Source organism: Nitrosospira sp. NpAV (assembly GCF_000832065.1).
Taxonomy (GTDB): domain Bacteria; phylum Pseudomonadota; class Gammaproteobacteria; order Burkholderiales; family Nitrosomonadaceae; genus Nitrosospira.
Map to the genome: position 1 here is coordinate 1 of NZ_JXQM01000016.1, position 56,248 is coordinate 56,248.

Below are 56,248 nucleotides of genomic sequence, written 5' to 3' on the forward strand. Positions count from 1 at the left end.
CTCGTCTTGTGGCATCGGATAACCCTGGGCCACCGGATAACCCTGACCCGCTTCTACAGGTGCCTCATAGGGCAGGCTCACGTCCGGCCCTGCTGGCCGGTTAACCGGGGGAATCGCCACGCTTGAAACTTTCGTAACCTCGGTAGAGGCATTCGATGCGGCGCGCTGCGCTTCCAATGATCGCTCATAGTAGGTGTAAGAAACAGCCGATACGCCGGCTGCCATCAATGATAACCCGATCATTGCCGGAATGCGGTTAAGGCGGCGCACCCCCCTGCCCTTCGTCGGCGTCTCAAGGTAATCCGGCGAGCCGGGCATATCTTCAGCTACCTGGACAGGATTGCTCACTTTGCCGCCTCGCGTATCGTATAGCCGGTACGAAGGGACAGACGGCCATCGACTGTACGATCATAAAACCGGCTGGCTTCCTTGTCTTGATACCGCAAACGCACCAGAAGACCGCGATCCAGACGCGTTACCAGGTAACGAAGCTGTTCCCCCTGCTGCCCGGTTTGCGGCATGCTTTCCACAATGCCGAAACCTTTACGAGCGAGCTGATCAAGCAACATTGCATGAAGCGGATTTTTCAGCGGCTCAAGCTCAAGCGTGGTTTTGGCGGCGGGCAACTGGTTCATCAGGAATTGCGACATATCCATTGTCAGCTCGTCTGCATCCGATTTGCTGATATCGGGCGCCACATATGACCCGTACCCTCTATTTCTTTCTGCTATGGCCTCCAGCTTTTCCTTCAGAGCCGCGCACCCGGAAATCGTGAACAGGCACATCATCAAGACGATTATTTTCATCGCGATTGACCTCCATCAAGATAATCAATTGTGACCTTTACCTGAGCATTCCCCACACCGGAAATCAAGGCTGCATTGCGCAGTACCTTGTCTACTACATACCTGTCACCGATAAGCCGATAATTCACAAGCTGGGGCGCAGGCCCGGACCAGAGGGATGCGCCCTTGCCAAGGGACACCAGCGCCGGCGCTTCATCCGCAAAGTTCGCTGATGGAAACTGAATGTATGTTTTCGTGCCGTCGGTATACACCCGTTGTGGTTTCCACTTCGGATTGTCGCCGCCAAGGCGGAAATTAAAATCGAGCGCGGCAGTATTTTCCCCGGTCGTCAACGTCGAAGCATTAACAACACGGCCCTGATTCGCCTTGTAATTCGCCCAGGTACGTTCCTGCTCATCCGGGTAGTCGAAGGCTATGGACGGCATCCACTCGATACGCGCACTTTTAAGCAGGATCGTGTAGCTGCGCCTGTCCGTTGTGATAATAAGATTCGTGGTCAGACCTGAATCGGTAGGCTTCACAATAACATTCGTGATCGCTGACGAACCGCTCCCGATCATTGAAGGCGTGATGCGCCAGCGCGCGGCATCGCCCGCATGCACATCGTTGACCACTTCCCCAGGCTGTAACTTGATTGCGCAAGTGTGCAAGGGAGTGCAGATCAGGGTCGGAAGCGTGGCCCCGTACAGGTACATCACAGTGCCATCGGCAGACCGGCGTGGCTTGTCAGGGTTGTTCCTCCATTCCCTCACGATGGCAAGCGCCCTTTGTTCCTTGTCGTTAAGCTGGATCTGCGCCGGCGCCGCCTCGATTGCCGGCACCGCTAAAGCCGTTCTCTCAATCGGCGGCACCATATGCGGCACCATCTGCGCATCCACGGCAGGTACAACAAATGCCAGCGGAATTATCCAATATGTCCTCATGATCGTTGTCCTCATTTTCATAGCTGCCGGATTGCCCACGAGAAGCTCTTCACGTAAACACCAAGGGGATTGACAAGAATCTGCCCATCATCGGCGGGTGGAACAATTACCACTGTGAAAGACCCCTGCCATACTTTTGATTCCAGGACACGGCCCGACAGCATTTTTGTGGTTTCAGTCCATTCCACCTTCCAGGTATTGCCATCAATCAATAGCACCGAATTGACAGCGACTTCCACCGTTTCTTTTTGTGATCGCAAGTACGGATTGTTTTCGCGATGGAACGTGGTCAGCGCCTGAAAGGCTGCGCTATCCGGGAGAATCATCGCGTACGCCACCTTGATCTGGTTCTCCTGTGCGCGACGGTCCCCATACACCGTTCTCGCTCCAATAATCAGGTTGCGTAATGAAGCGCGAATTTGATTCGTGGTCGGCGTAGCCATCTCATCAGCGCGAGTCACCCGCACAATCTCCGAATGTTCGTTGAGTTCAACCGCGTATGGCACGACCTTGTGCTGAAGCGACACGGCCCCAAGCAGGGACACGGCAATAATAAGCCCCACCCCGCTTATAAGCGCTGCCATGCGCCACTGGTGCGCCAACTTGATATAAGAGCCGTACCGTTCGTTCCATTCGAGCCGGCCATTCAAATAAGGGTTATCTGCTGCTGGTTTTTTCATGACAGTTATCCTCTGTTATTCAGCGCTTCCTGAAGGCTTGATAGGGTATCGATCACTGCCGGCGCCTCTGCAACCGGAGCAGGCACTGGCCGGATAATGTTGTTCGGGGTTTCGCCCAACGATTCAAACAGACTGCTATCACGCGGGGGCGGCGGTGGGCCAACGGATAATGACTCGGAACCTTCCATTCCGGGCACGGCCATTGAAGCTAATGTACCGACAGTGCGAACCGCGCCGGAAGTCGCCATATGCGCCACTGTTGCCGCACTCGCGCCTTTTGGGGTACTGCCTGATGCCGCTCCCGGAGTCGAACCGGGTGCGGCTGCTGGACCTGGAGCCGGGCCGGGACGAGTTCCGCCGCCTACTCTCGGCGATGGTCCGGCAGATGCACTCCCGCCGCTGCCCATCATGGAATTCATTGATGAACCGCTTGGACTCCCCGAACCGGAACCGCTCGATTTGAGTAGATCAGAAACACTCTTGCCGGCGCCGCCAAGTAGACCGGATGAGCCAGCCGTTGAGGACATGGTTGCCATTGCAGCCGCAGCTCCTGCCATGCCGGCCGCTGCCATCCCGCCAAGAATCGCGCCGCCACTTGAAGAGGTTCCGCTGATCAGCGCCTGAATCAGATCGGGTATGGTTTTGGAAAGGTAAGCGCATATCAATGCCAGGCCCACCATTGTCCACATGCTTGTTTCGTCATGGTTGTAAGCCCGCTGCCAATCCCGCGTGGACTCCATGATCAGGCCGACAATCAGCGTCAGTACAAACAGCTTCGCCCCGACCGCCAACGCATAGCGCATCATAGAAATGGCATACTCGCGCGTCCATTGCGAACCGCCGAACCCCATAAACAGCACGGAGGCATTGATCACGATGTACGACTCTATCAGCGTCAATCCCATGAATGCGGCGATGAACGCATAACACAACAGTACAATGATCGCGGCAATGGCTACCATCATGCCGGTCAAGGGATTCCACGTCTCGATGTCACCTACCGTTCTTGCCAACTCTACAGCCATGCCAAACATATCTCCGGGGTGAAGCTGTACTCCGACCCCTGCAGCTTGCGCCCCTGCTTGCCTGAAACTGTTCACGATGGCTTCGGCCCATTGAACCGAATAAATCAGAAGCGCGGCAAAGAAGCCGATTATCATGATGTAACGCACGAGCTCACCGAGTATTTCCCCAAGCTCGGCTTGCCGTAACACCAATGGGAAAAACGTCCACACCAACTGAATGGCAGCCAGTATCCAGAACAAGCTAACCGCATAATCGCGGAGGCGCCCGCTCCATTGGTAAGAATTGTTCCGTATCAGCTCAAGCAACCCTTTAAACGTACCGCTTGCATCTTGCAAATTGGCTTGCGCCATTGCAAGATCGCAACCTATCAACAAGGCTATTGCTAGCCCGGCCAAAGCGATTTGAACACCCCGCGTCATGCTAGAAACCGCCATCCGGGGTATTGCGGGGAGTGCTTCTTTGCAGGGTATGACCGCGAGCGGACTCACAATCACGCATTGATTGAGCCTCAGTTTGACTCACAGCCGACTCGTTCTCGCTTGTCAAAGGCGAAACAATCATGCCAGCACCAAAACCGCCACATACAAGACTGGCATATAACAACATCGATTTTACGTTCATTTAAAATCCCCCATCGGGTGAGTTGGTTGGTTTTGACGCACGAAATGACGCCCTATTCGCATTATCCGCAGCTCGTTCCTCAATCTGCTGTGCCATGAAATTCGCCTGGAGCCGGTTCTGTTCGGCTATCAGCAAGCGCAAGTTCATGATCTGTTCCGCCTGGTTGGCGGCTATCTGGTTCGCGGCTTGAAGGGCTTGCATCTGGCCACCCGCCGTATTCGATTGCAGGACAAGCCGTTGAAGCATGGCCTGTTCGCTTTCCATGCCATCGACTTGAGATCCGGTAGCCGTCAATGCGGTGCGAATGCTTTGCTGATTTCTATCCGACCATGCCCGGTATTTGTCGGAAAAGTAGGATGAGCCCCGCCCCATCGTGCCCAGGTATGACTGATAGTTCGGATACATGATGCCGAATTGCGAATCAACATTTTGGGCTCGCCACATCAGGCTTTGGCCTTGCACATACACGTTTTGCAACGTGCGCAAAGTATCGCCCAATGGCTTAAACACCGGATCTCCCAAAGCCAACGTGTTTTGTAGCATCGTCTGATACTGATTAATCTGGTTCTGTATCATCGTCACGGCTTGCCCTGCCCGCGACACTTCGGCTGCGATGACTTGCCCCGTAAGTCCGGGATCAGTTACCACGTCCCCGACACCCAAAAACGCCTTGGCCGGGTGCATCCAGGCAGCCAGCAAAAAGAAGAATGCTGCAATCCATGACTTATTTGACATATTTCGCATACTCGACCCCCTTTTTGACAAGCCAGTGAATAGGCCAATCCACTCCATTCTCTTCCTCATGCGCCTTCACTTCCCGCAGCGTATCCTTGTCGGACACCGCCACAAAGCTGAGTGCCAGCGGCCCCAATCCCAACTGAAACATGCGGCGGCCAAGCGGGGACTTGTAGTAATAATCCCGCTTGTACTGCCCATTGCTGAGCAACCGTATTTCATTGTCATTCAGTCCGAACATGCGATAGAGTTCCGCCGGTCCCGGATTCTCCTCGGTCCCTTGCAGATCGGCTTCCTTGTTCGGCAAGAGGATCTTGGTCGGGCATTGTTCCAGCAGCGTGTCGATCAACCCAGATCGGACGGCATCGGATAGGCTTTGTGTTGCGACGATCACGGCGCAATTCTTTTTGCGCAGCTCCTTCAGCCATTCCCGCATCTTCTCCCGGAAGACCTTGTGCCCCAGCATTACCCATGCTTCATCGAGCGACAAAATGGCCGGCTGGCCCGTAAGCGATTTCTCGAAACGCCGGAACAGGTAAAGCAGTACCGGTATCGCATTCTGCTCGCCGAGCATCATCAACTCATCGACCTCGAACACAACAAAACTGGACAGATTCAGGGAATCCTCGCTCCCGTCGAGCAAATGGCCCATCCCACCTTCAAGCGTGTAATGCTTCAAGGCATCCCGAATCGCCGTGTCCTGCACCGTGGTAATAAAATGCGTCAGGGAGCGGAAGCCCCTGGGCGCATCCCTCAAGAGCGTAATGGCGCGATGTACCTCATTTTTTTGGTGAGGCGTAAGCGGTTCTCCCGCTTGCAGTTCGTAACAAGTGCCAATCCACTCTTCAGCCCACAACGCGTCGGACACCGCATCTATTTCCGCTAGCGGACACAATGCCAAGTCCTTGCCGTCATCGGACCCGATATCGTAGTGCTGTCCGCCTATGGCCTTGCAAAGCGCATACAGGGAGCGGCCCTTGTCGAACGCCGTCACCGTGGCGGGCAACGTAGTGCCGTCTGGCCGCGCACGGCTGCGATAGCGGCGGAATTGCGCAAGGATCACGGCTATCAGCGTGGATTTCCCCGCGCCCGTAGGTCCGAAAATCAACGTATGCCCCACATCACCAACATGCAAATTGAACCGGAACGGGGTTGCTCCGGTTGTTACCGTGTGCATCAAAGGCGGGGAACCCGCAGGGTAAAACTCGCAAGGGTTTTCCCGCAGTCCCGGCCAAATCCCCGCCAACGGCAGAAGGTCGGCCAGGTTCAGCGTATGGATCAACGGGCGGCGAACGTTCGGGTAGGCGTGGCCTGGGAGTGTGCCTAGCCATGCCTCAAGCGTATTCACCGTTTCGATCCGCGCATTGAAGCCGCGGCCAATAATTACCTTGCGCACATACCGCGCCTGCTCTTCAAGCAGTTGCCGATCCTCACTCATGAGTACGACAACAGGTGTGTAGTACCCATACGACACCACACCAGATCGCGCGTCCGCCATCGCATGCTCGACTTCCTGCGTCATTGCCAGCGCATCGGTATCTATTACGCCCCTGTTGGACTTGACCAATTGGGACCAGAGCCCGCGCACCTTTTGCTGCCAAACCCGATGGAATCCCTTCAATGCCGCAATGGCCTCGTGCTGTTCCAGGAATATAAAGCGCGACGACCAACGGTAAGCGACCGGCAAGCCTTCAAACAATGACAGAATTCCGGGAGACGACGACGAAGGGAAGCCATCGATTGCAACGCATGAAATGTATTGCTCGCCCAGTTTGGGCGTATCGCCGGGCCAAAGCCGCGGATAGCCCAGCCATGAGTCAAGATACATGGGACAGGAGGGAATCCGAAGCGCCATTGTCTCACCGGTAAGGGCGAAGTGCAGGTAGTTGACAAGCTCATCGCTCTCGTAAGAATCATCATCGGTTCCCGCCGTGATTGACCTCATACGGCGCATATGCAGCAGATCCCCTACCCCATCCTGAAAATCCGCCAACTTTTTCTTGAAGTCGGCAAGGATCTGGTCACCCGGAGCGATGTTCTTTCGGCCATCATCATCGTAGAGTATGTCCAGCAGCTTTGATTCCCGTTGAAGCGGCGGCAGGAATTGCAGCACAAACGCATACTCGGTTTCATAGTGCGTATCATCGCGCTTGAACAGTTCCCGCCTTTCCGCGTCGATCATCGCCGAAATGGGATCAGGAAAATGGGACTCGGACGGCGCCGGATAACCGGGAGAAGGCAACCGTGCCGCATCTATCCACGCGGCCCAGCCAGAATCCAGTTGCGTAAGGTATCTGTTTACCTGTGCCGTCACATAGTTACGCTCGGCATCGGTAGCGCTGCCGGCGTCATCGCCTCTGAAGAAAAACCCTGCCAGCAGCGCCCCATCCTTGCCCAGCACAATGCCTTCATCAATCAGGGCGGCATAGTTGAGCAGATCGGGAAGGCCCGCGGCTTTCGACCGGAAAGGGGCAAGTGCTAACATTTAGTAGACTCTCGGAGTTTTGGCAATTCGCCATGGCCTGGAAAACGGCGCGTAGTAGCCCCGGTACTTGACCTGCCTCAAGTAGACTTGCCACATGAGGGGATCGGACTTTGCCATTTTCCGCAGTCCATACACGGAAATCAGGCCGATTGCCAAACCAATCAGAAACGACACCGTATTCATGGACACAATCATCAACGTGATGGATACGCACAAGGCGGTGAGCATCAGCCGCCGATCCCCGCCCCATATCAAATGGGGGCGGTGCAACGCACGGTGGAACGGGGTATGGCGAAGGTTGCTCATAGTTTCAGCCCCGGCAGGCCCGCGTCAGGAACAACGGCGCCAGCGAACAAGGCTCCGGTCAGCATCGTGTTTGCAAATACGACTATGCAAATCACCAGTACCAGGTAGATCATGGAACGAGCGAACTGGCTTATCTCGCCGCCCCATATCAAGGTTGCCCCGCTGGCTATGATGCCAAGCAGCGCGATGACAAACGCCACAGGCCCACTGACGGAACGCTGCAACTTGAGAAGCGGCCCTTCCCACGGCATGCCAGTACCGCCCATACCGCCAGCGGCATCGGATGCGAACGCCGCACCAGTTACCGCGAACAACGCAAAAATTGCAAGCACATATCCGGCTACTACCATTGTCGGCGGATTGTTTTTAAACATCGGTTTCTCCTGTTGATTGGGTTGCGTACCCTTTCCCATCGTGACCCTTCACTTGTAAAACCTCTTTAATGCGTCTGCTTCCTGCATGCTTCTCAATTGAAACGATCAAATCTACCGCTTCCGCAATAAGCGATTGCATAGGCGCATGAGTCGCCTCCGCCACCAGTTGCTCCATGCGGATCAAACCCGCTGCCGCCGAATTGGCATGCAATGTCGCCACGCCCCCGGGATGGCCCGTATTCCAGGCTTTCAGCAGCGCATGTGCCGCGCCATCGCGTACCTCACCGACTAAAATACGATCCGGCCGCAATCTCATCGTCGCCTTTAACAAGCGCGTCATATCGGCTTGATCTACCGAACGCATCAGCACCGCGTTCTTTGCGGTGCATTGCAATTCCCGCGTATCTTCCAGAATCACCAGCCTGTCATCCGGGCAAACATTAACAATGTAGTTAATGACTGCATTGGTCAGTGTTGTTTTGCCTGATCCTGTACCACCAACGATCAAGACGTTTTTGCGATTGCGCACCGCCGCTTCTATGGTTGCGCGCTGGGCGGCGGTCATGGTTCCTTCTGCAACATAGTTTTCCAGGGTAAAGACCATGATGGCTTTTTTCCGGATGGTGAAAGTTGGTCCCTCGACTATCGGAGGGATAAGCGCCTCGAACCGCGATCCATCAAGCGGCAGCTCACATTCAAGAATCGGGTTCCGTGCGGTCAACTCTTCCTTCAGCGTGGCGGCAATTGTATTCATCAGGGATTCAGCGGTTGACGTTGCCATATGCCCGGACAATTGCATCGGTTGGCCGAGCCGTTCTACCCACAATTCGCCGTTCGGATTCAGCATGATCTCGATTACGGCTGGATCTTCAAGTAACCCGCACAGCGCTGGGCCCAATTCCCGTGCTAGCTTTTCGTTTATCCTGCGCTGATACTCATTATGGGCTGTGTTACTCATACGATTTTGTGATTAAAGAATATATACTATAATGATATTATATACTATACCATATAATCTTTTTGAATAAAAACTGAATCTCATGTAGATCGGCGGCTATTTTTCTACGGGGAAAGTAGCTGCCAGAGCGGTTGCCCTACAGCTTTGGCTAGAACGTTTGCATTATCGAGATTAATGGTACTTTTGGCATTCTCAACATCACTAATGAATGCTTGGGTTAAACCGGTGATTCTCGAAAGAGCTTCTTGCGTGAGACCGGCCTCTTTCCTGGCTTGTTTGAAATTACGCGCAAATATGCGGCGCTCGTGCAGGATTAAAGCCTTGTTCTTTTGTTTTTTTATTGGCATGGCATGGCATGGCATGGTGATGTGATTAAAGCATGCGTCGGAGAATAACATATTCGTATTTCAGGCCGGACGTATCCCCGACTAATCGTGTATAGGAATTGATGCGGCGTGCTTGTGCCGGCTCAAGGTAAAGGCATCAAACTTTATTGGGCATATATACCTATATAGGTATATATATAAATAGGTATATACATATATGTTTATCTGTTTGAACAGCTCGCGATTTTGTGATCGATAGCCAATAAAGTTTTATTTAAGTTGTAGTAACACTTACCGACAATGTTACAGATTAGGAAAGGATGTTGTCACCCTTTTTGCTGCCGGACGTATCTCTAAGAATTGATGTGGCATTCTCGTATATCAGGGAAAAGGTATCAAACGCACTGGTCGTAATTGCTAGGTATATGTGTAGGTAAATATATATATAGGTATATACAGATATATATATCTGTTTCAACAGATCATTTACTTGTGGTCAATAGCGCATAGATTATGTGCTACCATTTATTTGAACCGTTGATATGTATATATATACTTACTGCGTACACCGCTCTAGTTGCTGAATCGTATATTTATAGGAGTACTCATGATTTTCGCATGCGTGAATACCAAAGGCGGTGTCGGCAAGACCACAACCGCCGTGCATCTGGCAGTGATGCTTGCTCGCAAGGGCAAAACACTTTTGATCGACGGCGACCCGCAAGCCTCGGCTGCAAGCTGGGCTGCGTGGCGTCGTGAAACGCAATATGAACCCTCGCCGACCACGACCTGTCTTGCAGGAAAGGCGATCCTGACGGAGGGCAAGCAGTTGGCCGGTGGCTTCGAACACGTTGTCGTCGATGCTGGTGGCCGTGATTCGGTCGGATTGCGCTCTGCGCTGTTATTGGCTCAGCGTGCCGTAATTCCAATTGGCGCATCCAATCTGGACGCTGCAGCCCTTACCGACTTGCTCGAAGTCGTCGAACTAGCTCGAGACTACAACCCGGAATTGGACGTGCGGGTGTTACTGGCCCGTGTGGATCCTCGCACTAAGGACGCTGCCGAAATGCTGGAATTTTTGGCTGAGCAAAAGTTAACTGTTTTGCCTACAAAAGTCTGCGAGAGAGTGGCTTTCCGGCGCGCGATAGGCGAAGGTGCAAGCGTTCAAGAGCTGGGCCGCGATCAAGCCGCCATCGCCGAGATGGAAGCCTTCTTTAAGGAAATGATGGCATGAGCATGAAAGGTAAGCCAAACACGGCACAATTCAAGCTATCCAAAGACCCAGCCGCATTTCTTGAGGGAGGGGAGGCCGACAAGACTGAAAAACCGCTAACTGCATCAGCGGCCCTGACTTCACCATCCACTAATATCTTACCAGTGATCGAGGAAGTATCGCGCCGTGGCCGCGGCCGGGTACAAAAAATCTTCAATTTCTCTGAAGATTTGGCGGATCGGTTGCGTGACGAGGCCATAAGCCGCAGCAGGGAAACTGGTACTCGCGTCACCGAGAAAGACATCGTAGTAGAGGCGCTGGAAGCTCATCTCAAACGATAGGTATATATATAAATATATACCTAACTATTTATCTATATATATAACGATATCCGATATCATCTCTTATATATCCTGATTTGATGACGACATAAGGTAGCGACACACGCTACTAATTCTGATATTGTTGCGATTGGGTACAGAATAAGGTATAAAAGCGATGCTAACAACGACTGCTAAAGTGGTCGAACCGAAAGTTTTGAAGGAACTCGTCGCCGCAGGGTCGGTTACATCCGCCCATGTGGAATCCGGTGATAAAGGGCTCGTGATCGTCGTGCGCGCCGGAATGAATGAGCGAGTGCTGGGTGCTGCCCGTGGTGGCCTTCGGTACTTCCAGAGCCTTGATGGCGCTGCAAGCGTCTTGCAGGGCTACGGAATCATGCGATTCCATGTAGATATAGCCCATTGGGTGCCCAAGACGATGGTGAGAGGCTACAAGAGCGCACCGGCAGCAACGGCGGATTCGGATGTATTAACGTAAAGAAGGAGAAAGCTGGCCAGAAAGCGAGAAATAACGGACGATCAGAAACGACAAAGCCCGCTTTGGCGGGCGGGCTTTGAAGAGAAACCGGGCAGGGTGCCCAGATAAGTACAAAATACAAGGTTCGCTTTGGCGGCTGAACTTTGTAACGAATACAATAAAGCAACTATCTGCTTTTATTGTACTTGTCTTAAACCCTGCACGCAAGTGTATTCGCACGTCCCTACGGGACGAGCGTTGAGGGGACTATGGCAGGTACAGGTTCGATACAGGCAAGAGACGACAAACAAGCAGACCGCTTTTTCCAGTTCGGCACCGCGCTCAATCGCGTGCTGACAGAAGCGCCATACCTGTCGCGCTGCTCTGACGACAAGACAGCCACACGCATCCGGCCGCGCGAATACGCCATTCGCTACCCCTACATGCAGGTCAATAGGCCCGGTTTCGTGAGCTGGCTGATCTTCGACCTTGACCACAACAAAGCGATGATTTGGGAAGAAGCAGGTCTTCCCGCTCCTAACCTGATCGTGCGCAATCGCACCTCGGGCCATAGCCACCTCTATTACGCCATTTCCCCGATCTGCACGACTGAGAACGCCCGCAGCAAGCCCATCATATACATGAAGGCCATCTATGAGGCTGTCGCTGCCCGGCTCGATGCGGACACCGACTTCCACAGCGGCCCGGTGGCCAAGACGCCCGGCCATCCTTGGTGGCTCACGCATGAGCTGCACAGTCACGTCTATGAGCTTGGCAAGCTGGCTGACTACGTGGATCTAGCAGTGACCTGCCCTTGGGGCAGGGGACCACAGCTCAACGAAGTGAGCCATTCCCGGCACTGCATCCTATTCGAGCGCCTGCGGTACTACGCCTATTCCATCGTACATCGGGAACGCAAGCTCGGCTCGTTCTCGAACTTCACGCGCCAGCTGGAAGCTTACGCCCACAACAGCAACAGCTTTCACAAGCTCGGCTTCCTGGAAAATCTCGCCCAGTCGTCGATCAAGGCCACCGTGAAGTCTGTTGCCCGATGGACATGGGATCGTTACACCGGCTGCGGCCGATGCCACCGTGGGGTGATGCAGCTCGACAAGGACTTGCCGCTAGTGGAACGGCAGCGCCTTGCGGCGGCCCGCACGCATGACGTGCGCCACAAAGTCACTGAGTCCAAGGTGCGCGACGCTTGCCACCTCCTGCAGCAGAAGAGCGAAGCCCTCACGCAAGCCGCTATCGGCCGCGTGGCGGGCCTTACAAGGCAGACAGTGGCCGCCTACAAGTATGTGCTCGACGAAGTATTCAAGCCAGTTGCCGTCGCAATTCTTGGGGAGTCTTCGACCAAGGTTGTCGATGTTAAATACGGTGTACATCAGGTAACTGCGTCGCTGCGGAAGGTGGGTGATGAGGGGGCGACTTCGCTGTGCTTGGACTTATTACCTGGCGGGTTGAGGATATTGCGTGTGCTTGATGGGTGAGCGCTCGGTTTTGGGTCTGAGTAGCCCAGCGTTTTTAAAACGCGAGTAGCCGGGAGCGGAGCGCCCAATGGGTGTTTATTGCGCTGAAAAGTGTCAGTTTGTTACGTTTGGAGGATGAACAATGATTCGAAAATCTTTTGACAATGAAATGCTCGCTAGGGTTCGAGCGATGCCGCTATTACAAGTACTTGATAAGCTGCGTGATGATGGAAAGCTGTTTTATCGTCGTGACCTAGATTTTGTGCCAGAAAAGGATCGGAAGACGGTGCGTCTGTTTTTGTCATCTTCCTTGGGTTTCGCTTGGGAAGTTCTGGTCACGGATCTCAAGTGGTATGACGTGCGGGCAGCGAAGGGTGGTGGGGGTGGAATTGACCTCGTAATGCATTTGCTAGGCATCGATTTTGTAGCGGCTGTTAAGCTGCTTTCGGCGAGTGAAAGTGTGGCTGGCCAGCGTCGGCACATTTGCCCCTAGTAAGGTTTTAGATTGTATTAATAACATTAATAACAGATAGTTAAAGATTTTGCTGATTTGGTCGTACACCTTTTTTAAAAGCTGTTTTTATAAACTTTGGATTCCGTTTTGCAATTCCGCTCACATACTGTCAGCGGGTCGGGCTCTATGTGCTGCGCACCCGGGGCCTGTAGTCCCGGCTATCCGGTAACGATCCCTTTTGTAAATTCCTAATTAGCGGCTTCGTCAATTCAGACCAGGCCGATCCGGAGGATGTTTTCGCATAAGAGAAAACTGATCAATGATCAGCTCCGCCCCCCAAGCAAGACGGATATTCACGAGCGTGAATATCCGTCTTGCTTGCTTATCGCTGTCACAAGCCACGCCAGCCGCTGGTGCGGTACGCTTTGCCTGTCATGCCTTGTGATCCGCAAGTTCTTGCGGCCGCAACGCGCTTGAACCCTAACCGCTAACGGCACAAGCCGACGTTAACCCCGCACGAATCCCCCACAAAGCGCCTCCCAATCCTCTGCGAGGGGGGGCTTGTGGGGGGATAAACGTTTCATGCGGGGCCGGATCATCGGCTTTGCATTTGCCTACTTTCCAACCCCACCCATTCCCAACCCTTGCCCGTGAGGGCAAGGGCTATCCCCACTCCCGTCGCCCCAGGGCGAGGCGAAGAGGTTCGAGCGAAAGGATGTTTTTCTTAACCCTAAATCGCGAGGAATCCAGATCATGAAAACCCCCACCAATTTGAAGAAAGATATGTACGTACAAATCACGGATGCAATTATTGCCATGCTGGAAAGTGGAAAGACAAGCCGCCTAACTTGGGCAAGAACCGGCAACAACTTGCCCTGCAACCACAAGACCGGTGCAGCCTATCAAGGCGTGAATGTGCTGTTATTGTGGGCAGCGGCTATGACTCACGGCTACTCATCCGATCGCTGGCTGACCTACAAACAAGCCGCGGACATGGGCGGCCGGATTCGTAAAGGCGAAAAGAGCGTGACATGCGTTTTTTTCAAGACGATTGAACGCGAATTGACGGGTGATGGCGACAGCGCCAAAGAGAGCGAATCGGTGCGGGTGATGAGTTCTTTCTGGCTGTTCAATCTTGATCAGATAGACGGTATTGATAAGCCGCAAACCGCCGCGCAGCGCAGCGAGTTCCAGCAGATCGATGCAGCCGAAGCCGTTTTAATTCATTCTCGCGCAGTGATCTGCGAAGAAGGCGAAAAGGCGTTTTACCGTCCGTCAACCGATGAAATTTATCTGCCGCAGCGCGCCCGATTCGCATCGATGATCGAATTCTACAGTGTGGCCCAGCATGAGCTGACGCACTGGACGGGAGCCAAGCATCGTTTAGCGCGTGACTTTGCCGATCGCTTCGGTACCGAAGCCTATGCTTTCGAGGAATTGATTGCTGAGCTGGGCAGCGCTTTCCTGAATGCGGAACTGGGTTTTTCCGCGACGACAATTCCGAACCATGCCGGCTATATCGACTCATGGCTGAAGGTGCTAAAGAACGACAAGCGCGCCATTTTCACGGCGGCCAGCCAGGCCAGTAAGGCACATCGCTACATCGTGGACTTGGTAGAAGGCAACCAAAACAAACAACACGCCGCCTGAGCCGGCGAAGCGATCTACAACAAGGAAAATATTAGCGGCCTGGTCTGAACTGACGAGGCCGCTTTCGCGGCGTGTTTTCGCATACGCGAAAACATATTAGAGGTGAAGACACGATTCGCGCTTTAAAGCACGCTCGGGCCCGTATTCGGAGGGATTAGCCGCAGTTAGCCTGATTTTACCTGTTCGAGGAGTTGGGTAAAAATAACCAATTTTACATTTTTGGCGGGGCAGGCAATATCAGCCAAGCAGTCATGTCACCAGCCGCCATTTTGATCACAGCAACGTCAGTTTTCGGAAGTAACGCGCGACCTTCATTGTCCCCTGACACGTTCTAGCCGGGCACCGCCGCCCTTAATACTTGACAAACGCAAATTATTTGATAAAATAGCATAACGTAAAAAGTAATTACGTTATTAAATATGAAGGAGCCACCATGGGACGTAAAGCACTCCACACGCAAGATCAGGTTTTTGAAGCCGCTGACCGGCTGGCGGTAAGCGGCCGGGAAGTCACGCCGACCACCTTGCGCGATGCGCTGGGCGGGGGCAGCCTGACCACTATTTACCGCCATCTTGAAGCTTGGGAAGCCACCCGCAAGGCGGTGCCGGTCCCAGTCAGCATTCCCATGCCGGATGCCGTAAGACTGGCCTTTGAGCAGGCCTGGCAAGCGGCGGCCACCGAGGCCGGCAAAGAAATCGCGGCCATCCGCGAAAAAGCGGATAGCGAAATCAAGGCCACGCACCGGCGCCTGGAAGAAGCGGTGGCGGCGATCGGTCAACTCGAAAGTGAGCAGCTGGCCGACGCCGACCGGCTGGAGGGACTGGAAACCACGCTGCTCAAGGAACGTGAAATCGCGCGTCAGACCGTGATTGATGCCGCCGCCCGGGAAGCCGGGCTTGCGGCCACGGTGGCCGAGCTCAAACATCACAGCGGCGAGGTGGTCAATAAGCTGACGCTCAGCAAACAAGCCATCGAGGCCGAGTTGTCCGAGATACGCAAGGACGTGCGGGGGTTGACTGAAAAGCTGGGCAAGGCCACCGGAGCCGCCGACGCGTTGCGTAGCCAGGTTGCCGAGCAGCAAGCGACGATCCGCGACTTATCCGGGCGGCGATAGCCTGGCGGCGGGTGAAAAGGCTAATGCCTGAAAGGGTCCTTTCATTGCCAGCCCGCCCGCCTCCTGTCAGCGGGCCGGGATCAGGCGCGCTAGCGCCCCGGGCCTGAAGTCCCGGCCATGCGGTTAGGATCCCTTTTGCAACGACTATTAACAGCCTCGCCCGTTCCGGGCCACTCTGTTAACTTACCCCAACTAGCGGCCTCGTCAATCAGACCAGGCCGATCCGGAGCATGTTTTCGCAAATGCGAAAACAGATCAATGAACAGATCCACCCCCAGGGCAAGATAGATATTCGCGGGTGCGAATATCTTGTTTCTCTCGTTTATCGCTGTCACAGGCCACGCCAGCCGCTGGCGCGGTCCGCTTTGCCTGTCATGCCCTGTGATCCGCAAGTTCTTGCGGCCGCAACGCACTTGAATCCGAGTCCCTGACGGCACAAGCCGAGGCTCACCCCGCAAGAATCCCCCCAGCAAGCGCCCCATCCCTTTGTGAGGGGGACTTGTGGGGGGATAAACATTCATGCGGGGCCGGAACATCGGCTTTGCATTTGCCTATTTTCCAACCCCACCCATTCCCAACCCCTGCCCGTGAGGGCAAGGGCTATCCCCCACTCCCGTCGCCCCAGGGCGAGGCGAAGAGGTTCGAGCGAAAGGATGTTTTTATTAACCCTGAATCGCGAGGACTCCGGACATGAATACCGCTACCCCCGACCTTTTTACGCTTGGCGACAATGTGGCGCCCTACGCATTGAACAACGATTACGACGTTATCGCGCATGCGCTCGCGATTATTGAGGGCAAGCTACGCAAGCCCGGCGAGGGATTGAATTCGCCAACGCTGGTAAAGAACCTGTTTACTTTGCGGCTTGCTCAAAAAGAGCATGAGGTTTTCGAGGTGGTGTTTCTCGACACGCAAAACCGCATGATAGCGGTTGAGTCGATGTTTACCGGTACCCTGTCGCAAACCAGCGTATACCCGCGCGAAGTATTGAAGCGGGCCCTCCACCACAACGCGGCCGCACTTATCTTCGCCCACAATCACCCTTCCGGCCTGGCAGAGCCGAGCCGGGCGGATGAGCTTTTGACCAAAAGCCTTACTGATGTGCTTGGACTGGTGGACATTAGGGTACTCGACCATATTGTGGTCGCCGGAATGCGGACGGTATCGTTTGCCGAGACGGGGCGGTTATGAGTTCCGGATTGGATCGCCACCAGCAAGAGTTTGCCAAGCTGGTCGATGAGAATAGCCGCAGCCGCCATCCCTACACGGTTTTCAAGGATTTCTGCGAACTGGCGGCGCTGTCGTTTAGCAATGCGGTTGACCGGGCACAGTATGAAGCGCGGGAAGCGCGGTACTTGCAGATCGTCAAAGGCTACAAGGTTGATGAAGTTGCCCGCTTCCCCAAAATGCTGGCCTGCCTCACGTTATCGCTGGAAGAGAACATGAATGATTGCCTGGGCCAGCTATTCATGGCGCTTGAGCTGGGCAACAGCAGGGCAGGGCAGTTTTTCACGCCGTATCACGTATCGCTGTTGATGGCGAAAATGTTGTCCGGTGATGCTGGCCAGCTATGCAAGGCGCGCGGATTTGTACGCGTGATGGAACCGGCAGCCGGGGCAGGGGGGATGGTGATCGCCACCGCGCAGGCGCTCCGTGATGAAGGCATCAATTATCAGCAGGCGATGCACGCAACCTGCATCGATATCGATGCCACCGCCGTGCATATGGCCTATGTGCAATTAACGTTGCTGCACATCCCGGCAATCGTTGTGCATGGCAACGCCTTGTCGCTGGAGCAATGGGGATACTGGTTGACCCCCGCGCATGTGCTGGGGTTCTGGGATGCGAAGCTCAAGCGGGCTGCGAGCGCCAGGCAGGAGCGGGAAGAAAACGCCGGTCATGCCGCGCCGGCCATGCCGGATGGGATTATGCAACAGATACGCGAGGTTGCGGCGGACCCGACAGGCACGGGGCAATTGATGTTGTTTTAAGGTGCCGGGTGCAGGGCGAGGGCAGGGACGTCGAGTCCCCGCCGATTAATCAACCAGAAAAGGAGGCGCATCATGCTAGACCCCAGGATAACCGAGTATAGCTACCTCACCCATACCCTGGGCACCCTCGGCGGAACGAAGGAGCAGTGGGAACGGTGGAACTGGCTGTACAAAGAGGTAGTCAGTCCCTTGCTGGAGAAGTCGACCCGGAATCAAGCACTAACTACAAGAAAACGCGGCAAAAAATAGTTATCTGGCCTATTGGCATAATGGAGGTGAAGATGCTGCCTGCGATGCTGACGGGTTGACTCCCGCGCATGGGCCGGGTTTCTGGAATGCGAAGCTCAAGCGGGGCAGGGTGGAGGAGGCGAACACGGTCGACGATCATCTTGTCCCGGCCATGCCGGATGAGGTGATGCAACCGATGCGCGAGGTTGCGGCGGTACAGAAGCGTACCGGGCAGTTGACGTTGTTTTGAGGATGCCTCTCAGGTCGAGAGCGTGATCAGGCCAGGTCTTGCGGGATTGTTACAACCCGGTCGCGGACTTACGCAGCTGCGTGCTGGCTGCGTGATTTTGATTGAGCCTGGCAGCCATTTGCCGGTGCAGGGTGGCTACTTGGGTGCTTGCTTCCGCGCTTTTCTCGTAATCACGGATCAGCGCCGAGGTGTGCGATTGGAGATCCTGAGCTTGCCGGCCATAGAGATAGCTCTTGTTTTCATATTGCTCCAGCAGCTCTTTTTGCTCCGTCACCTTTGCCTGCATCTGCGTGGCGGAATTCTCATAGTATTTTGCAATGGACTCATGGTCGCCGCGAGTGGCGGCATTCTGAGCGGCAGCGCGAATTTCCGGGGTGTCGATAGGCTGGGCTGCCACGACCGATGAGCTTGTCGAGACCAGGACACCCATCATGGACAACGCTGCAAGGGCATTTCCAAATTTTGTTTTCATGGCGGCAATCCAAATTGAGTGAAAGTGACTTCATCCTACTTGAGTGGATGCCCTGAGTATATTGGGGAAATCCTGATTCTTTACTAAGTGTTTCCCTTAGGATAAAACGCTTGATCAACCAAGGACTTGGGGCTGGCTGTAGGGATCACGCTGCGCATGAATATCACGCCGGACCCGGAAATCACGATCTACGCTAACGCGCGTGATTACGGGGTGCACAGGGACTTGGCGCCCCCGGCCAAGGCCGCGCCCGCGGTACGGCCAGGAATATGCGGATTTTCGCGCCCGCGAAAATTTCCAGTGGCTTGCTCCCTGTCACAGCCCCCGCCAGCCGCCTATGGCGGTACTCCTTGCCTGTCATGGGCGGTGAACCGGAATACTTTCAGCGATTCCGGCCGGAGGCAACTTAACACCTGCTACCCCTGCTTCGGCACGCGCCCATTCCTGTTGCGCCATCCCCCCATCAATTCCCCCATTCGTCTGCGAGGGGGGCTTGTGGGGGGATAACCAAAACGCAACAGGAACAGGCGCTAGCTGCTTTTCCGTTTCCACCCCACCCATTCCCAACCCTTGCCCGTGAGGGCAAGGGCACTCCCCCACTCCCGTCGCCCCAGGGCGAAGCGAAAAGGTTCGAGCGAGAGGATCTGGTTTTAAGACTCTCTTTTTCAACCTTACTTTGGAGGCCAGCTATGGAACAAATGAAGCAACCGTTATTTTCACTGGGGCAGGTGGTGGCAACCCCCGGCGTACTCGATAAGACCCATCCGGTGTGGATGGCAAATTGCCTTGCGCGGCATAGGCGAGGCGATTGGGGTTCGGTAGACGAGGAAGATATCGCAACCAACAATGAAGCGGTGCGCGTTGGGTTTCGTGTCTTATCAGCCTATCCGATTGACGCAACCAAGCCCTGTGAAGGCTATGGCGACAATACATTGTGGATCATCACGGAAGCCGACCGCAGCGTGACCACCTTCCTTTTGCCCGACGAATACTAACGGATTGGCCGGTCTTGCACCGGCCTTTCAATTATTTCCCCCCTTTTAATCATTCACTTTTAACCGTTCAATCAGGAGATTTTCATGGAAAACACAACCCCATCAACATTGATCCGCGTATCGATTAGCAAACTGGTGCATTCACCCCTGAACGTGCGCAAGAAGCAAAGCACCGGCATTAGCGAGCTGGCCGCGCTGATCGCATCCCAAGGGCTGATTCATAATCTCGTCGTCACGGAGCCGGTGAAAAAGAGCAAGAAAACCGGCAAATATGAAGTCGTGGCCGGAGGCCGTCGGCTCGCCGCCTTGAACCTTCTCGTAACCGATGGCCGCTTGCCCAAGGATCATCCGGTCGAATGCCGCGTTGTCGGGCAGGAGGAAGCACTGGAACTGAGCCTGACGGAAAACTCCGGACGCGAAGCCATGCACCCCGCCGATCTGGTCATGGCCTACCGCAATCTGACTGACGCGGGACTGTCGCCGGACGAGATTGCTCCGCGCTTTGGCGTCTCTCCCCTGACGGTCAAGCGTTACCTCAAACTCACCCATGTTTCCCCGGTCATCTTCAAGCTGTATGCCGAGGATGAAATGAATTTCGAGCAGATATCCGCGCTGGCGCTGACCGAAGACCACGAATTGCAGGAGCGCATCTGGAACAGTACGCCCGAATGGCAGCGCAATGGTTCAACCTTCCGGCGATTGATAACCGGAACCGAGATAGACATTCAGCGCAGTCCGCTTGCCAAGTTTGTCGGGTTGGAGAAATACGAGGCCGCAGGAGGGTTGTTGCGCCGCGACTTGTTTGGGAAAGAGGACGAAGGCTATATACAGGATGCAGAGCTGTTGGAATCGCTTGCGCTGGAAAAACTCAATCAGGCGGTTGAAGCCATCAAAGGCGAGGGTCATGCGTGGACGCAATGCCATACCACGTTCGACCATGCGGACAGGGCAGAATTCGTAAGGGCGCGCACCATCAGGCGTGAACCGACCGCCGAGGAACAGGCCGCAATGGATACGCTGGACGCCGAAATGGAAGCCATTGATGCCGAATTTGAGGGATACGACGAGGAAGCGGACGAGGACGGCGAAACCTATGCCGCGATTGAAAAGAAGCACGACGCCATCCAGGGAAAGATAACGGCATTGAATGAATCGCTAGAAGAGCTGAATGCCGCCGACCTTGCCATTGCGGGTGTCATCGTTACGGTTGACCATGCGGGGGAGTTGCGCATCGAGCGGGGTTTGATCCGGAAAGAGGACGTGAAGAAACTGCCCAAGGCGCAGGGAGCGGAAACAGGGTTGGGAGGAAGTAGCCAGAGCGAAGCGACGAAGCCCGTGCATTCGGAAAAGCTCACGCGCATGTTGACGGCTCACCGTAGCGCGGCGATTCAGGCGCAGATCATGAACCGGCCGGAAATTGCGCTGGCGGCACTCGTGCACCGGCTGGCGTTGCAGGTTTTCTCGAACGGCTACGTGTCGAATCGCATCGTTCAGGTCAATATCGAGCAAACCTCTCTCAAGCAGGACGCGGAGAACATCGGACAAAGCCGCGCAGCCAAGGTAATCGAGGAAAAGCGGATGTATTGGACAGCGCGCATCGAGGCGGCAGGGCAGGGTGGCAAGACGCTGTTCGGGTGGCTGTTGGAGCAAGACCTTGCAGACTTGCACGACCTGTTGGCGTTTTGCACGGCGGTCTCGATCAATACCGTATCGGGGCGGGAGCATGCGCCATCGGATGACGTGGCGGTGATCATGGCCGCCTTGAATCTGGACATGGCCGACTGGTGGGAGCCTACCGCCGATACCTATTTGTCGCATGTAGGCAAGGATAGGATCATCGGCATGGTATCGGATGCGGTTTCGCCGCAGATAGCTCAGACCCTGACAAAGTTGAAGAAGGGTGAGCTGGTCAAGGCGGCTGAGGAACACTTGTCGGGGCTGCGCTGGCTGCCGGACAATCTCAAGGCGAAGGTATCGCTGGATCAGCAATAAAAGGGGACGCTACAGGCTCCTGAGCGGGCCTGTAGCGTTACCGCGCATGCGCTACCGGCACGTCCTTCCAGTTTGTCGTGTAACCAGGTGACATATTTTCCCGGCGCATGGTCCAGGACTTTCGGCTCCCTGCTGAAAAAAGCGACACGGTATTGCGCCCGTAAATCCCATTCAGTTTATCCATGACCTGCATCAAGCGCTGCGACTTGTCTCCAGCCCCGTGTTGCGGCAACAAGGAGAGCTGTTGCACAGCAGCAGGGCCAATGCCTATCAGCATGACCCCCGTTTTCTTATAGGCGAAGCCGGGGCGGTAAATGCGTTTTAGGCCAAAGAGGGCGGCACGCACCAGCAAGCGGGTGTCGGAGCTGACATTGGGCAGCGGGATCGTGATGCCCTTGCTGTACTGCGGATCCTGCTCGCGGAAAGGATTGGTTTGCACGAAGACCTGGATGGCCTCGCAGACCGAATTTTCCCGACGCAGCGTTTCGGCGGCACTGCTCATGTAGGTGGCAACGGATTCGCTCAGCTCAGGCAAGGTATGCACTAGTTGCCCGAACGAGCGCGAGGAAATGATCTGCTTGCGCGGCGGCGCCACTTCTTCCAACGCCAGGCATGAGATGCCGCGCAGCTCATTGCCGGTGCGCTCCATCACCACGCCAAACTTCGCGCGCAGCCAGGAAGGTGCGGCATCGCGCAGTTGCTGTATGGTAGTGATTCCGGCCGCATGCAGCTGCAGGCCGATGCGCCGTCCTACCCCCCAGACCTCATTTACACCAATGTTTGCCAACAGAGAATCCACTTGGGCGCTCGGCATGGATGCCAGGTCGCAAACGCCATTAAATCGGGGCTGCTTTTTGGCAATGTGATTGGCCAGCTTTGCGAGCGTCTTGGAAGGGCCAATGCCCACGCATACCGGCAGGCCGGTCCACTGCCGCACGCGATAGCGGATCGACTGGCCCATAGCGGAAGCTGACGGCCACAGGCCGCCCAGGCCATTCAGGCTTAAGAAGCTTTCATCGATGGAATAGGTTTCCATATTGGGACTGTAGTCGCGCAAAATCGACATGACCCTATCCGACATGCTGCCGTACAAGGCGTAATTGGAAGAAAGCGCGACGATATTGTGCTTTTGTGCGAGTTCCTTTAACTGGAACCAGGGGGCTCCCATCTTGACCCCAATTTCTCTCGACTCACTTGAGCGCGCCACGCAGCAGCCATCGTTATTCGAAAGCACGACGACAGGGCGGTTTTCCAGATGCGGATTGAACACTCGTTCGCAGCTGACGTAAAAATTGTTCACATCCACCAGTGCAAAAATCTGCGGGGTTCCAATCGCGCTGGCTACCGTCATGACTCACACCACGAAGCGCGATACTGTTCCTACCACCACGCCCCACACCTGCAACTCTTCATGCTCCTGGAAGCGAATGGGCGCATAGGCAGGATTCTCGGCATGCAGCTCGATCACGCCTTCATGGTAATAAAGCCGCTTAACCGTGTATTCGTTATTGATGACCGCGAGCACGATATGGCGATGTTTCGCCTCAATGGAGCGATCCACCACCAGCATGTCGCCATCGTGGATGTTAGCGCCTGTCATGGAGTCGCCCATTACCCGGAAAAAGAAGGTCGCGGTTTTGTTGCGCACCAGGTAGCTATTGAGATCCAGCATCTCTTCAAGATAGCCGTCGGCCGGAGAAGGAAATCCAGCGGAAATGCGATACTGCAACAAGGGCAAGCGGCAGATTGTAGGAGCGAGCGCCGCGCGGGGCAGGGGAGGCAGGGCAGGGGTCTTGGAGGGAGAAATGAAAGGAATAATCGTAGTCATGGCGGGCATTTTTAGTATGATGTTGCGGACAGTATAAAGCCACTTTTGCCAGGATTACAATCTCGATCATGTGTGGACGATTCGGCCAGGCCTATCCTCGAATGAGCCTCAAAGACTGGTATCGCGCAGCCGCCATGCCGGAATTCGATCCGCGCTACAACATCGCGCCTACGACGAATATCGTGGTGATTCGCGACGGTGAAGAAGGGCGCGCAGGTTCCATGATGCGCTGGGGCCTGATCCCCTGGTGGTTCAAAGGTCCGGGCAAACTGCCGCTGCTGCATAACGCGCGTTCCGAGACCGTTCATGAAAAGAAGCTGTTCAAGGCAAGTTTCCGTCGGCAGCGGTGTATTGTTCCCGCGTCAGGTTTTTTTGAATGGCAGAAGCTCGCTGACGGCAGAAAACAGCCGTTCTATATTTCCTCCAGGGATGGGAATCCGCTCTCATTCGCCGGCATATGGGATAGCATCACGACAGGGGAGGGCGAGAGAGTCGATAGTTGTGCGATCCTCACCACGGATTGCAATGCTCTAATGCAGCCCATCCATGACCGCATGCCGGTGGTCCTGGCCGCTGAGGATTGGGATACCTGGCTTGATCCCATGCCATCGACGGATGAGGTGCTATTGCCCATCCTGAAGCCCTTTGCACCCGATCTGATGCAGCTATGGGCGGTATCTTCTGCCGTAGGAAATGTGGGGAATCAGGGAGAGGAACTCGTCAAGCCTTTAGCTTAGGGGGCTGACTTAAGAATTCATCCATAACCCACCGGCGCAATCACGCCTCCGGCTAAGATGACCCCTGCCAGCCACTTGGTTTCGCCATGACCCAAATGTACTGGATTGGCCTTTCTCAGCGACCGCCAGAGTGCCAGACCAACAACCCCGCTAGCAGCCAAGAGTCTACCGGACCGAGCAAGGGTTTGGCAATCGGGGTGCCGATCCCAAACAAGAGCGCGGCAGCCCATGCACTCAGCACGCCCGGGCTACGCGACAAGCTCATGTATCTTCTAGCGAGCAGGCATGGTTGGTTGTCCCTTGCTCGATCTGTACCGTGCTGTGATGGACAAAGAAGCGTGTATTGAGAATCTCCCTGATATTGTCCATAAAGGCATCGCCGGGGTAGCCACCCGGCATTACCAGATGGACGGTCAAGGCGCTTTCCGTGGTACTAAGTCCCCAGATGTGCAGATCATGGATGTCGATTACGCCAGGCTGCCCGCGTAGATAGGCATCAATTGCGGACATCTCTATATGCGCCGGTACTGCACTTAAAGCGAGTTGCATAGAATCGCGAAGCAGTCCCCAGGTACTCATGATCACCACGGCTACGATGATCAGACTGATAACAGGGTCGAGCCAATACCAGTGCGTAAAAATCATGGCTATGCCTGCAATCACCACACCTGCCGAGACAGCAGCGTCTGCTGCCATATGCAGGTAGGCGCCGCGAATATTTAGATCACCTTTACTTCCTTTCATAAATAGCCATGCGGAAAAGCCATTGATGATGACCCCGATAACCGCTACTAATGTAACCGTCAGGCCAGCTACGACAGGCGGGTGCGAAAAGCGTTGAACCGATTCCCAGGCAATTGCTCCGCAAGCAATCAATAGAAGCATGGCATTGGCCAGCGCAGCCAGGATTGAGCTGCTGCGTAAGCCGTAGGTATAGCGTTCATTCGCAGCCTTGCGCGCCAAAATGGAAGCTCCCGCTGCCAGCGCCAGGCCCAGCACGTCGGATAGATTATGTCCGGCATCGGCCATTAGCGCCATCGAGCTGGCGATGAAACCGTAGGTAAACTCGACCACTACAAAAGTCAGGTTCAGAGCGATGGCAATAACAAAGGCGCGCCCGTAATTATCCGGGCTGGGGTGTTGATGATCCCCGTGGGCATGCGGCGACCCTTCCGGAGAATTATTTGGATGGTTATGAGAATGTGTCATTTTAGTCCCCTACGGATGAGATTTCTCGGTTCGTAAAAAACAAGAGTTACGGCAGTATTACCCGCATGGACGCTTGCCGACGCAGTTCCGTATGCGATAAGCGAACGATCTTCCAGGCAGTTTGCAGACCTAAAGCCGCCATGCCACCTGCTACGACAACATCGGGCCAGCCGGTTTCCGTGCCGGATACCCCTAACGCCGCCAGCATGACGGCCACGTTGCCAATCATATCGTTGCGCGAGCAAAGCCAAACCGAGCGCATATTGGCATCCCCACTTCGGTAGGCCCACAGGATAAGGAAAGTCAGCAAATTCGCAATCAACGCGAGAGCACCAATTATTCCCATGGTTTCCGCTTCAGGCAATATTCCATGCAAGGCTTGCCAGATCGTAACGCCGCCTACCCACAGGCCGACCATGCCCATGGTAAGCCCTTTTGCCATGGCCGCCTTTGCACGATAACGCAAGGCCATACCGGCGACAAAAAGACTGATCCCGTAATTCCCAGCATCTCCAAGGAAATCGAGCGCATCCGCCTGCAATGATGCCGATTCAGCATGGGCACCCGTCACAATCTCAATGAGGAACATGGTGACATTAAGAATAAGCGCTACCCACAGAACGCGGCGATAGCGCATCTCTGTCTCCGGAGTTACCGGTGTATGAGTGCAGCAGGAAGTGCCCATAAATTTCTCGCCATTATTGTGATATGAAATAGAATGCACCCTATATCAACTATAGAGTCAAGAGATGGATCAGAATAAATTTTCGATTGGGACGTTAGGGCGGGCAACTGGCGTCAAGGTGGTCACCATCCGTTATTATGAGAAAATAGGGCTTCTAAGCGCGCCCCCCCGCTCGGAAAGCAATTACCGCCTCTATGGATCCTCAGAGTTGAAACGATTGGGATTTATCCGTCGATGTCGTGAGCTCGGCTTTACGCTCGACCAGATTTGCGAGCTATTAAGCTTGGGAGAACAAGCCAACCAAGACTGTTGCGCCGTTGATCAACTGGCTCATGGGCACAGGCTTATGATAGAACATAAAATATCTGACCTGGAACGTCTTGCCAGTGAACTTCGACGTATCAGCAGTCAGTGTCAGGGAGGTGTCATCGCTGATTGTCGTATCCTTGAAGCCTTATCCTCTTGAAGCATTTGCAAAGGAGTTCTTTGCCGTCTAATAGCACTGTACGTTTCGGAGCGGGCTATTCATAAAAATACCTTTGTACCGAACGCTTGGTGACGGTCGACTTTTGAAGGACACGACACATTGTTGGAATCACAACCGATAAGAGATATTACGCATGAAGTTTTTTGTAAAATACGAGATTGTCATATTATTATTATTTGTTCCGTTAATTGCATTTGCTCAACCCGACCCACAGTTAGATCGTCAATCCTTCATGTCGCAGTCTGCCTCATTTGCTTATGACTTGGGCAAGACCTACCAAATGGGAACGAACTGCAAAAAAGATCTTGGCAATCTTGCCGCTTCGAAAGCCGAGAGCCTGTTTATTCATTATATGTCTGAACAAGAGGTTCAACAGACGATGGACAATTACGAACGGGGGATGAAAGTCAAAAGCGGTATGGCTTGTGAGAGAACGGAGTTAAAGACCTTCTTACGCGGGTTTCGAGTAAAAATACCCGAATATACAAAAGCTGCCGTGCCGTTCATGCGTCCTCAGGTGAAACGGTAATCCTCTCATCTGAATCCCGCGCTTGATGCCTGAAATATTCGTTAAGCGTAGACTCGATTATCTTAAAACATAGATGGATTAGATAGTTCTATGAATTCATACATAGAGGCCCTATGTACAAATCGCCACAGAACCCATCTATAGGTATACAATCTAATTGCCATGAAGAAGCGTTTCATTCAGTCCGTCATATTTACCTTGCTCGTCTCTATGCTGACGACCGGATTCGGCTGGGCGTTTAATGGCGAAGTATTTGCGCATGAACTGGATCGCAAGCATCATGCGCTCTCCCTTGATCCGGTTGCGCTTCAACAAGCCCATGAGTTTGAGGCTTCTCATGATGGCAAGCATGTAGACGCCGCTATTGATTTATGCCTTCATGCGGCGGGACAATACCAGCCCTTCTTTTTTACAGTTCCCCCACTCGTTCCCGCTTCCCTCGGCATGGAGGCAATGACATTGTTTGTTCCTGTCATCGTTCCCGAATCCATTCCGGAATCCCCGCTTCACCCCCCCAAAACCAGCTTCGCAATTTAGACCGGCAAGTTCGCCCCGATTAACAATCTGAACGCTATTTAGGCAACAAAGTCGCCTAAACAACGTTAAGTGTTATCCGCCTACGCGAGCTTGCTGCACAGTCATCTGCTCTTCTTGTTCATTCAGTGGCTGATGACTCAATTGAGTTAGTGCATTACTTGCGGAGAAATCCATGAAATTTACCGTGTTGCCCACGGTGTGTTGGCAATTGGTGCCAGCCGGATCATTTATTCTGGCGCTCAGCTTTACATCTGCGGCCTTTGCCCAAAATACATTCTCAGGTGCGCTGCCTGCCGACGGATCAGATCGCTCCCCCCTCTCTGTCACCGAGGAAAAGAATGATCTCACATTGCGTGATGCCGCGCGTCTCACGTTGCAACGTAATCCTGAACTGGCGAGCTTCGGCAAGGAAATGCGTGCTCTTGAGGGGGCCACGCTTCAAGCTGGACTGCTGCCTAACCCTGAATTAATGGTGAACGTCGAGAATATCGGAAATATTCAACCACTTACAAACGATGTCAATTCTCCGGAGTCAGTCGCAAAAGAAGTGGTGCAGCAGCTTACTACGATTCGCATTAGTCAACTGATTGAGCTCGGCGGAAAACGTGCCGCGCGGGTAACAGCTGCATCGCTCAACCAGCAACTGGCGGCTCAAGACTTTGAAGCCAGGCGTGTGGAACTCATCGCCCGCGTGGCAAACGTATTTACCGAAGTGCTTGCGGGTCAAGAGCGTCTGCGACTGGCAGAGGAAAGCCGGGAGCTGGCGCAGAGGGTAGTAAGTGCGGTAGCAAAGCGCGTTCAGGCCGGCAAGGTTCCGCCCATAGAGGAGACCAGGGCGGGAGTGGCGTTTTCCACCACCCGAATTGAGCTGGAGCAGGCACAACGGGATCTGGTTGGAGCACGAAAACGGTTGGCTCTGCTATGGGGCAACGCTACACCGCAATTCAACAAAGCACTGGGAAATCTTGAATCGTCTGTCGCGTTGCCGGATTTCGAAACACTTGCGGAACGTGCGCTAGCTAGCCCCGTGGCGTTGCGCGCCATAAAAAACATAGAACAGCGTAAAGCGCTGTTGGAAGTGGAGCAGACGTTGCGCATACCGAACCTCACTGTTAACGCCGGTGTCGTGCACCACGCGCAACTCGGAGGCAATACACCTATAGCTGCCGTCGTCGTGCCGCTGCCATTTTTTAACCGCAATCAGGGCAATATCCAACAAGCCCACCAACGCGTAGACAAGGCCATTGACGAGCAGGCAGCCCTTGAGTTACGGCTTAAAACCGAGCTTACGCAGGCCTATGAGGCATTGTCGGCCGCGCAGCGAGAAACCGGCATTTTGCGCGAAGAGATACTACCCGCCGCCAGGAGCGCCTTCGAAGTCACTAACAAAGGCTATGAACTGGGCAAGTTCGGCTTTCTCGAAGTGCTGGACGCGCAAAGAACCTTATTTCAAAACCAGATCTTATATGTGCGCGCGCTGGCGAATTACCAACGCCTGGTCAATGAAATCGAACGACTGATCGCGGCGCCGATTGATAGCGTAGCAGAAGGCAAACTGAGCCCTTCGGCCAGTACTGGCAACAATGCGAATACAGCTTCAAGGAGCGGAATGTGAATAAAAGGCAAATAATTTTAATAGTCATAATTGTCGCTATAGGAGCTTTACTAGGCGCATTGATTCTGACGCGGGATAAGACAGTCTCCACTGACACCGCCCACAAGAAGCATGACTCAGCCGCTCCATCCGGTACCGCACAGCAGCAGCCAGACAATGCTGACCCATCCCATGCTCCGCACGACGATCATGACACTGACCCGGCCATCGACCCGCACGCACATTCTGAGACCCAAGCTACGCCGGCAGGGGGTAAAAACAGGGAAAACGAGCCAAGCAAAGGGCCAAAAGGTGGAAAGCTGTTTACCAAGGATGGCTTCGGTGTAGAAGTCACCATTTTCGAAAAAGGGGTGCCGCCGCAGTTGCGGCTCTACCTTTACGAAAAGGGCAAGCCGCTTCCTCCTTCTTCCGCGATAGTCACCGTCACGCTGTCACGTCTCGGCGCGCCGGCGCAGGTATTTAACTTCAAACCCGAAGCCGACTATCTGCTCGGCGACCATATAGTGGAAGAACCTCACTCGTTCGATATGGTGATCGCCGCCGAGCGCAAGGGTGAAACTTTTCGCTGGGGCCACAGCCAGGTCGAGGCACGCGTAGAAATATCGGATGAAGTGCTGAAGAGCATCGGGGTGGAAATACGCACTGCTGGGCAGGCTACGATCAGACCCACACTCAGGCTACCGGGCGAGATCGGATTCGACGAGCAAACTATTGTGCGCGTAGTGCCGCGTCTCCCTGGCCTGGTTACTGCGGTATATGGCCAGTATGGCCAACTGGTAAAAAAAGGTGAGGTGCTGGCAGTGGTCGAAAGCACGGTGCTGGCCGACCTGCGCAGTCAGCTCTTCGCAACCCAGAAGCGATTGGAGCTGGCGCGCATTACCTTCGAGCGTGAAAAGCAATTGTGGGAGGAAAAAATTTCCGCCAAACAGGATTATCTGGCTGCGCAGCAGGCTTTGAGCGAGGCGGAGATTAACGTTGACCTTGCCTCGGTCAAACTGCGCACCCTTGGCGTTCGGTCAGAAGCGATTGATCGGAAAGGTAACCTGGCACGCTATGAGATCCGTGCTCCCAATTTTGGTCTTATCACCGCTAGAGCCATCGCCCAGGGGCAGGTGCTCAAGGAAGATGAGCAGATTTTTACCATCGCCGATATATCGACCGTATGGGCGCAAATCACGGTGTACTCGAATGATCTGGATGTGCTTAAGCTGGGGCAGAAGGCAACGGTCAAAGCGACAGCTATCGAAGCCGAAGGCGAAGGCACTGTTTCCTACATCAGCGCGCTTATCGGCGCACAAACCCGCAGCGCCACCGCGCGGGTAATACTGGAAAATAAAGATGGAAGATGGCGGCCGGGCATGTTTGTCACCGCGGAGCTGGCGGTCGAGGAAATCCCGGTACCGGTTGCCATCTCGGCGGACGCTATTCAGACCCTGGACGACCACTCCGTGGTGTTTGGCCGCTACGGACGTTACTTTGAAGCGCGCCCCCTGAAACTGGGCCGCAGCGATGGCAGGATGGTTGAGGTTCTCAACGGACTTTCTGCGGGGGAGCAGTACGCGGCGCAGAACAGTTTTGCCATCAAGGCCGAACTCGGCAAGTCCGGCGCCTCGCATGAGCATTAAGAGCGCAACCAGCTACAGGCCGGAAGGACAATCAAAAGAAAGCAACCAGGGCGCAGATCATGATTGAACGTATTTTACAGATATCCATAAACCAGCGCGGGTTCGTGCTGGGAGGGGTTCTGGCAATGGCTGCTCTTGGAATCTACAGCTACCAGAGACTACCCATTGACGCAGTGCCGGACATTACCAACGTTCAGGTGCAAGTCAATACACAAGCGCCAGGATATTCCCCTGTGGAAGCCGAGCAGCGCATAACCTTTCCCATTGAGGTAGTGATGGCCGGGCTTCCTCACCTGCACCATACCCGCTCCATCTCACGCTATGGGCTGTCGCAGGTAACAGTGATCTTTGACGATGGTACCGATATTTATTTTGCACGCCAGCTGGTGAACCAGAGGATTCAGGAAGCACAGGGCAACTTGCCTGCGGGGATTGTGCCAACGATGGGACCGATCTCTACCGGCTTGGGCGAAATATTTATGTGGACGGTTGATGCCGAGGACGATGCGTTAAAACCGGATGGTTCGGCCTATAACACCACCGATTTGCGCGAAATTCAGGATTGGATCATCCGGCCCCAATTGCGCATGGTCAAAGGCGTTACCGAGGTCAATGCGATCGGCGGCTTCGTCAAGCAATATCATGTCGCGCCCTATCCTGAAAAGTTACTCTCCTTCGGTCTGACGCTCCAGGATGTTGTGCTCGCTCTGGAGCGTAACAACCTGAATGTCGGCGCCGGCTATATCGAGAAAAGCGGCGAGCAGTATCTGGTTCGAGTGCCCGGACAAGTGGTGAATCTGGATGAGATTGCGGACATCATTCTGGGTAGCCGTCAAGGTGTGCCGATACGCATCAAGGATGTCGCCGATGTAATTATCGGCAAGGAGCTGCGCAGTGGCGCCGCCACGCAGGACGGCGAAGAAGTGGTGCTGGGTACGGCACATATGCTGATCGGCGAGAACAGCCGCACCGTCTCTCAGGCTATTGCTAATAAGCTGACAGAGATTAATCGCAATTTGCCTAAAGGGGTAGTCGTCATCCCCGTTTATGACCGCACCGTCCTGGTAGACAAGTCTATTCGAACCGTAGCTACCAATCTGCTGGAGGGCGCTGCCCTGGTGATTGTGGTTCTGTTTCTTTTTCTCGGCAACCTGCGGGCCGCCTTGATTGCCGCACTTGTCATTCCGTTATCCATGTTGTTCACCTTCAGCGGCATGGTAGCCAACCATGTCAGCGCCAATCTGATGAGTTTGGGGGCGCTTGATTTCGGCATCATCGTGGATGGGGCCATCGTTATTATCGAAAACAGCATTCGGCGCCTGGCGCATGAGCAACAAAGGCTGGGTCGAGAACTTACCCCCACCGAGCGGTTTGCGATTGTTTTTGACGCCTCCAGGGAAGCGCGCAGGGTACTGATTTATGGGGAGCTCATTATTATGGTGGTCTACCTGCCTATCTTCGCGCTCTCGGGAGTGGAAGGAAAGATGTTCCACCCCATGGCTTTTACGGTGGTAATTGCGCTGCTGGGCGCGATGATTCTTTCGGTCACGTTTGTGCCGGCGGCAATTGCACTCTTTCTTTCCGGCAAGGTGGCAGAAAAGGAAAGTCCCGCTGTAGTTTGGGCGAAAAAAGTCTACGTGCCTGCGCTCGCTGCTGCCATGCGCAACAAGGGTGTGACGGTCACCCTTGCGGTGGTGATTGTTGTGCTCTCCGGTCTACTCACCACCAGGATGGGCAGCGAGTTCGTGCCCAGTCTCAATGAGGGAGATATTGCACTGCACGCAATACGCATTGTCGGCACAAACCTGACCACATCCATCGAAATGCAAAACGAAGTAGAGAAAAAGATCAAGACATTTGCCGAAGTTGAGCGGACGTTCTCCAAAATTGGGGTCGCCCAGATTGCCACCGACCCGATGCCGCCCAGCGTCGCGGACATATTCATTATTTTGAAACCCGAATCAGAATGGTCGGGGACGCACCACACCAAGGCACAGTTGGTAGCCGCAATTGAAAAGGCGGTGCGAGAGATCCCCGGCAACAACTACGAGTTCACGCAGCCGATTCAGATGCGTTTCAACGAATTGCTATCGGGTGTGAGGGCGGATGTCGCCGTGAAGGTGTTCGGTGATGACATGGAGACTCTGCTCGCGGTGGGGGAACAAATCGAGAATGTTCTGAACACTGTTCCCGGCGCCGCAGATGTGCGAACCGAACAGATTACGGGATTGCCGGTGCTTTCTGTGCAAATCGATCGCGCAAAAATGGCACGGTATGGCTTGAATGTGGTGGATGTCCAGGATGCCGTCACCATTGGCGTTGGGGGAACTATGGGCACAGCTGGAAGAAGTGCCGGCCTCATTTATGAGGGTGACCGCCGCTTCGATCTTCAGGTTCGGTTGCCGGAGTCCATGCGTGGCGATATCGAAGCCCTCAAGCGTTTGCCAATCAGGCTGCCTGCTTCTAACGCGGGGGGTCCAGCCGCTTCTCCAAATAATCTTTTCGGCTACATCCTGCTCGGTGAGGTGGCCAATTTGGAAGTCGTTCAAGGGCCTAATCAAGTGAGCCGCGAAAACGGCAAGCGCAGAGTCGTGGTTACTGCCAATGTACGAGGGCGCGACCTCGGCTCCTTTGTAAATGAAGCGGAAGCGCTGATTGCTCAAAAGGTACAGATTCCTTCCGGATACTGGGTGACGTGGGGCGGGCAATTCGAGCAACTAATTTCAGCCGCCCAGCGACTCCAGGTTGTCATTCCACTTGCCCTTGGTCTGATCCTCGTTCTGCTTTATACGATGTTCGGAAATTTCCGGGATGGGCTGCTGATGTTTACCGGGGTTCCCTTTGCCCTCAGTGGAGGGGTAATGGCTTTGTGGCTGCGTGACATTCCCTTGTCCATCTCTGCCGGCGTGGGATTTATCGCATTGTCCGGTGTGGCAGTGTTGAATGGCCTGGTCATGCTGGCCTTTATACGTGACCTTAGGGAAAAAGGATTAACGCTCGATGACGCCATTCAAACCGGGACACTTACCCGGTTGCGGCCGGTGCTGATGACCGCACTGGTAGCGGCGATCGGTTTCATTCCCATGGCCTTAGCCACAAGTACGGGTGCGGAGGTACAACGCCCACTCGCAACAGTAGTAATAGGCGGCATTCTTTCCTCTACCGCGCTGACGCTGCTGGTATTGCCGGTGCTGTATCGACTCGTTCACGGACGAGATGCTTCGAATAAAGAGACATCGGGAGGTCCTGAGATGAAAGAGATACAAGCTTAATAAGAACCTCGTCAGTTCAACGGCATGATCTCCCCCAGAACGATTAGGGTCAACTCAACCGTAATCCCTTATCCCAGGAAAGGAGTCGCGCCGTGGCCGAAAAATTGAAGTTGGACCTGTCCCTGGTTTTACCGGCCATACCTGACGAGCGCGATGCGTGCGTGGAGCGTCTGGCAGAGTTGCTGCAAGCCGAAGGCATGGAGCAAGTGCATGTTATTTCCGAAGATAATAATGCTCGTCTTTGTCTGCACTATGACCCAGAGCGGTTTAGCGTGAGTCGGGTGCGCGAATTGGCGCAAGCGGCCGGCGCCAGAATTGGGAACCAGTTCCACCACGAGAATCTGCATATTGACGGCATGGACTGCGCCACTTGCGCCACGGTTATCGAGCATGCGCTGCAGCGCATGGACGGTGTGTTGGAAGCATCGGTAAGTTACGCCGCGGAACGTTTGCGCCTGGAATTTGATGCTGAAAAAATTGATCGTGCGGCGGTTACCGGACGCATCCAGGCGCTCGGATATTCCGTACCGGAGGAGGGCCGCGCGACTGGATGGGTTGCAGAACATCGCGAGCTTATGGTGAGCGGCATTGCAGGGCTTTTACTGCTGACAGGTTGGCTTTCGGGTCTCGCCGGTGCCCCTCGCGGCCTGTCGCTCGGTCTTTTGATGGGCACGTATGTGACAGGCGGATTCTATACGCTGCGTGATGCCTGGCAGAGTTTACGTAGCCGACGGTTCGACATCGACATCCTAATGGTGGTCGCTGCCGCCGGGGCCGCAGCGCTCGGTGCTTGGGAAGAGGGCGCTCTCCTGCTGTTTTTGTTTAGCCTCGGCCATGCGCTGGAACATATGGCGATGGATCGCGCGCGCAAGGCTATCGAAGCCTTGGCAGAACTCGCTCCCAAGACTGCCTTCGTACAGCGGAATGGTGTGGAGATCGAGGTGCCGGTCGAAGAACTGTTGCGCGGCGACAAGGTGATTGTCAAGCCCGGCCAGCGTCTTCCCGCCGATGGCCAGGTAGTATCCGGCAACTCGGCGGTGGATCAATCGCCGGTTACGGGCGAATCCATGCCGGTGGACAAGGAGCCGGGCGACAAGGTGTATGCCGCTACCATCAATGGCGAGGGGGCGCTGATTATTGAAGTCACGAGGTTAGCGCGGGAGAGCACATTGTCGCGCATGGTGGAGATGGTGGCCGAAGCGCAAGCGCAAAAATCCCCTACGCAGCGTTTTACCGATCGTTTTGAACGTATTTTCGTGCCTGCGGTGTTGGTGGGGGTCGGACTGCTCATTGTACTTCCGCCGTTATTTGATTTCCCTTTTGCGGAATCTTTTTATCGCGCCATGGCAGTACTCGTGGCGGCTTCTCCCTGTGCTCTAGCTATCGCGACGCCATCGGCTGTGCTGTCCGCTATCGCACGTGCTGCGCGTGGAGGTGTATTGATAAAGGGGGGTGCGCATCTGGAAAGCTTAGGCACGGTGTCCGCCATTGCCTTCGACAAGACGGGAACGTTGACCCTCGGCAAGCCTCAACTGACGGACGTTTTCGACATTATGGGAAACGAGGCGCGTTTGCTAACCGTGGCCGCCGCTGTGGAAAGCCGTAGTGCGCACCCTCTGGCACAGGCGGTCGTAGCGGAGGCAACGGCGCGCGGCTTAAGCTGGAGCCAAGTCGACGAGGTCGAGTCAATTATGGGAAAAGGCATGCGCGCAAAATTCGATGGGCAAAAAGTGGTCATTGGTAACGCCAGGTTGTTTGATGGAGAGCCCATACCGGACGTCATCCAGCAGCAGATGCTACGCCTCCAGACGGAGGGCAAAACTCTTATGCTGATCCAGATGGAGGGTCAGTTCCTGGGTATCTTGGGGTTGGCCGACACGCCGCGTGCAGGAACGCGTGAGGTACTTGAGCACCTGCATCGGCTCGGCATCCGCAAAACTATTATGCTCACCGGAGACAATGAAGTGGTAGCTAATGCCATCGCGCGCGCGGTTGGGTTGGACGAAGTTAAAGCGGGGTTGCTGCCTGAAGACAAGGTCAAGGTCATGGAAGAACTCGCGCAACGCTATGGGCAAGTGGCCATGGTCGGTGACGGGGTCAATGACGCGCCCGCCATGGCGCGGGCCACGATTGGCATTGCCATGGGTGGTGCTGGCACCGATGTGGCACTGGAAACGGCGGATGTGGCGCTGATGGCCGATGATCTGAGCAAGCTACCCTTTGCTGTGGCGCTCAGTCGCGCGTCCAGGGACGTTATTCGACAGAACCTTTGGGTGTCGTTGGGCGTAGTAGCGTTGCTGATACCGGCCACATTATTAGGATGGGCGGGTATCGGGGTAGCTGTACTGATACACGAGGGCTCGACCCTAGTCGTGGTGATAAATGCATTACGTTTGTTGGCGTACAAGCCATGAAGTGCATCTACTCATTCTGCTTATCACGGGTAAAGAAACTAATCGCGCTTAAATCCAATCGGCCAGTCTGCGAATGAAAATTACAGCCATTATTACCGGTGCCGTTGTGATTGTCGTGCTGCTTGCTGCGGGGTGCGAGGGCGGCAAGCCACCTTCCTCCAACCCGCAAGTCGCGGAGAAGGAGCCGGTTGAGGTGAACAGTGTCACGCTCAAGCCGGAAATGACAGAAAGGGTCAAGATTGGGCATCCCGAACTGATCGATATTAGCGACAAGTTGCAAGTGCCCAGCCAGATCGGGGTGAACGAACACGGCCTTCTTCTTCATGTCAGCACCTATGTAACCGGGCGCATTATCGAGATTCATGCCATGCTGGGTGACAGGGTTGAGGCGGGTGCTGCGTTGGCGCGGATTACCAGCCCTGAATTGACACAGGCGCAGCTCGTTTATTTGAGTGCGTCTTCCCAGACAAGACTGGCTGAGAAATCGGTGGACCGTGCCCGTCACCTGGTTGCCGCCGACGTGATCGCTGTTGCCGAGATGGAACGGCGCGAATCGCAGTTGCAGATCGTCCGCGCCGAGTTGGAGTCGGCGAGGGATCATTTGCATTTGCTGGGCGTAAATAATCAGGCGTTGAAAGAAATAGCAAAGCATGGGCATATCCTCCCTGCCGTTGCCATCACAGCGTCGGCAGGGGGCATCGTTATTGAGCGGAATATCGTTGTAGGGCAAGTAGTGGAACCTGCGGATCAGCTATTTAAGGTGGCCGATCTATCCTCTGTATGGGCGGTGGGTGCCGTGCCGGAGCAAGTGGCACGCAATGTGCAAGTTGGTCAACATGTGGAGATCCACGTGCCGGCGCTGGGCGATGCAAGCTTTGATGGACTCATCGTATTTGTTGCTGACCTGGTAAATCCGCTCACCCGTACGGTGGAGGTAAAAACCGAGGTGGACAACCCTCAGCGCAAGCTCAAGCCCTCCATGCTGGCCACAATGCATATCAATGATAATCTACATAAAAGCTTGGTGGTGCCGGCAGGCGCGGTGGTGCGGGAGGATAATCGCGACTACGTATTTATTGCCCAGGGCAATAACCGATTCCTGCGAATACCGGTCGAACTGGGTCCCGAAATCGACACCATGCGCCCCGTGCTAAAAGGACTTACCATCGAGCAGAGCATTGTCATAGAGGGGGCCTTTGATTTGAATAATGAGCGCAAGTTAGCCGAACTCCATTAAGCGCAAATTTGCCTATCATGGATTATGCCGAGGCGGCACCTATTTCATCGCGTCTAGGAGAAGCGCTCCTATCACTTCTAAATAGAATGTGAATTTTTTCGATACCCATTTTCACCTTAAAGGTGCGGCAGTTTGCCGCATTCACGGTCGCTTAAACCGGGTTACTCTTCGCCAGATTTAAAGAGAACCCCCGATAAATGTTTGAATTGCTTGATATCGTGGTTCATGAATATGCAGTAAATATTAAATTAAAACATTCTTAATGAGGGTAGCATAATTATGCATCAATTTAAAATAATACTCTTGGCGTTACTCTTGGCTCCGGCTTTTGCTATTTATAGTAATTCGGTTTTCGCCGATCACGGCGCTCTGGGTTTCGGTATTGGCACAGCGTCTCCAATTATTACTCAAACTGGTATAACGCTTCCTGCCGGTATGTGGGCCGGAGGTACAATTACCCAATTTACGAGTTTCAACAATGCTTCGGACGCGACGCTTCTCGATTTGAAAAATAATGCCGTCGATGAGGCTCATGGCGACGTCCATACTTTAAAGTCTTTTTTACAGCCGTCGGTATTCGGAGCCTATGGGATCACCGACAACTGGACCGTAGGTATCAGACTTCCCTATACCCAGCGCTTCGGTGTTCGCTCACCGAACGAAGATGGGGATGCGGTGAATAGGTTAGGCAATCCGGGAGGTTTCGGAGGTGTCTCACTCTTTAGTCAATATCGTTTTTTCCAAACCGCTGACAATTTAAACCACCTATCATTCGTCGTCGGGCTTAAAACCCCATCGGGCGCAACCGGAGTCCACACCAGTCAAGGCGAGAAATTTGAAGCACACAGTCAACCCAGCGGTGGTTCATGGAACCCTTCTGCGGGTTTCTCCTTCACGCGCGCCATGGGTAAGGTCTCATTTGACAGCAGCATCCTCTATACGGTGACGACCAGAGGTACGCAAAGAACCGACCTTGGCGATACCTTTGACTATAATATGGCGCTTTCCTATGCCATCGTGGGTACGGCTAGAAACAATCTTTTCGTCGACAGCAACAACGCGCCATGGACAGCCGTTCTGGAGCTAAACGGCACCTGGCAGGACCGCCAGCGAACCGCTGGCATGGCGGCGGAACCAAACTCCGGAAGTAATATTGTTTATATCTCACCAGGCATCCGATATTCGGGGGGTAAAAACTGGAACACTGCTTTGTCCATAGGTACCCCGATAGTCAAAGACACTAATGGCTATCAGACTCCCCCTGACTACCGAGTCACTTACCGTCTGGTTTTTGCATACTAGCGTGTTTATGGGCAGGCAGGGCGGCTTTACTGTAATGGCTAAGCACCGATTGTTTGATACCAAAACATCGAACAATTATTATATAAATAGCGAAACAACCGAAGCGGGGGGGGGTTAGTGAATACTGAGCAATTGCTCGGCTATCTGCTGCTGATCAGCGCATTGATATTGAGCCCTGCCAGTTATGGCGATCATGATCATTCAAAATCCAATACAGCTAATCTCAAGAGTCCTCCTCATGGAGGAGGTCTGTTCGTTACCGCTACTTTTGGTCCAGATGACCGGTTATGGCGGGTTGTACCAGAGAAAGAACATGTATATGTAGATTATTCAACCGATCTAGGTAGAACCTTCAGTACACCGGTACGTATCAACGGTGAATCACAGCGCGTGAAAGCAAGTAGGGAGAATCGGCCCGGCATCGTCGTGGATGGTTCCGGCAGAATCTATGTCATTTATGCGGCAGAAGGCACTCAGCCGATAGCCCAGTACATTAGCGTGTCCATCGATAATGGGCGCAACTTTTCCACACCCCGGCCATTAAGCACCAAAGCGTCCGAAGCAAATTCTTCCTTGGGTCATTTAGCATTAAGTCCTGCGGGTAAAGTTTATATCTTCTGGCTGGACGAACGTGATCGCACCGATTGGAGGAAACCAGGCAACGCAATGTATTTCACCACCATTATTGGCCAGGGGGAGGTTGATTTCATCAACCAGAAACTTTCTGACACCCTTTGCGAGTGCTGCCGTATTGCTGTTGCTTTTGATCCCGAGAGTCACCCGGTTTTACTGGCACGCTTTATTTATCCCGGTGATATTAGAGATCATGGACTTCTCAAGGTGCAAACTGACGGTAAATTACCCCTCTCTTGGCGAGTTACTTTTGATCAATGGAAACTCGAAGGCTGTCCGGAACATGGTCCGGCGATTTCAATTGCTAATGATGATCGGTACCATATTGCCTGGTTTACGCAAGGCAGCGTCCGCCAGGGTTTGTTCTATGCCTATTCATCCGACGGGGGACAACACTTCTCAAATCCCTTACCTTTAGGTGACGTCGAAAAATTACCCGGGCATCCTGATATCCTCGCACAGGGAAAGAATGTCATCCTGACCTGGACCGAATTTGACGGCGATAAAACGCATCTTTTTATTATGCAATCAAACGACAAAGGCCAGAGCTGGGCGCCGGCCCAGTCGATTGCGGAAAGTACAAGCAAAACCGACTCTCCGTTTTTACTCGCCAGTACTCAAGGCATTTTTGTATCATGGAATAGCAAAAAGGAAGGTTATCGTCTAATTTCATTGAATTGAGTAATCCAGGTTAGAAGTTCAATTTGAGGGGAAAAGGGCGGGCACGAAATCTGTGGCCGAACCAGTCCTTGCAGCATCGGGAACATTGTCTCGACATTCAGCTTGTAGCGGTGTCGTCGCAGCTCTTTGATGATGCCAAGAGGGAGGAAAGCTGCTTGGCTGGCGGCTAGGGAGACTCGCAATGCTTCGAGAAGCGTTGCGAGAGACGCGAAAAAATTGCCTCGTCATGTAATAAGGCTAACTACACGTTCTTTGCTTTGGTACGGCACCGTGTAATGGCACCCATCAATCCCAAACCAGCTAAAAGCATTGCGTAGGTTTCAGGTTCGGGTACTACACCTGCTACCAATGTCCCGGTGACACCGTATTTATTCAAGAGGTTTGGGTTTGAAATATCCTGAGCCAAGTAATCCGATCCTCCAACGAACACAGAGTAGTCTCCCGCTGCCAGATTCATGAAAGTATGCGAAACCATGCCGTCCGTCACCCCATCCGAACCAAAACCTGTTCCATCATAGGCGTTGCCGATAAATTTGAAAAAACTCAGGTCTGCGGGTATACCATTGACAGCGTCCGGCTCGTTGCCTATTTTCCAGTCATTTAGTGCCCGGAAGGAGCCTTCGGCGTTATCGGGGCGGTTAGCCTTGGATATGTCCGAAGAATCAAGGTCTGCTTTCATCGGAGCCAAATGCGCAAGTCCCTGATAGAGCGAAAAACCGGGCATGAAGCCATCAAGTACAGGGGCGGCGCCGGCAGTTGCCGGGGTGAAAACCTGACTTCCAAATGTGAGCGTGACGTCGGTGGGATTCAATAATGTAAACCGATAAGCAAGTGTTTTATGCGCATCGCCGTAGTCGGCATCAGTACCGTCGATCCATCCATAGTTTCCGGTGGCGGCTTGGTTCGAGCGGGTTGCGACAGTATAGGTATCATCAAATGTTCCAAAATTACGACCGGTATAGCCGATATGGGCCATTGCAGGCAGTGAGGTCATACCTGCGAAAAGTAGGACATATTTAAGCGTTTTTTTCATACATAGCCTCTTGATTAACATAAAGTAGAAAATAAACATTTTGCATCGGAATGCTTCTCAGTCATCCTGATACAGCCAAGTATTTATTATTCATATTTAAAAATCAATGTGGCATATTGTCACATGCGGCATATTGCCGCATGGTTGGTAACGTTATATGCTTACAGAATAAGCACGATTACTGTAATAGTTTTGCTGGAAGTAAAGAATGGGTTTTGATCGAACTAGATCGGCTTACCAAAGCTAGATTATGTCGATGGGGTCAGCTCGTCTGGCTAAGACTGCTAGCCTCACATCTCGGGCATGAGTCCATGTATAGAGTGCATTGAGAATCTCCCTGGAACATGCAATGGCGTATCAACTTCCTCTTTCTGGCAATAGAACCACCCTTGTTAATTCCGGCAGCGAATCATGATGCTCTGGGTGATAGCCATACTATCTTCGAATCCCAGATTATTTCCGCTTGCACTTGAACCGCGAACCCCCCTTAGAATAATCTGGCCGTCATGGTTAAGCTGATCGTAGCCTCGTGAACCACATAGATCACCAGCTTTCTCGAAACATGTATTTATTCCAAGAGCGGCTCTGTCACAACTGATGCTGTAGCCTTTTGTTCCATCGGGTAGATAGGTTTCTTTAGAAACCGCACACCCCATAAGAGCCAATGCAAGAAGATTGCATATAACAAAACGTGCACTTAAGTTATATCTCATGCTAATTGCCTCAATGTGAGGTCAACGATGCAATTTGTCGTTTCAATTTAAATCCTTATACTTAACATCGATGGCACATAAGTCTGAAAGAAGAAAGGGCCACAAAATCTGTGGCCGCCTTTCTAGGGCAGCGTTCTTATTATCGCCTCAACTGATCAGTGCCCCCCGCCATGGCCGTCCGACCGATCACCCCCTCCATCCTGGTTAGGGCGATCCAGGGGGGGCCTGCCATCGCGAGCAGGGGCCAGGTTTTGGTTCACTCGATCTATCGTTCTGCCTTGGGGATCCGCGTTTGTATCACGTTCCCTTCCGGTTGATCCGTCCCGATTGCCATTGGCTCTATCTGGGGGTGCCGGCCGCTGTACGGCAGCGTCCTGATCGGGCGGGTCGTCATGGGCGTACGCTGAACCGGGTAAGCCGATTATCAGGGTGCTAGCCAGTACCCATGATCGAGCCGTTTTGTTTTTAAATGTGAAAGGGTATTTCATGTTGTCTCCTTACTCAGTTGAGGATATCAGTTTAAAAAGCAGGCTAATTAAGCCGGGTAAACCGGCAATCAGCGCGCTAGCTAGCGCCAGTGTTTGAGCCGTTTTGTTCTTAAATATTAAAAGATATTTCATGTTATCTCCTTACTCAGTTGAGAATAGCAGTTATAGAATTATGCTAATTGATTCTAAGAAACCAATTCAACCATGCCTGTGCCCAGGCGATATACTCCGCCGACTATCCGAATTTTTTTCTCCCTCACTGATCGACTCAAGATGGGTGTGCTATTCTTAAGCTCGGTAACAGTGAGGATGACATTCATCTTGACCGTATTGTCATAAAGCATGCCCGGCATAGTTCTCGCCGCCCTGACTGCGGGCGCTAGTGCCGTCGCCATTGCTTGGATGTGCCCCGGAAACTGTTTATTGTTATCAATGGCATCAATAGCGGCCCCCACAGCGCCACAACTTTCATGGCCAAGCACCATGATCAGCGGGGTATGCAATACGGCAACCGCATACTCAAGCGTAGCCAGAAAATCGACAGTTATATAGTTGCCGGCGACCCGAGCCACAAACAGATCCCCGTGAGCCTCATCAAAACACTGTTCAGGACCGACTCTGGAATCGGCGCAACCCAAAATGGCAGCGTAGGGGTTTTGCCCTTTAACCAGAGCGTCCTGGGAAGTATGTATATCCAATGCTGCAATCGATTGACCGCTACCATGACGCTTGTTGCCTTCCATCAATCTTTCCAAAGCCTGATCAGGCGTAAGCACGTTTTCAGGTTGTGGCGGGACTTTGGTGGATGGCGTCAAAGGCGCCTTAGTTTCTTCCGCTCTGGCGACACCTGCACCACTAATACCCAAACCCAACGCAGATGCCGCTACCAATTTCATGAATGAACGTTTCCGTGAATCATGCTGAAGGTGTTCATTCTTTTTGTCACATACGTGGCACATAAAAGCTCCTGTTATTCAGTACACTTCACATCGGAATAAAAAGTAATTTCTCATTACAGTTAATGCCCTCCGCCATGATGGCCTGATCCACCCATCTTACTAGCTCGATCAGTGCCCGAGCCTTGTTTTGAGCCAGCAGCGCGGCCTGTGTTCGGGCGGCCTATCGGCTTGCTAGCGCGATCAGCGCCCGAACCCTGATCCGAACGAATTGCCGATCTTGCATCCGGATCGGCGTCCGAACTCGGCTTCGACGGAGCGGCACCCCATACTTTGTTTGGCTGATTTACCGTCTTGCCAGCGCGATCAGCGCCTGAACCCTTTGGTCGTACAGTGCCCCGGCCTAGATCCGATCGGTATATGGCCCCCATATTTGAGTCAGTGCCTGATCCTTGATTCGGCCGATAAATTCCCGGACTCGGGTTCGACCACTTCACATTCGGATCACCGCCCGAACCTGGATTAGGAGTTTTTTTCTTTTCCGGCTCTTTCCGAACAGTTAGAGCTTCTTTATTTTCTTCATTGCGCGCTTCTGGCCTTTGCGTGGAGGCACCCTGTCCTTGCGAGGTCTCCTGAGCATGACCAGCCCCTGCAATACCGATCATTAATGCGCTAACTAGCGCCAATGATTGAACCAATTTAGTTTTAATATCCAATAAAAGAAATCTCATAGTGTCTTCTTCTTATCAGTTCAAAGCGGCTATAGAATATAGTCGGCATGACTAGACCTTCCTGTACTACTGTCGCTCCAAAAAGGGAAAAAGCGCCACGAATACATCCATTTCGCCTGCGCTCCTCTATCAGTTACATCACTGAAATGAAGAAAACTGCGCAGTGGGCTTGCCAAGTTAACCTGGCGCGACTTTAGTTTGCCCAAGGCAACCTTAGGAGGTTGGCAACGAGCGTAACTTTGAAGATCTAGATTGCGAAGCTGGTTTTGGGGGGGTGAAGCGGGGAGTCCGGGATGGACTCGGGAACGATGACAGAGACGAATAGTGTCAACGCTTCCATGCCGATGGAAGCGGGTACGAGTGGAGGAACTGTAAAAAAGAAGGGCTGGTATTGGCCGGCCGCCTGAAGGCATAAATCAATGGCGGCGTCCACATGCGCGCCATCGCTAAAAGCCTCAAGTTCATGGGCCTCTTGAAGCGCAACCGGATCTATAGAGAGCGCATGGTGCTTGCGATCCAGCTCATGCGCAAATACCTCGCCATTAAATGCCCAGCCGAATCCGGTCGTCAGCATAGTGACGAATAAGGCAAATATGATAGGTTGGACAAAACGTTTATTCATGAATATTAGATTATATACCCCTAGTTTATTGTTGTTAACTGTTTTGAAGAAATATGTGAGCTCAGCAAATGGGGACGGCAATGCCTGTTTGCGCTCGATCGAATCTATATCCATTGTGTGCTTGGGAAACATTACCTTTTGTTCTCGTTCTTCCTCTATATGATGGTTCCAACTTGTCTTTATTGTGCCACGGGTTGCGGGGGTATTTTTTCCCAGCCGCCCGGGCATTCCCTGACATACGGATAGTAGCCATCTGGATTTCGACAATAGTGCCAATAGTTGGTTTGTGGCTCGGAAGTTGTTGGTATATTTTGTTGTGTGTACACTGGTGGGGGCGAAGGCGCTGCAACCACGGGTTGATAGGGGTAATATGGATAGGGATAAGGCATACCATAACCGTAGTAACCTAGACCATAACCTAAACCTAAGCCCAAGGCTAGATCGTAACCAAAGTGGCCTCCTCCATGCCAGCCACCGAAGTGTCCTCCTCCACCGTGTCCCCATCCATGCCCTCCTCCCGCCCAGACTGAGCCACTAAAAAGTGGGGCGAGCAATATTATGACGAGACTTATAAAGTTTATCTGTTTCGTAAAAGACTTCATTTTTACACCAGCGATGACTTTGTACTTTTTGCTGTGTACAAATCTAGGTAATACATATTGGCTCATAACTCGGCACCTCCTTTTCAATGCAGGCGCTGCTTTATTACATAGCGCAGCCTCTATAATTTCTGATCGACTAAGAACAAGTTACCAGTTCAATCTTTCGGGCCCTAAGTTTCTTTATTAAGCAGTGTCCCAATCGGCGGAGTGATCTTCAACATCATCGAAGAAAAGATAACGGGATCTGTTTTTTTTTGCCTGATACATAGCAACATCAGCATTCGCCACAAGTTCATGGCCCATACTTCCATCACCCGGATACACGGCAATGCCGATATTAGGCTCAATGGTGAGCGTGAAATCTTCAATAATAAATAAGGGCGAAAACAGATCTAATATATTTTCCACGATATATTGAATGTTCTCTTTGCTCTGCGGATTCACTAATAAACACAGGAATTCATTATCGCCATAACGGCACACGATATCCTCAGTACGGATCTGTTCACGCAATCGTTGCGCCACGATCCGTAATATCTTGTCACCTACACCATGGCCATGCGTATCGTTAATCTCCTTAAAACGATCTACGGAAAAAAATACGACAGCAAAAATCCAGTCGTTCCGCTTAGCCAAAGCAATTGTCTGTTCAAGACGATCGTTGAAGAAGTGTTGGTTTGGAATCCCAGTTGCAAAATCATGTAAGGTACGTTGCGTAGCTTCATGCACTATTTCGTTGGCGATCACCGCTATATCCTGGGCATCGGACAATGCATTTCCTTTGGGGTCCAGTTTTTGCGGCGTTTCTTCCAATTCGTGGTGGAGTTTGTAGCGGTCATCGATTTCTCGTGCCAGCACTTCATTGATTTCATGAAGTTCGCTCGCACATTTCCCAACTTTATATTCTATCTTTTCGCTATGTGCCAGAGCGGTTTCCAACCGTTGTAAGGTACTACCGGTTGCCACTTCCTTCTTTACCATTTCGGTGACAGCAGAAAGCTCGCTTGCACATTTTTTTATTTTATCCTTAACGTCCTGGCTCTGTTTCAAGGCCTTTTCCAACAGGAGTTGCTTCTTAACTCCGGGGGGAGATGAGGAATCATTTGAATGCATTTTCATTTGCTATCTAAAAATAAGTGGGGACTTCTTTCTTGATAGGCGAGCGAGTGCCAATAATTGAGCCCTATTGCTCGCACTAGCTAAGGCACTGATAGAAGAAGCAACTTGCACAGCTGGCTTATATCAAGCGAGTCGAGAGTACACATACAGCAACCTGAGGTTGCAGTAAGCGTAGTTTTGGAGAGATCTAACTTGCGTAGTTGTTTCGGGGGGGATGAAGCGGCGAGTCGGGAATGGATTCGGGAACGGGGACAGCGACGAACCGTGTCAACGCTTCCATCGCTCTGGAAGCGGGGACGAGCGGGGGAACTGTAAAAAAGAAGGGCTGGTATTGTCCCGCCGCCTGAAGGCATAAATCAATGGCGGCATCCACATGCTTGCTATCGCGAAAAGCCTCAAGTTCATGGGCTTGTTGAAGCGCAACCGGATCTATAGAGAGCGCATGGTGCTTGCGATCCAACTCATGCGCAAATACTTCGCCATTAAACGCCCAGCCGAATCCGGTCGTCAGTATAGTGACGAATAAGGCAAATATGACAGGCCGGATGAGACGCTTATTCATGGCGTTTAGATTGTATTCCTACTTTTCATTATTGTTAACTTTTTTTTAAAAGAAGTAGCCTTAATTCGACCCTACCCCAGAATAAGCACCGGTCTAATTGGGCAAATGCGCCCTTCGCGACCATCGCTGAGCAGTTTGACATCTCTGTTCGACGATTTATTGCAGAGCGGCTATATTTCCATCCTGAGCCATTGCGCGTTGCGATGCCTGGGGCTTGGCTTCCTTCAACCACACAACTAGGGCCGTCACTTGGAGGGTTATGTTTGCGATTTGCCATGCAATCAGCCAAAACTGCTGTGTTTGATGATAAACGATTATGAGCGCGAGGTTGCCGGCGATCCACGCCAAATAGCCCCTGGCGTCTTTTCGGGTGATTAGGAGTTGGCCGATCAATCCCGTCACGATGATGAATACTTGCAATACCATTATGGCCAGTTCCTAAACGAGGTGAACTGCCAGTTTCTCATGCTTTTGTCTTCATTCAGTCACGGAACAGAAGGGTAATGCTGCCCTATTTCTCGGGTGCTTCCTCTGCCCCGGGCAAAAGTATAAGCCATCAAACCCATCAGCCCGCGATCGCGTAAGCCGACAAGTGTGCTAATGTCGATTGAGTCCAGCAAAACACAAGCTTCATCCGCAGCAAGGATAGGAGGCATTTAACGCGGCAAAATCAGGGGTAAAACTTGTCACCGCCTGATCAGGGGAGACGTTACCAGTGTCTTTTGGCACGGTTCCACTGGTAAAGCACCCGAGCAAAAATATTATACACCAAGCGCATAAACTGCTTGAGTACGGGTAGCCGCAAGAGTTTGGCGAACCAGCGCTGACCGGGCGTTTGAGACCAAAGTCTCGTAAATGCATCCGCTCCTATATTGAGCTGGCCATCCGCGTCTTTGACGTACAAACGCTCCCGTACCTGCTCCAACGAAGCCCCAACCTCCGATACGGCCTCTGGATGTGCGTGCACATCGACCCACTCAATGTCCTTAACACCACATGCCTCCATGCGCTGTCGCTGATCCTTGATTCCCGCATTGCAAACAGGGCAGGCGCTGTTGTAGTAGACCTTGCTGGACATGTTCCCACTCTTCGATTCATTCGTTTCAAAATATCCTGATAAGTATCTCATTACCTGCTCAGGGTTACAGCATAATGTTTCCTATAACGAGAGTCTTAATTCTGCCGATGCCTCGGTAACTAAAGATGTACCCACCGAATTTTGGACAACCGTTCTAGAAAAAGGGCTTAAATCGGTTGGATATCCCAGTGAAAGATTGATTCGATTCAGAAAGAATCTAACCGAAAAAGGGGTCGATGCTTTTGAAATATTTAAGCTTGAGCAATCTTTTATTAAATCCGTCAAGAATAAAGATTCTTCGATTATGGAAAGACAAGCAGTTCCTGACGAGATTAAAGAGCTAGTGAGGGCCTTTGTTTCGATTGCCCTTTCACAGCTTATTCTGTCTTTAAGTAAATAAACCTTTATGAAATATGAGACGGAAAATAAACGTCAGGCAAAGCTAAAAGCAGAACTTAAGGACGCTCAAAATGAATTACAAAATTTAGTTGAGGAAAATAACAAATTAAAAACGGTGTTTGAGAGTCTCATGCATGAAAGTAGGCGTTTTAGTAGCGATATTGCGGATTACTCGGAAGCATTGTTAGCCCAAATAAAGGAAAAACTACCTAGGGAAGCTCTGAATAAGTCGATATTCAACTCCTTGAATTCATCAAATAGTCGTTACAGGCATTTCTTATAATAAGAAACGCTCTGAAGAGCGAGTTTTTTCCTGGGATCACCGGTGATTCTTCGTTTTCCGGGCGGATTATGCCCCTGATGCCCATAATAGCCGCCTGACCTGATAGAGATTACCCAGCGCAAACAGGGTAAACATCTGCGCGGTGTTCTTGGCCAAACCACGGTAACGCGCCTTGGTAAAGCCAAACTGCCGTTTCAATATCCGGAACGGGTGTTCGCCAATGGCACGCATTCTGGCAATCGCTCGGTTAAGCCCTTGTGTCCGGATATCCAGACCTTTGCCAGGTTTGCTTTTCCTGGCAACCCAGTCTTCGAGCCCATGTTGCTGCAGGAGCTCATGTACATGCGGATAGTCGTAACCACGGTCGGCACTGATACGTACTTCTTCACCATGCAGCAGTTCGGTGAATTGCGACATGTCGGAGGTCTTGGCAGTGGTACCGATGAACGTGTGCACCAATCCGCTCTGATCGTCCACGCCAATGTGAGCCTTCATGCCAAAGTACCATTGATTGCCCTTCCGGGTCTGTGTCATCTCGGGGTCGCGTTTGCCTCCCCGGTTCTTGGTTGAGGACGGTGCGGCAATCAGCGTGGCATCCACGGTTGTGCCTTCACGCAGCAGCAGTCCTTTCTCCATTAGCAGGGCATTCACTTCAGCAAATAACAGCCCCGAGAGTCCATGCCGCTCCAGCAGGTGACGCAACCCGAGAATGGTGCTCTCGTCCGGTATCGTGTCGCTGCCGATATCCAGTCCAGCAAAACGCCGCAATAGCGGTACTTCATGCAAAGCTTCTTCCATGGCCGCATCACCGTAGCCAAACCATTGCTGCATGCAGTGAATGCGAAGCATGACGGATAGCTTGTAAGGTGAACGTCCGTTCCCAGTCTTGGGGTAATGCGGTTTAATCACGGCTTCCAGCCGTGCCCAGGGCACAACTGCTTCCATTTCCAGCAGAAATCTTTCCCGCCGTGTCTGCTTGGGTTTCTTGCTAAATTCAACTTCAGCAAAACTGAGTTGTTTCATAGGGCTCACTATCCATAATTGGAATCCCCACTATTTTACAAGACCGCAGACTTGTTCAGGGTTTCCCTAGGTACTAATTCGGTTCCACCAAAATCCCCTAAAGCGCATTAACATTCACAACTATGTAATGCCACAATGAATGCCTTGTTCTTGAGCCTATCATGACGTGCCTAAATAGCAGAGGCGTAAAACAGGAAAACATGCCCACAGACGCCTGCCAGTTCTTCTTCGAGTGCAGCAATGTAAGAGCTACTGCGCCCCAATCTGGGTGACTGCTGCGCTTTTTGTTCTTTCAGCACTGTGAGCCACCCAAATAAATTCCCGGCAATACCGGAGTTATTAATAGTTCGAATCTACTTGCCCGTAAAGTTCGCTGCGATGAAATTGCCTGTCGCGGTAAAGTAGACATGAAGCGTCTCCTTTGTTTTATCCTTTGCGTTCGGATCCTTGAATGTCACCACCCATTCCTTGCCCTTTTTTCCATCTACCTGCTCGATATTATCTTGGGGAACCGACAGCCAGGATTTGGCTATTTTGCCATTTTTTATAAGTATTCCCTTGCGCTGATGAGCGCAACTCGCCACTGTTTCAGATGTGGCGGCCGTATTTCCATGGAAGTGACAACCGCTCCTTTCATCTGCCAGCACCATGGTTGCACTTAAACTGGCCGCCGTAATAATCGTTACCATTAGAATCTTTTTCATTTTGCATTTTCTCCTTTGTGTGACTACGTTAAAGATTATCGCGCCCTGTATCGACGCTATTTAAAATATCCATGTCCTCGTGGGCGTGTTTGTGCTCCTGGGCAGGGAACCGGAAACCATCAGGATCGCTATCATGATGGTAACTGTGCAATTGCATGAGCAATAGGAGTACTCCAGCATAAATCAGCGCCTGGTTCGACGCGAAGCTGAAGCGCTTGAACGAGGGTCGATGCCGCCACAGCGAGAGCATGGTAACCATGACCATCAGAGCAGCAATCTGTCCGATTTCAACGCCTAGATTGAAGCTCAATATCCGTAGAAGTATGTGAGTGGTGTCATCCCCCAGCGGCAACTGTTGCAAGCGCGTGGAAAGGCCGAAACCGTGGAGCAGGCCAAACAGGAACACCGCCCAGAGCAGATTAGGGGAGTTCGAATCAAAATACTTCTGGAAACCGCCGTTATTATCAAAGCCTTTATAGATTACGCTGAGCGCAATTACCCCATCAATCAAGTAATAGTTCCAGGTGATGCCGAAGAATGTGGCGAAGATCAGCGTAATACAATGTCCTAGCGTGAACACGGTCACAAACCTGACAATATCTTTAAAAGTGGTAAGAAAAAAAACTACCCCCAATAAAAACAACAGGTGATCGTAGCCGGTGAGCATGTGCGTTGCGCCCAGCCCGATGTATTGAAGATACCCGCCATCAAGCAAGCGCTGCTTATCTTCGTCCGAAATCCCATGGGACCATGCGGCCAGAGGAATCAGCAGGAATAGAGCAATAGCTAAGTGACGTAAGTTAAAACGGGACATTTTTTATCTTCTATAGAATTTTGATTCGAACCAGGACAGGCGATAAATGCATATTCTGGTGCTCTGAAGATAGGCCGGCATGGCCCCCTTTAGATACTGCTGAGATAGAAAGACGTGATGTTTATTCATGATCATGCCGATGGTGTGCGTCCGGATAATGTGAATGCGAGTGCCGTAGGGGGCCATGGCGATGCCGATGGGTGTGAGCTCCGGTTACCGCTTCGGAATGCGTATGCGGATGATGGTCATCATGCATATGCTCGTGGTCGTGTTCCACGATCTTGTGGGTATGAAAATGGTGATGCTGCTCTGTGAGATGCAGCCATACACCAACTGCCATAAATACCGCTGCAACCATAAATTGAATCGATAGCGATTCACCGAGTAGGGGGATTGATAACAACGCACCGATGAAGGGCGCCGTCGAGAAATAAGCACCCGTTCGCGCTGTGCCAAGGTGGCGCAGCGCCACCACAAACAACACCAGACTCAAGCCATAGCATAAGAAGCCGACAGTACCGGCAGCCATCAAAACGGAAGCTTGGGGCAGCGTCGCGCCAAGCAGCCAGGCAATCACAACATTTGCGGTGCCGGCGGCAAGTCCTTTAACCATGGCAATGAACGTGGCTTCGACCAGCGCAACCTTACGAGTCAGATTGTTGTCAATGGCCCATCCGAGACAAGCTCCTAAAACCGCAAGTACAGGAAGCGCAGAATCGAAATTGGCATCTCGTGACCACGTTAGCACGACCGTGCCGACTACGATCATGGCCATGCCAATGGCAATCCGCCGGTCAAAGTTTTCGCGGAACACGAACCATGCAAGGAGTGCGGTTAATACACCTTCCGCATTCAATAGCAGCGCCACGCTGGACGCTGACATACGTGACAGTCCCCACATCAACAACACCGGCGCAATTACGCCTCCCGCTAGGATCGCCCACGCCAGCCACCTAGTCTCGCTTTTACCAAAATGTACCGGATTACCCTTTCTCAGTAACCGCCAAAGCATCAGGCCAAGGCCCGAGCCCAGGTATAACAACCCAGCTAACAGCCACGGATCTATCGGCCCGAGCAACAGTTTGGCAATGGGGGTGCCAATCCCAAACAAGAGCGCCGCAGCCAATGCATTCAGTATTCCCGGATTAATCGAGATGATCATGCCAATCGCCTATGTAAAAAACTGCTATGCGTATTCTCACCTGTAAATTTGTGCCGACTTCGTCAAGAATCTCAGACACCAGGTATCGTGGCTCCCTGAACAATGCACTAAAGTTCATGGAACATCCTTCGTAAGTGTATTAGGCGTTAACGATCTAATCGACAGTGATGAGCGACCGGTTAACGCGAACTAAAACGCAACAAGCTCAGCATGGTAGATAAGCGTAACAGGGCTTTGGCGACATTTGTGCGCCTAAGCTACGTCAGGGGTTTATCCGGCGTGACTTGAAGATCTAGCTTGCGAAGGTGTTTCGAGGAGGATGAAGCGGGGAATCCGGAATGGATTCAGGGATATTGACTGGAACAAATACGCTCAACATTTCCATAGCGATGGAAGCAGGGACGAGCAGAGGAGCGTGAAAGAAAAAAGGTGAATATTGCCCGAAAGCATGAAGCGATAAATGAGTAGCGGCGTCTAGCTCGCTCTCTCCACTAGATGAGCCGTGGTGGTGAGCCTCCAGATGATCCATTGGATCACCAGAAAGAACATGATGCCGGTGATCAAGCTCATGGGCAAATATCCCTTCGTTAAACGCCCAGCTAAATGCGTTCGCCAGCATTCCGAGGAGTAATAGAAACGCGATGTAATTGTCAAAATATTTGGTCACGTTAAGAGTCTATACTGAGTAAGCGAGGGTTGCCAATCCTTCAAAACATTTTGGTGTTAATTTAACACGAGTCGTAACCAATAAAACCTATCTTGGCGGTGATATAGTTCAACGCCCTCTAGCTGACGTTCGATGTTCTGGCGGGCACTTCTTATTTGGGACTCTGTTCTGAGTTTTCATGGCTAATGATAAATATCCATTATTGGCAATCATTAATTAAAAATTTTTAAGCCCTACCCCTAACATTTGGATATACGGATTTTTTTGCTGCGGAGCGTACTTTGCTGGGATGGGTGCGCACCGGCCTTACCGTAATGGCCTTTGGATTCGTTGTCGCCCGATTCGGATTATTTTTAACGCTCTTAACTGCAGCTGATAGGACTCGCGATATTCATAGTCACTGGCTATCAGAAGCGCTCGGAGTAATGCTGGTACTGACGGGATCGGTAATAATCATGGGGGCTTTGCATAACCATAGACACTTTACATCAACGCTACCGCCCGAAGCTGTTGCAAAAATGGATATTCCCTGGCTTGTGTCTTTTCTGGCTATTTCAATTGCATTAGTGGGAATTTTGCTATCGGTATACTTAATGTTTACATAATCAAGAGACCGGTAGACGAATCAGGGTACACCCGTATGTTCCTAACCTGCTCTCGGTAACATCCTATTAATTAAAATGATAACGACTGATTATATATAGATGGCACGGGGTTGAGTAGCGCATCCACTCACCGGGACTGTTTACTTTCTATGGCCCTTTTCGTTATCTATATGCGGACCAGAAAAGGTCTCATTAAGCGCCTTGAACAGTCATCTTTTACGTGGCATGAGCCTCTCGATCTATATATATATAAAGAAGTTCTCACAGGATGGCCCGAGTCTAAAGTTTTTTGGGAGAAAAGAAACGGCTTCAGTATCGGCATAGCCCCCCTGAGGAAAAAAAGGACACGTTCGTTTGTGCAATGAAAAGCATCACATTGCAGGGCCGACTCAGTCACTTCAGCGCCTGAAAGGCTGGTTGTGAGGCCCCAAGTCTCAATAGGTTTTTTTATTCATTATGTCCAGGATAGAAACAACCAGAAAGCACACCGGATTTTGCGATTTATGACAACACGCGTGCACAAGTGAGGCCACGATGAGCGCCGTCATCCTCGAATCTGTACTGACCTGCCCGCACTGCGGTTTCGCCCGGCAGGAAACCATGCCCACGGATGCTTGCCAATTCTATTACGAGTGTCTGAACTGCAAAGCGCTGCTGCGTGCGAAGCCGGGTGACTGCTGCGTGTTCTGTTCGTTCGGCTCGGTGCCGTGTCCGCCGATCCAGCAATCGAGCGGATGTTGCGGTTAAGCCGGTTGCAGAGAGCAAGATTGCTATCCGCTTCAGGGAATCCATTTTGCTGACTGATTATTGGGTTGAAGAATGAGGAACTTTATAGCTCTACGATCAAAGTACGCCTTGCCGTTGCCTCGCATCTTGAGCTCGCCCAAGCATTAAGGCATAAACTGCGTAATCCCAACACGAATATCTTTGGAGTATTGAGGCAAGATAGTACCGGAGGATAATTTCGTCGTCCTTCAGACGGAATGAACTACTGGAATAGACAGTAAGGACAAATTAACTCATCTTTCTATTATTGATAAAATATGTTATCGATAATTACGCGATCGAAGATACCAGAAAAAATTCTATCCAACATTTACAGTTGATAACCTATTTTATCAACTGTAAAATAGATTCATGAATTCCCTCATCCCAAAATCCCCAAACTCGAATATTTCCGAAATTTCTGCCGACTTTGAAGTTTCAGTTTTAACCTCCGCTCAATATCACCAACTGAGCGATGTTCCGCCGGCGATCGAATGGTTCGCTAATATTAGTAATCCTCAAACGCGACGCGCCTATGAAAATGATTTGCGTGGCTTCATGAAATTTGTGGGGATCGATCGGCCGGAAGATTTTCGGACCGTCACCCGGTCTCATGTTTTAGCCTGGCGCAAAACCTTAGAGGAAAAATCGCTTGCGGGTGCCACCATTCGCAGAAAACTGGCAGCACTGGCTTCCTTGTTCGAGCATTTATGCGAGTCCAACTCGGTGACTCACAATCCGGTCAAAGGGGTCAAGCGTCCGGTGGTGGAATCACTTCAGGGAAAAACGCCCGCCTTGGGTGATGCCCAGGCACGCGCACTATTGAGTGCTCCGGATGCGAGTAAGCTTAAAGGCAAGCGCGACCGAGCCATTCTCTCCACCTTGCTCTACCATGGCCTGCGCCGGGAAGAACTCACCAAACTTAAGGTGAAAGACTACTGCCAGACACGGCGGGGAGTGGCCCATCTTCGGGTGCACGGTAAAGGTGGCAAGATGCGCTTTGTGCCCACTCATCCAGGAACGCTGACCTTAATAGAAGAATATCTGGAAGCTGCGGGGCACGGGCAGGATCTGGATGCCCCACTCTTTCGGCCAATCAAGAATAATGTGCATGGGCATACCTATACCGCGCTCACACCCGGCAATGTTTATGAGCAGGTTGTTCTGAAATATTTAAAGAAGCTGGGTATTTTCGGTGAAAACATGGGACCGCATGTGATGCGAGCGACAGCTGCAACCAACGCATTGGATAATGGGGCGGATATTGCCAAGGTGCAGGAATGGCTGGGGCATGCGAATATTGCCACCACCCGAATCTATGA

At 52.5% G+C, this 56,248-nt stretch carries 60 protein-coding genes and 3 pseudogenes (1 of these 63 cut by a window edge); 31 read left to right on the forward strand and 32 right to left on the reverse strand.

All coding sequences use genetic code 11. The features are described from left to right. From SQ11_RS10155 to SQ11_RS10210, 11 genes and pseudogenes are all read right to left on the reverse strand, one after another. A pseudogene (locus SQ11_RS10155) lies at positions 1-348 on the reverse strand (hypothetical protein); the annotation flags it as partial. Then, positions 345-806 carry a hypothetical protein gene (locus SQ11_RS10160; protein WP_052494158.1) on the reverse strand — a complete coding sequence of 154 codons (462 nt, stop codon included), beginning with the start codon at positions 804-806 and terminating at the stop codon, positions 345-347. The gene SQ11_RS10160 and the pseudogene SQ11_RS10155, both read right to left, overlap by 4 nt. Beyond that, positions 803-1,729, reverse strand: coding sequence for a P-type conjugative transfer protein TrbG (trbG, locus tag SQ11_RS10165; RefSeq protein ID WP_041514131.1), 927 nt, complete (start codon positions 1,727-1,729; stop codon positions 803-805). The genes SQ11_RS10160 and trbG overlap by 4 nt, the downstream gene beginning before the upstream one ends. Before the next feature lie 17 nt (positions 1,730-1,746). After that, positions 1,747-2,409, reverse strand: coding sequence for a type IV secretion system protein (locus SQ11_RS10170; protein WP_041514068.1), 663 nt, complete (start codon positions 2,407-2,409; stop codon positions 1,747-1,749). A gap of 5 nt (positions 2,410-2,414) precedes the next feature. After that, positions 2,415-3,854: a P-type conjugative transfer protein TrbL gene (gene trbL, locus SQ11_RS10175; RefSeq protein WP_041514069.1), complete on the reverse strand. Its 1,440-nt coding sequence runs from the start codon at positions 3,852-3,854 to the stop codon at positions 2,415-2,417. Between the two features lie 202 nt (positions 3,855-4,056). Further along, entirely contained in the window at positions 4,057-4,791 is a 735-nt protein-coding gene (gene trbJ / locus SQ11_RS10185) for a P-type conjugative transfer protein TrbJ (protein ID WP_041514071.1), read from the reverse strand. After that, the gene (locus SQ11_RS10190) at positions 4,781-7,276 is read right to left on the reverse strand and encodes a transporter (RefSeq protein WP_041514072.1); all 2,496 of its coding nucleotides are present in this window, start codon (positions 7,274-7,276) and stop codon (positions 4,781-4,783) included. The genes trbJ and SQ11_RS10190 overlap by 11 nt, the downstream gene beginning before the upstream one ends. Then, positions 7,277-7,582 carry a conjugal transfer protein TrbD gene (gene trbD, locus SQ11_RS10195; protein WP_041514073.1) on the reverse strand — a complete coding sequence of 102 codons (306 nt, stop codon included), beginning with the start codon at positions 7,580-7,582 and terminating at the stop codon, positions 7,277-7,279. Continuing rightward, complete coding sequence (locus SQ11_RS10200; protein WP_041514074.1) at positions 7,579-7,956, reverse strand: TrbC/VirB2 family protein; 378 nt, start codon at positions 7,954-7,956, stop codon at positions 7,579-7,581. The genes trbD and SQ11_RS10200 overlap by 4 nt, the downstream gene beginning before the upstream one ends. After that, positions 7,949-8,914, reverse strand: coding sequence for a P-type conjugative transfer ATPase TrbB (gene trbB / locus SQ11_RS10205; RefSeq protein WP_041514075.1), 966 nt, complete (start codon positions 8,912-8,914; stop codon positions 7,949-7,951). The genes SQ11_RS10200 and trbB overlap by 8 nt, the downstream gene beginning before the upstream one ends. A gap of 104 nt (positions 8,915-9,018) precedes the next feature. Further along, on the reverse strand, positions 9,019-9,312 hold the full coding sequence (locus SQ11_RS10210) for a helix-turn-helix domain-containing protein (RefSeq protein WP_232297963.1): 294 nt from the start codon (positions 9,310-9,312) through the stop codon (positions 9,019-9,021). Between the two features lie 535 nt (positions 9,313-9,847). On the opposite strand from SQ11_RS10210, the gene SQ11_RS10215 reads away from it, so the two are divergent. The 11 genes from SQ11_RS10215 to SQ11_RS17290 all read left to right on the forward strand — a co-directional run bounded on the left by SQ11_RS10215 (position 9,848) and on the right by SQ11_RS17290 (position 18,410). After that, positions 9,848-10,474, forward strand: coding sequence for a ParA family protein (locus SQ11_RS10215; RefSeq protein WP_041514076.1), 627 nt, complete (start codon positions 9,848-9,850; stop codon positions 10,472-10,474). After that, positions 10,471-10,794 carry a hypothetical protein gene (locus SQ11_RS10220; protein WP_041514077.1) on the forward strand — a complete coding sequence of 108 codons (324 nt, stop codon included), beginning with the start codon at positions 10,471-10,473 and terminating at the stop codon, positions 10,792-10,794. The genes SQ11_RS10215 and SQ11_RS10220 overlap by 4 nt, the downstream gene beginning before the upstream one ends. Before the next feature lie 157 nt (positions 10,795-10,951). Continuing rightward, a complete protein-coding gene (parC, locus tag SQ11_RS10225; protein ID WP_041514078.1) occupies positions 10,952-11,272 on the forward strand; it encodes a ParC family partition-associated protein in 321 nt (106 codons plus the stop codon). 248 nt (positions 11,273-11,520) lie between these two features. Continuing rightward, positions 11,521-12,744 (forward strand): replication initiation protein, encoded by a 1,224-nt coding sequence (locus SQ11_RS10230; protein ID WP_041514079.1) that lies wholly within the window; start codon positions 11,521-11,523, stop codon positions 12,742-12,744. A 121-nt stretch (positions 12,745-12,865) separates the two neighbouring features. Continuing rightward, positions 12,866-13,216 (forward strand): hypothetical protein, encoded by a 351-nt coding sequence (locus SQ11_RS10235; RefSeq protein WP_041514080.1) that lies wholly within the window; start codon positions 12,866-12,868, stop codon positions 13,214-13,216. A gap of 714 nt (positions 13,217-13,930) precedes the next feature. After that, a complete protein-coding gene (locus tag SQ11_RS10240) occupies positions 13,931-14,827 on the forward strand; it encodes an ArdC family protein (protein ID WP_052494159.1) in 897 nt (298 codons plus the stop codon). Positions 14,828-15,260: 433 nt separating this feature from the next. Continuing rightward, complete coding sequence (locus tag SQ11_RS16480) at positions 15,261-15,941, forward strand: DNA-binding protein (protein WP_052494160.1); 681 nt, start codon at positions 15,261-15,263, stop codon at positions 15,939-15,941. A gap of 690 nt (positions 15,942-16,631) precedes the next feature. Further along, on the forward strand, positions 16,632-17,132 hold the full coding sequence (radC, locus tag SQ11_RS10255; protein ID WP_041514082.1) for a DNA repair protein RadC: 501 nt from the start codon (positions 16,632-16,634) through the stop codon (positions 17,130-17,132). Next, positions 17,129-17,932 (forward strand): N-6 DNA methylase, encoded by an 804-nt coding sequence (locus SQ11_RS10260; RefSeq protein ID WP_052494161.1) that lies wholly within the window; start codon positions 17,129-17,131, stop codon positions 17,930-17,932. The genes radC and SQ11_RS10260 overlap by 4 nt, the downstream gene beginning before the upstream one ends. 72 nt (positions 17,933-18,004) lie before the next feature. Then, positions 18,005-18,181 carry a hypothetical protein gene (locus tag SQ11_RS17285; RefSeq protein WP_156972463.1) on the forward strand — a complete coding sequence of 59 codons (177 nt, stop codon included), beginning with the start codon at positions 18,005-18,007 and terminating at the stop codon, positions 18,179-18,181. A 55-nt stretch (positions 18,182-18,236) separates the two neighbouring features. After that, a complete protein-coding gene (locus SQ11_RS17290; protein ID WP_156972464.1) occupies positions 18,237-18,410 on the forward strand; it encodes a hypothetical protein in 174 nt (57 codons plus the stop codon). A gap of 49 nt (positions 18,411-18,459) precedes the next feature. On the opposite strand, the gene SQ11_RS10265 is transcribed toward SQ11_RS17290, so the two are convergent. Then, positions 18,460-18,882, reverse strand: a complete 423-nt coding sequence (locus SQ11_RS10265) for a hypothetical protein (protein WP_041514083.1) — start codon at positions 18,880-18,882, stop codon at positions 18,460-18,462. A 156-nt stretch (positions 18,883-19,038) separates the two neighbouring features. On the opposite strand from SQ11_RS10265, the gene SQ11_RS17295 reads away from it, so the two are divergent. The 3 genes from SQ11_RS17295 to SQ11_RS10280 all read left to right on the forward strand — a co-directional run bounded on the left by SQ11_RS17295 (position 19,039) and on the right by SQ11_RS10280 (position 21,869). Continuing rightward, positions 19,039-19,389: a hypothetical protein gene (locus SQ11_RS17295; RefSeq protein ID WP_156972465.1), complete on the forward strand. Its 351-nt coding sequence runs from the start codon at positions 19,039-19,041 to the stop codon at positions 19,387-19,389. Between the two features lie 182 nt (positions 19,390-19,571). Further along, positions 19,572-19,877: a hypothetical protein gene (locus tag SQ11_RS10275; RefSeq protein WP_041514085.1), complete on the forward strand. Its 306-nt coding sequence runs from the start codon at positions 19,572-19,574 to the stop codon at positions 19,875-19,877. Between the two features lie 84 nt (positions 19,878-19,961). Beyond that, on the forward strand, positions 19,962-21,869 hold the full coding sequence (locus SQ11_RS10280) for a ParB/RepB/Spo0J family partition protein (RefSeq protein ID WP_041514086.1): 1,908 nt from the start codon (positions 19,962-19,964) through the stop codon (positions 21,867-21,869). Between the two features lie 37 nt (positions 21,870-21,906). Here the strand turns inward: SQ11_RS10280 and SQ11_RS10285 are convergent, their stop codons facing one another. Both SQ11_RS10285 and SQ11_RS10290 read right to left on the reverse strand, forming a co-directional pair. After that, positions 21,907-23,220, reverse strand: coding sequence for a Y-family DNA polymerase (locus SQ11_RS10285; protein ID WP_052494163.1), 1,314 nt, complete (start codon positions 23,218-23,220; stop codon positions 21,907-21,909). A 3-nt stretch (positions 23,221-23,223) separates the two neighbouring features. Continuing rightward, positions 23,224-23,697: a LexA family transcriptional regulator gene (locus tag SQ11_RS10290; RefSeq protein ID WP_084226813.1), complete on the reverse strand. Its 474-nt coding sequence runs from the start codon at positions 23,695-23,697 to the stop codon at positions 23,224-23,226. 68 nt (positions 23,698-23,765) lie between these two features. Here SQ11_RS10290 and SQ11_RS10295 point away from each other — a divergent pair, with 68 nt between their 5' ends. Next, a complete protein-coding gene (locus SQ11_RS10295) occupies positions 23,766-24,434 on the forward strand; it encodes an SOS response-associated peptidase (RefSeq protein ID WP_041514087.1) in 669 nt (222 codons plus the stop codon). Positions 24,435-24,695: 261 nt separating this feature from the next. Here SQ11_RS10295 and SQ11_RS10300 read toward each other — a convergent pair whose 3' ends face one another. Together SQ11_RS10300 and SQ11_RS10305 are read right to left on the reverse strand one after the other, a co-directional pair. Continuing rightward, the gene (locus tag SQ11_RS10300) at positions 24,696-25,643 is read right to left on the reverse strand and encodes a cation diffusion facilitator family transporter (protein ID WP_041514088.1); all 948 of its coding nucleotides are present in this window, start codon (positions 25,641-25,643) and stop codon (positions 24,696-24,698) included. 46 nt (positions 25,644-25,689) lie between these two features. Then, complete coding sequence (locus SQ11_RS10305; RefSeq protein ID WP_232297964.1) at positions 25,690-26,280, reverse strand: cation transporter; 591 nt, start codon at positions 26,278-26,280, stop codon at positions 25,690-25,692. A gap of 112 nt (positions 26,281-26,392) precedes the next feature. Here SQ11_RS10305 and SQ11_RS10310 point away from each other — a divergent pair, with 112 nt between their 5' ends. From SQ11_RS10310 to SQ11_RS10355, 10 genes are all read left to right on the forward strand, one after another. Beyond that, positions 26,393-26,794, forward strand: a complete 402-nt coding sequence (locus SQ11_RS10310) for a helix-turn-helix domain-containing protein (RefSeq protein ID WP_041514090.1) — start codon at positions 26,393-26,395, stop codon at positions 26,792-26,794. Between the two features lie 154 nt (positions 26,795-26,948). After that, positions 26,949-27,344: a hypothetical protein gene (locus SQ11_RS10315; RefSeq protein ID WP_041514091.1), complete on the forward strand. Its 396-nt coding sequence runs from the start codon at positions 26,949-26,951 to the stop codon at positions 27,342-27,344. Positions 27,345-27,506: 162 nt separating this feature from the next. Further along, positions 27,507-27,881 carry a hypothetical protein gene (locus SQ11_RS10320; RefSeq protein WP_041514092.1) on the forward strand — a complete coding sequence of 125 codons (375 nt, stop codon included), beginning with the start codon at positions 27,507-27,509 and terminating at the stop codon, positions 27,879-27,881. Positions 27,882-28,053: 172 nt separating this feature from the next. Then, the gene (locus SQ11_RS10325; protein ID WP_084226808.1) at positions 28,054-29,496 is read left to right on the forward strand and encodes a TolC family protein; all 1,443 of its coding nucleotides are present in this window, start codon (positions 28,054-28,056) and stop codon (positions 29,494-29,496) included. Beyond that, positions 29,493-31,121 (forward strand): efflux RND transporter periplasmic adaptor subunit, encoded by a 1,629-nt coding sequence (locus SQ11_RS10330; RefSeq protein ID WP_041514093.1) that lies wholly within the window; start codon positions 29,493-29,495, stop codon positions 31,119-31,121. Before SQ11_RS10325 ends, SQ11_RS10330 begins: the two co-directional genes overlap by 4 nt. A 59-nt stretch (positions 31,122-31,180) precedes the next feature. Continuing rightward, positions 31,181-34,393, forward strand: a complete 3,213-nt coding sequence (locus SQ11_RS10335; RefSeq protein WP_041514094.1) for an efflux RND transporter permease subunit — start codon at positions 31,181-31,183, stop codon at positions 34,391-34,393. Between the two features lie 92 nt (positions 34,394-34,485). Next, a complete protein-coding gene (locus SQ11_RS10340; protein WP_041514095.1) occupies positions 34,486-36,807 on the forward strand; it encodes a cation-translocating P-type ATPase in 2,322 nt (773 codons plus the stop codon). Positions 36,808-36,880: 73 nt separating this feature from the next. Next, positions 36,881-38,044 (forward strand): efflux RND transporter periplasmic adaptor subunit, encoded by a 1,164-nt coding sequence (locus tag SQ11_RS10345; protein ID WP_041514096.1) that lies wholly within the window; start codon positions 36,881-36,883, stop codon positions 38,042-38,044. 279 nt (positions 38,045-38,323) lie between these two features. Continuing rightward, the gene (locus SQ11_RS10350) at positions 38,324-39,346 is read left to right on the forward strand and encodes a transporter (protein ID WP_232297965.1); all 1,023 of its coding nucleotides are present in this window, start codon (positions 38,324-38,326) and stop codon (positions 39,344-39,346) included. Positions 39,347-39,463: 117 nt separating this feature from the next. Beyond that, positions 39,464-40,660, forward strand: a complete 1,197-nt coding sequence (locus tag SQ11_RS10355) for a sialidase family protein (protein WP_041514097.1) — start codon at positions 39,464-39,466, stop codon at positions 40,658-40,660. Positions 40,661-40,901: 241 nt separating this feature from the next. Here SQ11_RS10355 and SQ11_RS10360 read toward each other — a convergent pair whose 3' ends face one another. From SQ11_RS10360 to SQ11_RS10405, 11 genes are all read right to left on the reverse strand, one after another. Next, positions 40,902-41,693 (reverse strand): PEP-CTERM sorting domain-containing protein, encoded by a 792-nt coding sequence (locus SQ11_RS10360; RefSeq protein WP_041514098.1) that lies wholly within the window; start codon positions 41,691-41,693, stop codon positions 40,902-40,904. A gap of 868 nt (positions 41,694-42,561) precedes the next feature. Further along, positions 42,562-42,894: a hypothetical protein gene (locus tag SQ11_RS10365; RefSeq protein ID WP_041514099.1), complete on the reverse strand. Its 333-nt coding sequence runs from the start codon at positions 42,892-42,894 to the stop codon at positions 42,562-42,564. Positions 42,895-42,903: 9 nt separating this feature from the next. Continuing rightward, the gene (locus SQ11_RS18105) at positions 42,904-43,026 is read right to left on the reverse strand and encodes a hypothetical protein (RefSeq protein WP_269746042.1); all 123 of its coding nucleotides are present in this window, start codon (positions 43,024-43,026) and stop codon (positions 42,904-42,906) included. Between the two features lie 53 nt (positions 43,027-43,079). Continuing rightward, complete coding sequence (locus SQ11_RS10370; RefSeq protein WP_232297966.1) at positions 43,080-43,790, reverse strand: carbonic anhydrase; 711 nt, start codon at positions 43,788-43,790, stop codon at positions 43,080-43,082. Positions 43,791-43,912: 122 nt separating this feature from the next. Continuing rightward, the gene (locus SQ11_RS10375; RefSeq protein WP_041514101.1) at positions 43,913-44,521 is read right to left on the reverse strand and encodes a hypothetical protein; all 609 of its coding nucleotides are present in this window, start codon (positions 44,519-44,521) and stop codon (positions 43,913-43,915) included. A 247-nt stretch (positions 44,522-44,768) separates the two neighbouring features. Next, positions 44,769-45,143, reverse strand: coding sequence for a hypothetical protein (locus SQ11_RS10380; protein WP_041514140.1), 375 nt, complete (start codon positions 45,141-45,143; stop codon positions 44,769-44,771). A gap of 179 nt (positions 45,144-45,322) precedes the next feature. Further along, positions 45,323-45,811 carry a hypothetical protein gene (locus SQ11_RS16815; RefSeq protein ID WP_306463976.1) on the reverse strand — a complete coding sequence of 163 codons (489 nt, stop codon included), beginning with the start codon at positions 45,809-45,811 and terminating at the stop codon, positions 45,323-45,325. Between the two features lie 117 nt (positions 45,812-45,928). After that, complete coding sequence (locus tag SQ11_RS16485) at positions 45,929-46,864, reverse strand: GGDEF domain-containing protein (RefSeq protein ID WP_084226809.1); 936 nt, start codon at positions 46,862-46,864, stop codon at positions 45,929-45,931. 187 nt (positions 46,865-47,051) lie between these two features. Next, positions 47,052-47,426, reverse strand: a complete 375-nt coding sequence (locus SQ11_RS10395; RefSeq protein ID WP_041514103.1) for a hypothetical protein — start codon at positions 47,424-47,426, stop codon at positions 47,052-47,054. 156 nt (positions 47,427-47,582) lie between these two features. Then, positions 47,583-47,852, reverse strand: coding sequence for a hypothetical protein (locus tag SQ11_RS10400; protein WP_198140842.1), 270 nt, complete (start codon positions 47,850-47,852; stop codon positions 47,583-47,585). Positions 47,853-48,135: 283 nt separating this feature from the next. Continuing rightward, entirely contained in the window at positions 48,136-48,504 is a 369-nt protein-coding gene (locus SQ11_RS10405) for a DUF393 domain-containing protein (protein ID WP_041514104.1), read from the reverse strand. Here SQ11_RS10405 and SQ11_RS10410 point away from each other — a divergent pair. Both SQ11_RS10410 and SQ11_RS10415 read left to right on the forward strand, forming a co-directional pair. Continuing rightward, on the forward strand, positions 48,494-48,904 hold the full coding sequence (locus tag SQ11_RS10410) for a hypothetical protein (RefSeq protein ID WP_156972467.1): 411 nt from the start codon (positions 48,494-48,496) through the stop codon (positions 48,902-48,904). The genes SQ11_RS10405 and SQ11_RS10410 overlap by 11 nt on opposite strands. 6 nt (positions 48,905-48,910) lie before the next feature. Next, positions 48,911-49,186: a hypothetical protein gene (locus SQ11_RS10415; RefSeq protein WP_041514106.1), complete on the forward strand. Its 276-nt coding sequence runs from the start codon at positions 48,911-48,913 to the stop codon at positions 49,184-49,186. Between the two features lie 66 nt (positions 49,187-49,252). Here SQ11_RS10415 and SQ11_RS10420 read toward each other — a convergent pair whose 3' ends face one another. Then, entirely contained in the window at positions 49,253-50,209 is a 957-nt protein-coding gene (locus tag SQ11_RS10420; RefSeq protein WP_041514107.1) for an IS5 family transposase, read from the reverse strand. Positions 50,210-50,370: 161 nt separating this feature from the next. Here SQ11_RS10420 and SQ11_RS18255 point away from each other — a divergent pair. Next, a pseudogene (locus SQ11_RS18255) lies at positions 50,371-50,614 on the forward strand (GDCCVxC domain-containing (seleno)protein). On the opposite strand, the gene SQ11_RS10425 reads toward SQ11_RS18255, so the two are convergent. The 4 genes from SQ11_RS10425 to SQ11_RS16820 form a co-directional block, all read right to left on the reverse strand. Continuing rightward, a complete protein-coding gene (locus SQ11_RS10425) occupies positions 50,563-50,913 on the reverse strand; it encodes a DUF6488 family protein (protein WP_041514108.1) in 351 nt (116 codons plus the stop codon). The pseudogene SQ11_RS18255 and the gene SQ11_RS10425 overlap by 52 nt on opposite strands. A 28-nt stretch (positions 50,914-50,941) precedes the next feature. Then, the gene (locus tag SQ11_RS10430) at positions 50,942-51,727 is read right to left on the reverse strand and encodes a HupE/UreJ family protein (protein WP_041514109.1); all 786 of its coding nucleotides are present in this window, start codon (positions 51,725-51,727) and stop codon (positions 50,942-50,944) included. A gap of 121 nt (positions 51,728-51,848) precedes the next feature. Beyond that, positions 51,849-52,889, reverse strand: a complete 1,041-nt coding sequence (locus SQ11_RS10435) for a DMT family transporter (RefSeq protein ID WP_041514110.1) — start codon at positions 52,887-52,889, stop codon at positions 51,849-51,851. A 292-nt stretch (positions 52,890-53,181) separates the two neighbouring features. Then, positions 53,182-53,556, reverse strand: coding sequence for a hypothetical protein (locus tag SQ11_RS16820; protein ID WP_232297967.1), 375 nt, complete (start codon positions 53,554-53,556; stop codon positions 53,182-53,184). A 269-nt stretch (positions 53,557-53,825) separates the two neighbouring features. Here SQ11_RS16820 and SQ11_RS16825 point away from each other — a divergent pair. The 3 genes and pseudogenes from SQ11_RS16825 to SQ11_RS10445 all read left to right on the forward strand — a co-directional run. Continuing rightward, positions 53,826-54,161 (forward strand): annotated as a pseudogene (locus SQ11_RS16825) (YidH family protein); the annotation flags it as partial. Positions 54,162-54,695: 534 nt separating this feature from the next. Next, a complete protein-coding gene (locus tag SQ11_RS17895) occupies positions 54,696-54,908 on the forward strand; it encodes a GDCCVxC domain-containing (seleno)protein (protein ID WP_084226811.1) in 213 nt (70 codons plus the stop codon). A gap of 390 nt (positions 54,909-55,298) precedes the next feature. Beyond that, positions 55,299-56,248: the 5' portion of a tyrosine-type recombinase/integrase gene (locus SQ11_RS10445; RefSeq protein ID WP_052494166.1), read on the forward strand. Its footprint extends 52 nt past the window's final position; 950 of the gene's 1,002 nt are visible here — the first part of the coding sequence; its start codon is at positions 55,299-55,301; its stop codon lies off the right edge, out of view.

Bases quoted from the DNA above. Each gene is read 5' to 3' on its own strand.
- SQ11_RS10240 (WP_052494159.1), top strand. From the start codon at position 13,931: ATGAAAACCCCCACCAATTTGAAGAAAGATATGTACGTACAAATCACG.
- SQ11_RS10295 (WP_041514087.1), top strand. From the start codon at position 23,766: ATGTGTGGACGATTCGGCCAGGCCTATCCTCGAATGAGCCTCAAAGAC.
- SQ11_RS10300 (WP_041514088.1), bottom strand. From the start codon at position 25,643: ATGACACATTCTCATAACCATCCAAATAATTCTCCGGAAGGGTCGCCG.
- SQ11_RS10290 (WP_084226813.1), bottom strand. From the start codon at position 23,697: ATGACTACGATTATTCCTTTCATTTCTCCCTCCAAGACCCCTGCCCTG.
- SQ11_RS10345 (WP_041514096.1), top strand. From the start codon at position 36,881: ATGAAAATTACAGCCATTATTACCGGTGCCGTTGTGATTGTCGTGCTG.
- SQ11_RS10405 (WP_041514104.1), bottom strand. From the start codon at position 48,504: ATGTCCAGCAAGGTCTACTACAACAGCGCCTGCCCTGTTTGCAATGCG.
- SQ11_RS10435 (WP_041514110.1), bottom strand. From the start codon at position 52,889: ATGATCATCTCGATTAATCCGGGAATACTGAATGCATTGGCTGCGGCG.
- SQ11_RS10420 (WP_041514107.1), bottom strand. From the start codon at position 50,209: ATGAAACAACTCAGTTTTGCTGAAGTTGAATTTAGCAAGAAACCCAAG.
- SQ11_RS16480 (WP_052494160.1), top strand. From the start codon at position 15,261: ATGGGACGTAAAGCACTCCACACGCAAGATCAGGTTTTTGAAGCCGCT.
- SQ11_RS10220 (WP_041514077.1), top strand. From the start codon at position 10,471: ATGAGCATGAAAGGTAAGCCAAACACGGCACAATTCAAGCTATCCAAA.
- SQ11_RS10260 (WP_052494161.1), top strand. From the start codon at position 17,129: ATGAGTTCCGGATTGGATCGCCACCAGCAAGAGTTTGCCAAGCTGGTC.
- SQ11_RS10400 (WP_198140842.1), bottom strand. From the start codon at position 47,852: ATGGTATTGCAAGTATTCATCATCGTGACGGGATTGATCGGCCAACTC.
- SQ11_RS17295 (WP_156972465.1), top strand. From the start codon at position 19,039: ATGAATATCACGCCGGACCCGGAAATCACGATCTACGCTAACGCGCGT.
- SQ11_RS10315 (WP_041514091.1), top strand. From the start codon at position 26,949: ATGAAGTTTTTTGTAAAATACGAGATTGTCATATTATTATTATTTGTT.
- SQ11_RS18105 (WP_269746042.1), bottom strand. From the start codon at position 43,026: ATGAAATATCTTTTAATATTTAAGAACAAAACGGCTCAAACACTGGCG.
- SQ11_RS10360 (WP_041514098.1), bottom strand. From the start codon at position 41,693: ATGAAAAAAACGCTTAAATATGTCCTACTTTTCGCAGGTATGACCTCA.
- SQ11_RS10380 (WP_041514140.1), bottom strand. From the start codon at position 45,143: ATGAATAAACGTTTTGTCCAACCTATCATATTTGCCTTATTCGTCACT.
- trbL (WP_041514069.1), bottom strand. From the start codon at position 3,854: ATGACGCGGGGTGTTCAAATCGCTTTGGCCGGGCTAGCAATAGCCTTG.
- trbB (WP_041514075.1), bottom strand. From the start codon at position 8,914: ATGAGTAACACAGCCCATAATGAGTATCAGCGCAGGATAAACGAAAAG.
- SQ11_RS10190 (WP_041514072.1), bottom strand. From the start codon at position 7,276: ATGTTAGCACTTGCCCCTTTCCGGTCGAAAGCCGCGGGCCTTCCCGAT.
- trbG (WP_041514131.1), bottom strand. From the start codon at position 1,729: ATGAGGACATATTGGATAATTCCGCTGGCATTTGTTGTACCTGCCGTG.
- SQ11_RS10215 (WP_041514076.1), top strand. From the start codon at position 9,848: ATGATTTTCGCATGCGTGAATACCAAAGGCGGTGTCGGCAAGACCACA.
- SQ11_RS10350 (WP_232297965.1), top strand. From the start codon at position 38,324: ATGCATCAATTTAAAATAATACTCTTGGCGTTACTCTTGGCTCCGGCT.
- SQ11_RS10425 (WP_041514108.1), bottom strand. From the start codon at position 50,913: ATGAAAAAGATTCTAATGGTAACGATTATTACGGCGGCCAGTTTAAGT.
- SQ11_RS10275 (WP_041514085.1), top strand. From the start codon at position 19,572: ATGGAACAAATGAAGCAACCGTTATTTTCACTGGGGCAGGTGGTGGCA.
- SQ11_RS10200 (WP_041514074.1), bottom strand. From the start codon at position 7,956: ATGTTTAAAAACAATCCGCCGACAATGGTAGTAGCCGGATATGTGCTT.
- radC (WP_041514082.1), top strand. From the start codon at position 16,632: ATGAATACCGCTACCCCCGACCTTTTTACGCTTGGCGACAATGTGGCG.
- trbJ (WP_041514071.1), bottom strand. From the start codon at position 4,791: ATGTCAAATAAGTCATGGATTGCAGCATTCTTCTTTTTGCTGGCTGCC.
- SQ11_RS10375 (WP_041514101.1), bottom strand. From the start codon at position 44,521: ATGAGATTTCTTTTATTGGATATTAAAACTAAATTGGTTCAATCATTG.
- trbD (WP_041514073.1), bottom strand. From the start codon at position 7,582: ATGAGCAACCTTCGCCATACCCCGTTCCACCGTGCGTTGCACCGCCCC.
- parC (WP_041514078.1), top strand. From the start codon at position 10,952: ATGCTAACAACGACTGCTAAAGTGGTCGAACCGAAAGTTTTGAAGGAA.
- SQ11_RS10370 (WP_232297966.1), bottom strand. From the start codon at position 43,790: ATGAAATTGGTAGCGGCATCTGCGTTGGGTTTGGGTATTAGTGGTGCA.
- SQ11_RS10325 (WP_084226808.1), top strand. From the start codon at position 28,054: ATGAAATTTACCGTGTTGCCCACGGTGTGTTGGCAATTGGTGCCAGCC.
- SQ11_RS10265 (WP_041514083.1), bottom strand. From the start codon at position 18,882: ATGAAAACAAAATTTGGAAATGCCCTTGCAGCGTTGTCCATGATGGGT.
- SQ11_RS10160 (WP_052494158.1), bottom strand. From the start codon at position 806: ATGAAAATAATCGTCTTGATGATGTGCCTGTTCACGATTTCCGGGTGC.
- SQ11_RS10280 (WP_041514086.1), top strand. From the start codon at position 19,962: ATGGAAAACACAACCCCATCAACATTGATCCGCGTATCGATTAGCAAA.
- SQ11_RS10310 (WP_041514090.1), top strand. From the start codon at position 26,393: ATGGATCAGAATAAATTTTCGATTGGGACGTTAGGGCGGGCAACTGGC.
- SQ11_RS10230 (WP_041514079.1), top strand. From the start codon at position 11,521: ATGGCAGGTACAGGTTCGATACAGGCAAGAGACGACAAACAAGCAGAC.
- SQ11_RS16485 (WP_084226809.1), bottom strand. From the start codon at position 46,864: ATGAAAATGCATTCAAATGATTCCTCATCTCCCCCCGGAGTTAAGAAG.
- SQ11_RS10210 (WP_232297963.1), bottom strand. From the start codon at position 9,312: ATGTTATTCTCCGACGCATGCTTTAATCACATCACCATGCCATGCCAT.
- SQ11_RS10235 (WP_041514080.1), top strand. From the start codon at position 12,866: ATGATTCGAAAATCTTTTGACAATGAAATGCTCGCTAGGGTTCGAGCG.
- SQ11_RS17285 (WP_156972463.1), top strand. From the start codon at position 18,005: ATGCTAGACCCCAGGATAACCGAGTATAGCTACCTCACCCATACCCTG.
- SQ11_RS10285 (WP_052494163.1), bottom strand. From the start codon at position 23,220: ATGACGGTAGCCAGCGCGATTGGAACCCCGCAGATTTTTGCACTGGTG.
- SQ11_RS10320 (WP_041514092.1), top strand. From the start codon at position 27,507: ATGAAGAAGCGTTTCATTCAGTCCGTCATATTTACCTTGCTCGTCTCT.
- SQ11_RS10365 (WP_041514099.1), bottom strand. From the start codon at position 42,894: ATGAAATACCCTTTCACATTTAAAAACAAAACGGCTCGATCATGGGTA.
- SQ11_RS17895 (WP_084226811.1), top strand. From the start codon at position 54,696: ATGAGCGCCGTCATCCTCGAATCTGTACTGACCTGCCCGCACTGCGGT.
- SQ11_RS10415 (WP_041514106.1), top strand. From the start codon at position 48,911: ATGAAATATGAGACGGAAAATAAACGTCAGGCAAAGCTAAAAGCAGAA.
- SQ11_RS16815 (WP_306463976.1), bottom strand. From the start codon at position 45,811: ATGAGCCAATATGTATTACCTAGATTTGTACACAGCAAAAAGTACAAA.
- SQ11_RS10395 (WP_041514103.1), bottom strand. From the start codon at position 47,426: ATGAATAAGCGTCTCATCCGGCCTGTCATATTTGCCTTATTCGTCACT.
- SQ11_RS10305 (WP_232297964.1), bottom strand. From the start codon at position 26,280: ATGCGCTATCGCCGCGTTCTGTGGGTAGCGCTTATTCTTAATGTCACC.
- SQ11_RS10170 (WP_041514068.1), bottom strand. From the start codon at position 2,409: ATGAAAAAACCAGCAGCAGATAACCCTTATTTGAATGGCCGGCTCGAA.
- SQ11_RS10430 (WP_041514109.1), bottom strand. From the start codon at position 51,727: ATGTCCCGTTTTAACTTACGTCACTTAGCTATTGCTCTATTCCTGCTG.
- SQ11_RS10335 (WP_041514094.1), top strand. From the start codon at position 31,181: ATGATTGAACGTATTTTACAGATATCCATAAACCAGCGCGGGTTCGTG.